This window comes from Pseudomonas sp. BF-R-24 (genome assembly GCF_019947335.1).
Classification (GTDB): Bacteria; Pseudomonadota; Gammaproteobacteria; order Pseudomonadales; family Pseudomonadaceae; genus Aquipseudomonas; species Aquipseudomonas jessenii.
Genome location: NZ_JAGYGG010000046.1, coordinates 1 through 41,017, shown reverse-complemented (window position 1 = coordinate 41,017; position 41,017 = coordinate 1). Strand labels below are relative to the sequence as shown.

Annotated in this window: 36 protein-coding genes and 2 pseudogenes; 17 read left to right on the top strand and 21 right to left on the bottom strand. The window is 59.1% G+C overall.

Annotation, left to right across the window (positions count from 1 at the left end):
- Positions 1-358 precede the first annotated feature (358 nt).
- Entirely contained in the window at positions 359-1,303 is a 945-nt protein-coding gene (locus KGA98_RS25320) for a LysR substrate-binding domain-containing protein (RefSeq protein WP_223504339.1), read from the bottom strand.
- A 180-nt stretch (positions 1,304-1,483) separates the two neighbouring features.
- On the opposite strand from KGA98_RS25320, the gene KGA98_RS25315 reads away from it, so the two are divergent.
- The 4 genes from KGA98_RS25315 to KGA98_RS25300 all read left to right on the top strand — a co-directional run bounded on the left by KGA98_RS25315 (position 1,484) and on the right by KGA98_RS25300 (position 5,618).
- Complete coding sequence (locus tag KGA98_RS25315; protein WP_223504337.1) at positions 1,484-2,713, top strand: CaiB/BaiF CoA transferase family protein; 1,230 nt, start codon at positions 1,484-1,486, stop codon at positions 2,711-2,713.
- On the top strand, positions 2,710-3,504 hold the full coding sequence (scpB, locus tag KGA98_RS25310) for a methylmalonyl-CoA decarboxylase (RefSeq protein WP_223504335.1): 795 nt from the start codon (positions 2,710-2,712) through the stop codon (positions 3,502-3,504). Before KGA98_RS25315 ends, scpB begins: the two co-directional genes overlap by 4 nt.
- A gap of 169 nt (positions 3,505-3,673) precedes the next feature.
- Complete coding sequence (locus KGA98_RS25305) at positions 3,674-5,026, top strand: SLC13 family permease (protein ID WP_057715298.1); 1,353 nt, start codon at positions 3,674-3,676, stop codon at positions 5,024-5,026.
- A gap of 160 nt (positions 5,027-5,186) precedes the next feature.
- Complete coding sequence (locus tag KGA98_RS25300) at positions 5,187-5,618, top strand: bleomycin resistance protein (RefSeq protein ID WP_223504333.1); 432 nt, start codon at positions 5,187-5,189, stop codon at positions 5,616-5,618.
- A gap of 119 nt (positions 5,619-5,737) precedes the next feature.
- Here KGA98_RS25300 and KGA98_RS25295 read toward each other — a convergent pair whose 3' ends face one another.
- Positions 5,738-7,600, bottom strand: coding sequence for an ABC transporter ATP-binding protein (locus KGA98_RS25295; RefSeq protein ID WP_223504331.1), 1,863 nt, complete (start codon positions 7,598-7,600; stop codon positions 5,738-5,740).
- 421 nt (positions 7,601-8,021) lie between these two features.
- Between KGA98_RS25295 and KGA98_RS25290 the strand changes: the two genes are divergently transcribed.
- Together KGA98_RS25290 and puuE are read left to right on the top strand one after the other, a co-directional pair.
- Entirely contained in the window at positions 8,022-8,894 is an 873-nt protein-coding gene (locus KGA98_RS25290) for a GNAT family N-acetyltransferase (RefSeq protein ID WP_223504329.1), read from the top strand.
- Complete coding sequence (gene puuE / locus KGA98_RS25285; RefSeq protein WP_057715302.1) at positions 8,894-9,787, top strand: allantoinase PuuE; 894 nt, start codon at positions 8,894-8,896, stop codon at positions 9,785-9,787. The genes KGA98_RS25290 and puuE overlap by 1 nt, the downstream gene beginning before the upstream one ends.
- Positions 9,788-9,988: 201 nt before the next feature.
- On the opposite strand, the gene KGA98_RS25280 is transcribed toward puuE, so the two are convergent.
- From KGA98_RS25280 to arsN2, 3 genes are all read right to left on the bottom strand, one after another.
- Positions 9,989-10,204, bottom strand: coding sequence for a hypothetical protein (locus tag KGA98_RS25280; protein ID WP_057715303.1), 216 nt, complete (start codon positions 10,202-10,204; stop codon positions 9,989-9,991).
- Between the two features lie 132 nt (positions 10,205-10,336).
- A complete protein-coding gene (locus tag KGA98_RS25275) occupies positions 10,337-11,110 on the bottom strand; it encodes a ParA family protein (protein WP_150814519.1) in 774 nt (257 codons plus the stop codon).
- Positions 11,111-11,259: 149 nt separating this feature from the next.
- Positions 11,260-11,709, bottom strand: a complete 450-nt coding sequence (arsN2, locus tag KGA98_RS25270) for an arsenic resistance N-acetyltransferase ArsN2 (protein ID WP_150814520.1) — start codon at positions 11,707-11,709, stop codon at positions 11,260-11,262.
- 186 nt (positions 11,710-11,895) lie between these two features.
- Here arsN2 and KGA98_RS25265 point away from each other — a divergent pair, with 186 nt between their 5' ends.
- On the top strand, positions 11,896-12,351 hold the full coding sequence (locus KGA98_RS25265) for a VOC family protein (RefSeq protein WP_223504327.1): 456 nt from the start codon (positions 11,896-11,898) through the stop codon (positions 12,349-12,351).
- Positions 12,352-12,525: 174 nt separating this feature from the next.
- Here the strand turns inward: KGA98_RS25265 and KGA98_RS25260 are convergent, their stop codons facing one another.
- Positions 12,526-12,978: an Lrp/AsnC family transcriptional regulator gene (locus KGA98_RS25260; RefSeq protein WP_090457843.1), complete on the bottom strand. Its 453-nt coding sequence runs from the start codon at positions 12,976-12,978 to the stop codon at positions 12,526-12,528.
- 184 nt (positions 12,979-13,162) lie between these two features.
- Between KGA98_RS25260 and KGA98_RS25255 the strand changes: the two genes are divergently transcribed.
- A complete protein-coding gene (locus KGA98_RS25255; protein ID WP_223504325.1) occupies positions 13,163-13,780 on the top strand; it encodes a LysE family translocator in 618 nt (205 codons plus the stop codon).
- An 8-nt stretch (positions 13,781-13,788) separates the two neighbouring features.
- Here the strand turns inward: KGA98_RS25255 and dsdC are convergent, their stop codons facing one another.
- The 3 genes from dsdC to KGA98_RS25240 form a co-directional block, all read right to left on the bottom strand.
- Positions 13,789-14,757: a DNA-binding transcriptional regulator DsdC gene (gene dsdC / locus KGA98_RS25250; protein WP_223504323.1), complete on the bottom strand. Its 969-nt coding sequence runs from the start codon at positions 14,755-14,757 to the stop codon at positions 13,789-13,791.
- A 161-nt stretch (positions 14,758-14,918) separates the two neighbouring features.
- The gene (gene dsdA, locus KGA98_RS25245) at positions 14,919-16,271 is read right to left on the bottom strand and encodes a D-serine ammonia-lyase (RefSeq protein WP_223504320.1); all 1,353 of its coding nucleotides are present in this window, start codon (positions 16,269-16,271) and stop codon (positions 14,919-14,921) included.
- 43 nt (positions 16,272-16,314) lie between these two features.
- Positions 16,315-17,655, bottom strand: a complete 1,341-nt coding sequence (locus KGA98_RS25240; protein WP_057715308.1) for a gluconate:H+ symporter — start codon at positions 17,653-17,655, stop codon at positions 16,315-16,317.
- Positions 17,656-18,022: 367 nt separating this feature from the next.
- On the opposite strand from KGA98_RS25240, the pseudogene KGA98_RS25235 reads away from it, so the two are divergent.
- Both KGA98_RS25235 and KGA98_RS28800 read left to right on the top strand, forming a co-directional pair.
- A pseudogene (locus KGA98_RS25235) lies at positions 18,023-18,859 on the top strand (patatin-like phospholipase family protein); the annotation flags it as partial.
- A gap of 322 nt (positions 18,860-19,181) precedes the next feature.
- Positions 19,182-19,313: pseudogene (locus tag KGA98_RS28800) on the top strand (IS30 family transposase); the annotation flags it as partial.
- Positions 19,314-19,481: 168 nt separating this feature from the next.
- On the opposite strand, the gene KGA98_RS25230 reads toward KGA98_RS28800, so the two are convergent.
- The 4 genes from KGA98_RS25230 to KGA98_RS25215 form a co-directional block, all read right to left on the bottom strand.
- The gene (locus KGA98_RS25230; RefSeq protein ID WP_057715289.1) at positions 19,482-19,865 is read right to left on the bottom strand and encodes a VOC family protein; all 384 of its coding nucleotides are present in this window, start codon (positions 19,863-19,865) and stop codon (positions 19,482-19,484) included.
- 93 nt (positions 19,866-19,958) lie between these two features.
- A complete protein-coding gene (locus KGA98_RS25225) occupies positions 19,959-21,077 on the bottom strand; it encodes an S-(hydroxymethyl)glutathione dehydrogenase/class III alcohol dehydrogenase (protein ID WP_223504317.1) in 1,119 nt (372 codons plus the stop codon).
- A gap of 109 nt (positions 21,078-21,186) precedes the next feature.
- On the bottom strand, positions 21,187-22,155 hold the full coding sequence (locus tag KGA98_RS25220) for an ABC transporter substrate-binding protein (protein WP_150813667.1): 969 nt from the start codon (positions 22,153-22,155) through the stop codon (positions 21,187-21,189).
- 154 nt (positions 22,156-22,309) lie between these two features.
- Positions 22,310-23,149 (bottom strand): hypothetical protein, encoded by an 840-nt coding sequence (locus KGA98_RS25215; protein ID WP_223504315.1) that lies wholly within the window; start codon positions 23,147-23,149, stop codon positions 22,310-22,312.
- A gap of 109 nt (positions 23,150-23,258) precedes the next feature.
- On the opposite strand from KGA98_RS25215, the gene KGA98_RS25210 reads away from it, so the two are divergent.
- The gene (locus KGA98_RS25210) at positions 23,259-24,170 is read left to right on the top strand and encodes a LysR family transcriptional regulator (RefSeq protein ID WP_154862259.1); all 912 of its coding nucleotides are present in this window, start codon (positions 23,259-23,261) and stop codon (positions 24,168-24,170) included.
- 119 nt (positions 24,171-24,289) lie between these two features.
- On the opposite strand, the gene KGA98_RS25205 is transcribed toward KGA98_RS25210, so the two are convergent.
- The 4 genes from KGA98_RS25205 to KGA98_RS25190 form a co-directional block, all read right to left on the bottom strand.
- A complete protein-coding gene (locus KGA98_RS25205; RefSeq protein WP_223504341.1) occupies positions 24,290-25,531 on the bottom strand; it encodes a thiolase family protein in 1,242 nt (413 codons plus the stop codon).
- Positions 25,532-25,539: 8 nt separating this feature from the next.
- Positions 25,540-27,423 (bottom strand): feruloyl-CoA synthase, encoded by a 1,884-nt coding sequence (locus tag KGA98_RS25200; protein WP_154910509.1) that lies wholly within the window; start codon positions 27,421-27,423, stop codon positions 25,540-25,542.
- A gap of 91 nt (positions 27,424-27,514) precedes the next feature.
- On the bottom strand, positions 27,515-28,963 hold the full coding sequence (locus tag KGA98_RS25195) for an aldehyde dehydrogenase (RefSeq protein ID WP_223504313.1): 1,449 nt from the start codon (positions 28,961-28,963) through the stop codon (positions 27,515-27,517).
- A gap of 83 nt (positions 28,964-29,046) precedes the next feature.
- Positions 29,047-29,877: a p-hydroxycinnamoyl CoA hydratase/lyase gene (locus KGA98_RS25190; protein WP_150813672.1), complete on the bottom strand. Its 831-nt coding sequence runs from the start codon at positions 29,875-29,877 to the stop codon at positions 29,047-29,049.
- Positions 29,878-30,090: 213 nt separating this feature from the next.
- Between KGA98_RS25190 and KGA98_RS25185 the strand changes: the two genes are divergently transcribed.
- On the top strand, positions 30,091-30,579 hold the full coding sequence (locus KGA98_RS25185; RefSeq protein ID WP_223504311.1) for a MarR family winged helix-turn-helix transcriptional regulator: 489 nt from the start codon (positions 30,091-30,093) through the stop codon (positions 30,577-30,579).
- Positions 30,580-30,640: 61 nt separating this feature from the next.
- On the opposite strand, the gene KGA98_RS25180 is transcribed toward KGA98_RS25185, so the two are convergent.
- Positions 30,641-31,948, bottom strand: coding sequence for an OprD family porin (locus tag KGA98_RS25180; RefSeq protein ID WP_411736676.1), 1,308 nt, complete (start codon positions 31,946-31,948; stop codon positions 30,641-30,643).
- A gap of 346 nt (positions 31,949-32,294) precedes the next feature.
- Between KGA98_RS25180 and mhpT the strand changes: the two genes are divergently transcribed.
- Positions 32,295-33,512 (top strand): 3-(3-hydroxy-phenyl)propionate transporter MhpT, encoded by a 1,218-nt coding sequence (mhpT, locus tag KGA98_RS25175; RefSeq protein WP_150813675.1) that lies wholly within the window; start codon positions 32,295-32,297, stop codon positions 33,510-33,512.
- Between the two features lie 664 nt (positions 33,513-34,176).
- On the opposite strand, the gene KGA98_RS25170 is transcribed toward mhpT, so the two are convergent.
- A complete protein-coding gene (locus tag KGA98_RS25170; protein ID WP_150813683.1) occupies positions 34,177-34,731 on the bottom strand; it encodes a TetR/AcrR family transcriptional regulator in 555 nt (184 codons plus the stop codon).
- Between the two features lie 126 nt (positions 34,732-34,857).
- Between KGA98_RS25170 and KGA98_RS25165 the strand changes: the two genes are divergently transcribed.
- The 4 genes from KGA98_RS25165 (at position 34,858) to KGA98_RS25150 (ending at position 38,078) form a co-directional block, all read left to right on the top strand.
- Positions 34,858-35,508: a DJ-1/PfpI family protein gene (locus tag KGA98_RS25165; RefSeq protein WP_150813684.1), complete on the top strand. Its 651-nt coding sequence runs from the start codon at positions 34,858-34,860 to the stop codon at positions 35,506-35,508.
- Positions 35,509-35,531: 23 nt separating this feature from the next.
- Positions 35,532-36,068, top strand: coding sequence for a DUF2867 domain-containing protein (locus KGA98_RS25160; RefSeq protein WP_150813685.1), 537 nt, complete (start codon positions 35,532-35,534; stop codon positions 36,066-36,068).
- A 667-nt stretch (positions 36,069-36,735) separates the two neighbouring features.
- Positions 36,736-37,263 carry a VOC family protein gene (locus tag KGA98_RS25155; RefSeq protein ID WP_223504307.1) on the top strand — a complete coding sequence of 176 codons (528 nt, stop codon included), beginning with the start codon at positions 36,736-36,738 and terminating at the stop codon, positions 37,261-37,263.
- An 8-nt stretch (positions 37,264-37,271) separates the two neighbouring features.
- Positions 37,272-38,078, top strand: a complete 807-nt coding sequence (locus KGA98_RS25150; RefSeq protein ID WP_159389754.1) for an SDR family oxidoreductase — start codon at positions 37,272-37,274, stop codon at positions 38,076-38,078.
- 37 nt (positions 38,079-38,115) lie between these two features.
- On the opposite strand, the gene KGA98_RS25145 is transcribed toward KGA98_RS25150, so the two are convergent.
- Complete coding sequence (locus KGA98_RS25145) at positions 38,116-39,135, bottom strand: zinc-dependent alcohol dehydrogenase (RefSeq protein WP_223504305.1); 1,020 nt, start codon at positions 39,133-39,135, stop codon at positions 38,116-38,118.
- Positions 39,132-40,871, bottom strand: a complete 1,740-nt coding sequence (locus KGA98_RS25140) for an FAD-binding protein (protein ID WP_223504303.1) — start codon at positions 40,869-40,871, stop codon at positions 39,132-39,134. Before KGA98_RS25140 ends, KGA98_RS25145 begins: the two co-directional genes overlap by 4 nt.
- Positions 40,872-41,017: the final 146 nt, after the last annotated feature.

The window sequence follows — 41,017 nt, the reverse complement described above, 5'->3', positions numbered from 1 at the left end:
TGGTTCCCATCAGCATCGCGATCAACAACCTGATGAAAACCTACGCCAAGTACCCTCCACGCAAAATGCAAAGCATGACCTACGACGGCCCGGTGGAAATTTCCAAGTACCAGAAATTCCAGTCGGTACGCGAAGACCTGCAGAAGGAAGGTGTGAACATTCCAATACCTAACTAGCGGTCGGGCGGCAGCCTCATTTGCGGCTGCCGCTTCCCCCACTTCTCATAGACAGAAAATTCACTCTGACAATTGGCACCTTGCGAGCGTCCGTCAAGGGTCGACTGCGGCCCTTCGTGACAGGCAGAAACCGGCCAAAAGCAGCCACTCACGAACGACTACTTCCGACCCAATATAGCCTGTCAGTAGTCTTGGAGGTTCCTTCCTTTGACCAGTTCATCTGCCCACCCCGGCTGCCGCTTGAACGCCTCGAACAGCTCGAAAATGGTCGACTTGACCTTCTGCACGGCATTGCTCTCTACAACCGTGTCATGCCAGCACAGCGAAAGATCCCGCTTGAACAGTCGATGATCGATCCTGGCCAGCTTGAGCCTGTGTTGCACAAGCTCCACATGGGCTGCGGCCCACGGCAGGATCGTGACACCGAGCTGCGCCTTGACGGCTGAGAACAACAGGTCGGTGGAATTGGCTTCGAATTCAACCTCGCATTTCAGGCCGGCCTCCTGCAGTGCAAATTCGACCCGACTGCGAATGGTGTTCGGAGCACAGGGCAGCACCAGCGGCATCTTCGCCAATGCCTCAATCGACACCGGCTCATCCGATAATGAAAATTCCGGCCACGCCACCAAGTACAGCGTTTCGGTTAACAGCCGCCGGAAAGCCATGCCCCGGGTTTCGACCACATCGACATTCACCGCCAGTGCCACTCGCCCTACCGTGATCAAACGTCCGAGTTCGGCGCTCGGAGAATCTATCAATTCCAACTTGATACCCGGATAACGGCTGCGAATCGTGCGTGCGAGCGGAATTGCCAGCATGCGCGCCGTACTCGACGGCATGCCGACCGAGACTTTGCCTTGCGGGAATTCGGCGTCCTGGCGCAGCAGTTCGTGGGTGCCGTCGGCCTGGCGCAGCAGTTCGATGGCATGCCGATAAAGCGTTTGCCCAGCCGCCGTGGGAACAACGCCATGCACGCTGCGCTCGAGCAGTTGCATGCCCATGTCCTGTTCCAGGTTGCGCATCTGCTGGCTGATGGCTGGCTGCGCGATATGCAGCGTTTCACTGGCGCGGGTGATGTTCCCGCACTCGACCACCTTGATGAAATACCGCAACTGGCGCAGGTCCATGTGTACCTCCCAAGCCATATGATTTTCCGATGAGTGTAGAGGAATATCATATTTGAAGGTTATGAGATACGGCGCCTAGACTCGTCTCACAACACGAAGCGCTAACGGTCGTAACAGGCGAATGGCGCTTCAAAGGCCTTGGTGCAATGGCCGGTATTCAACCCTTCACTGGAGAATCCTATGCAAGCTTTGCAAGGCGTGAAAATCGTCGACCTGAGTCGCGCACTGTCCGGGCCGTTCTGCACCATGGTGCTGGCAGACCTCGGTGCCGATGTGATCAAGATCGAGCCCGGCCCGACTGGTGATATGAGCCGCACCTGGGGTCCCTTCGACCGTGGCGTGAGCACCTACTACTTATCGTGTAACCGCAACAAGCGCGGCATGTGCATTGACTTGCGCACCCCCGAAGGGTTGACCACCATCCAGCAGTTGATCGATGACGCCGACGTCGTCATCGAGAACTTCAAACCTGGCACGCTGGAAAGCATGGGCCTCGGTTATGAGGTGCTCAGCGCCCGCAATCCGCGACTGGTATTGGGCAGCATTAACGCCTTTGGCGCCGACGGGCCGATGAGCAGTTGGCCGGGCTTCGACCAGATCGCCCAAGGCTACTCGGGGCTGATGAGCCTGACCGGTTTCGTCGATGGCGACCCGACGCGCACCGGCACCGCCATCGGCGATTTGACTTCGGGCATGTGGTTGGTGACAGCGGTGATGGCTGCGCTGCTCGAGCGCGAGCGCACCGGGCGTGGCCAACATGTCAGCACGTCGCTGCTGGCCAGTCTGGTCGGGTTGCTGAGTGTGCACGGCCAACGCTACCTCAGCCTGGGGGATGTGCCGCGCCGCACCGGTAACGCCCATTCGGTGATTGCACCTTACGGCGTGTTCCAGACAAAGGATGGCCCGCTCAATCTGGCACCGATCACCTCGGCCATGTGGGGGCGTTTGTGCGTACTGCTCGATTTGCCCGAGCTGCCGGATGATTCGCGCTTCGCCACCAATGAAGCGAGGGTCGAACGTCGTGACGAATTGAGAGAGATTCTGGAAAGTCGTTTGAAAACCCGCAGCAAACGCGAGTGGACCTCACTGTTCGTTGACGCAGGATTACCCGCCGGCCCGATCAACACACTCGATGAGGTCTTCGACGACCCGCAGGTGCTGCACAGCCAACTGACCGAGACACTCACGCACCCGACCCTTGGTGCACTGCGTCAGGTAGTGACCCCGGTGTTCTGCGCCAATGACAGCGTTGTCAGCCGCCCACCGCCGCTGCTTGGCGAACACACCGTCGAAGTATTGCGCGAAGCCGGTTTCGACGCTGCATCAATCAACGCACTGCTCGCCGCTAAAATAGTGTTCCAGAACTCCGATGACATGACCGGCGCGCAATCGACAGGAGCCGCACAATGAATTCAGCCTCTTCCACAACTGTGACCGTCAACCGGGTCGATGAACGCATCGCGCGGCTGGTCTTCAGCAACCCCACACACCGCAATGCACTCAGCGCGCAACTGCTGACGGCGCTCGACGAAAGTCTCATCGCACTGGCGTCACAACGCATCCCGGTGGTGATCCTCGGCTGCGAAGTCGGCCAATCCGTGTGGAGTGCCGGCCACGATATCCGCGAACTGCAACACGACCGCGACCCGATTGCCTATGGCAAACCGCTCGAACAGGTATTGCGCCGCATCCGCGCCTATCCCGGCGTGGTGGTTGCCCTGGTGTCCGGCTCGGTGTGGGGCGGCGCGGTGGATCTGGTAATGAGCTGCGACATGGTCGTCGCGGACCGCAGCGCAAGCTTTGCCATGACTCCGGTGAACATTGGATTGCCCTACACCACCAGTGGATTGCTGCGCTTCTTCAACAATTTGCCGATTCATGTGTTGAAGGAAATGTTTTTCACTGCACAAAAGCTCGATGCGGTGCGGGCGGAACGGTTTGGTCTGGTCAACCGACTGGTCGACACTGATGTGCTGGAAGCGACCGCGCTGGAACTGGCACACGGCATCGCCTGCAAAGCGCCGCTAGCCGTTGCGGCGGTCAAGGAACAGCTGCGTATCCTCGAAGACCTGCAACCGATTCCGGTGCAGGCGATGGAGCAGATTGCCGAACTGCGCCGACAAGCCTGCGAAAGTGCTGACTTTGGCGAAGGGCTGGCAGCCTTTGCCGAGCGCCGGCCAGCAGCATTTAATGGCAATTAGCACGACAGCGTTGAAAGCTTCTGTGTTTGTACGACCGATTTCGCAGGCAAGCCACGCTTCCTCGTATCGTCACGCTCGGCCCGACGCGAGTCGATTGCTAAACATCCCGAAACAATAACAACAAGGACGGTACCTGCGGGACCGTCCGAATGCGGGGAGTCAGATTGAAATGAATAATGAAATTCTGTCGATTTTAGTGCTAGTGGTCATTTTCGGTATCGCCAGCGTGTTGCCCATCAATATGGGCGCGCTGGCGTTCGCGGCGGTCTTTATCGTCGGTTCGGTGATAATGGACATGACACCGGCGACCATCTTCGCCGGCTTTCCCAGTGACCTGTTCCTGACTTTGGTCGGTGTCACCTATTTATTCGGCATCGCCCAGAACAACGGCACCATCGACTGGCTGATCGAACGGGCAGTGTTGATGGTGCGTGGCCATGTCGCCTGGATACCCTGGGTGATGTTCGTGGTGGCGGCGCTGCTCACCGGTTTCGGTGCGCTGAGCCCTGCGGTGGCAGCCATCCTCGCGCCTATTGCTCTCAACTTCGCCGTGCAGTACCGCATCAACCCCGTGCTCATGGGACTGATGGTGATTCACGGCGCTCAAGGCGGCAGTTTTTCCCCTGTGAGTATTTTCGGTGGCATAACCAATCAGATCGTTGCGTCCTCCGGGCTGCCTTATGCACCGTTCACTCTGTTCATCGCCAGCCTGCTGTTCAACCTGGGGATTGCCATGGTGGTATTCGTAGTCTTCGGTGGTTTACGTAGCGCTCGCCTGTCATTGGTGGTGGTCCCGTCCGGTCCCGAATTGCATGCTGCCGGTGCATCGCTGGCCATTCTTGGCCACGGTGGTACGCCGGCGTCCCCTGCTTATCATCGTACTGACCTGACGGGTGCCGGTGCGCCGCTACATACCCTCAGCGGCCTGGACGGGGCCAAGCTGTCGACGCTGGTCGGGCTGTTGGCCCTGGCGATCTCGGCATTAGTGTTCAAGTTCAATATCGGGTTGGTGGCCATGACGGTCGCGGTAGTCCTGGCCATGTTCGCACCTAAGGCGCAGAAGGCGGCCATTGACAAGGTCAGTTGGTCGACTGTTCTGCTGATCACCGGGATCATCACTTACATCGGAGTGATGCAGACCATCGGTACCATCGACTATGTCGCCCATGGCATCTCCGGCTTGGGTGAACCGCTGCTGGTCGCTTTGCTGCTGTGCTTCACTGCCGCAATTATCTCGTCCTTCGCTTCGTCCACGGCGTTGCTAGGGGTGATCATTCCCCTGGCCGTGCCATTCTTGAGCCAGGGCCACATCAGTGCGGTCGGCGTGGTCGCGGCTATCGCCATTTCCACCACCATCGTCGACACCAGCCCGTTCTCCACAAATGGTGCGCTGGTGGTTGCCAATACCCCCCCGCTGGAGCGAGAAAAAGTGTTGCGCAGTCTGCTGATCTATAGCGCGGTGGTTGCCCTGGTGGGACCCTGTGTTGCCTGGTTGACCCTGGTGGTGCCCGGGGTGCTCTGAGCCTTCGGGTCAGGCCCTGATCAGCCTGATGGACTCAATTTTTCCGTCACCTGCCACGAGGGGTAAATTCCTGCACGATTTGCGGAAGGGAAGAATCGAAGCCATAAGTGCAGAACCTGCCCGCCCGCAAAAATGAGCCTTTTGAAATGGAAGTCATCTCATGTTTAAACGTAACAAACTGGTTCCGGAGTTAATGGTAAGCAACCTGGATAGCAGCCTGGCTTTTTGGGTTTATTGCCTGGAGTTCAAAGTAGCTTATCAACGCCCGGAAGATGGATTTGCATACCTTGATTTGAATGGTGCTCAAGTAATGCTTGAACAGGTTGATTCGGACGCGGGTCAATGGCTGACTGCGCCTTTGACTAAGCCGTTTGGAAGAGGCATCAACCTGCAGATTGATGTTGAGGCTGTAGCACCCATCATCCAAAAACTTGATCAGGTTGGATTTCCTCTCTATCGAGAATGCAAAGACACCTGGTATCGGGCGGACAATGTAGAAGTAGGCCAGCGCGAATTCATCGTCCAGGATCCCGACGGTTATCTCGTAAGGTTGGTAGAGCGGTTGGGTGAGAGACCGGCTTGCTCAATCTGAATCTGAGCCAAGCCGACCGTCAGCTTTGTGTTGTGGACTCAACCGGTCGGTAGCTGCCCATCGCGTCAGGCAGCTATCGGCCAGTCGGCGCCCCTCCCCCTGCTGCGCACCCTTCACACTCACGCCTGATCCATAGCCTCTTCTACCACGCCCTTATCCTCCCCCAGGAACCCGCCGCTTTGATGCTGCCAAAGCCGCGCATAGACGCCGTTCTTCCCGAGCAATTCGGTGTGGGTGCCCTGTTCGATGATGCGTCCGTCATCCATGACGATGAGCCGATCCATGGCTGCAATCGTGGACAGCCGATGGGCGATGGCGATCACCGTCTTGCCCTGCATCATTTCATCGAGGCTTTCCTGAATGGCCACTTCGACTTCCGAGTCCAGCGCGCTGGTGGCCTCGTCAAGAAGCAGGATCGGGGCGTTCTTGAGCATCACCCGGGCAATCGCGACGCGTTGGCGCTGGCCGCCCGACAGCTTGATGCCGCGCTCACCCACAAGGGTGTCGTAGCCGGTATGGCCTTGCCGGTCGCTCAATTGGCTTATGAATTCATCGGCCTGGGCATTGGCCGCGGCGCTGCGGATTTGCGCGTCGGTCGCATCGGGACGGCCGTAGGCGATGTTGTCGCGAATGGAACGGTGCAGCAGGGAGGTATCCTGCGTGACCATACCGATGCAGCCGCGCAGGCTGTCTTGCGTCACTTGTGCGATGTTTTGGCCGTCGATGCGAATCTCCCCGCTGTCGACGTCATAGAAACGCAGCAGCAAGTTGATAAGCGTGGATTTACCGGCGCCAGAGCGGCCAACCAAGCCGATTTTTTCGCCCGGGCGGATGCTCAGGCTCAGACCATCGAGTACCTGGCGTTCACCATTGTAATTGAAGCTCACCTTATCGAAGGTTACCGCGCCGCCGAAGGTCACCAGCACGCCGGCGTCCGGCGCGTCCTGCACCTTGGTGCCGAGGGTGAGCGTCGCCATGCCGTCCTGCAGGGTGCCGATACTCTCGAACAGCGAGGTCATCTGCCACATAATCCAGTTCGACATGCCGTTGATACGCAAGGCCATGGCGATGATTGCCGCCACGGCACCTGCGCCGACCTCACCCTGGTGCCATAGCCACAGGGCATAACCACCTGCTGCCATGATCAACGCCACCACCAATGCCTGGTTGACGATTTCGAACTGGCTTACCAGGCGCATCTGGCGAAAGCCGGTGTGCTTGAAATCCTCCATCGCTGCGCGCGCGAAGTGCGCTTCACGATTGGAGTGGGAGAACAGCTTCACCGTAGTGATGTTCGTGTAGGCGTCCGAGATACGCCCGGTCATCATCGACCGCGCATTAGCCTGTTCCTGCCCGACCTTCCCCAGACGGGGCACGAAGTACAGCATGGCCAGGCCGAACAACACGACCCAGGCAACGAAAGGCAGCATCAGTTTCAAAGCGAAGCCGCCGGCCAGGGCGATGATCGCAATGAAATACACCCCGATCCCGGGCACGATCTCGATCAGGGTGAACAGCACATCACGCACCGCCAGCGCAGTCTGCATCACCTTGGTAGTGACTCGGCCGGAAAACTCATCGGAAAAAAACGAAAGGCTTTGTCGCAGCATCAGGCGATGGAAGTCCCAGCGCAGCCGCAACGGCAAGTTAATCGCCAATATCTGGTGCTGCACCATGGTGCGCAACGCCACCAGCCCGACACTGGTCACCATTACGATGCCCATGCCCCACAACACGCGACTTTCCTGCGCAGCCGCTTCACCGCCTGCCTGCCAGGTCGAGAGCAGGTCCACGACCTGCCCGAGGAAGGAAAACAGCCAGGCTTCGTAAATCGACACACCGGCACTTAGTAGCGCAAGTGCAAGGATGTAACCGCGGGCGCCCCGCGTACAGGCCCACAGGAAGCGAGCCAGGCCATCGGGTGGCGGTGGTACCTCGTCAGGAGGAAAGGGGTCGAGCCTTCGTTCAAACGCACGAAGCATGGTGTTCTCCAAAACGATCAAGTTGAGGGGATTCTGCCATTGAACGGTTGCTTTGAGGGTTTTGCGAAGTTGAGGTGTGGCGCTGTTGGCAGGTCGCTCCCAGGATTGGGTTGCCGGGTGCGGGCTATCAAACGTTGCCAGAGACCCGGTCGGCAGGGATAAATCGGCCGGTATCGAAGGGAACCGGCCAAGACCGGACGTTCATCCAAGGACCGCTTTCGGCCGACGCTGTTGAAAAAGTCGACCATGGTTTCCGCAGCAGAAAACAACCGGGCCTCGCACTCAGGACAATTCAATGGGACCGAACATATTCTGCAGGTGACGTGACGAACTGGATCAAAACTCGGGTTGAAGCTATACCGAAAGGGTTCAGAGTGGGGATGGACCACACGCTCGATTAGCGACTGAGGAGAACTTCGCGGTGTCGAATCAGCTGGTCATACGCAACATGGCCCGTCCCGAGCTGGACGAGCTCGTCGATTGGGCTGCCCGTGAGGGTTGGAATCCCGGTCTTCACGATGCCGAGCTGTTCTGGGCGACGGACCCTGCCGCCTTCATCGCGGCGTCCCGGGGCGGCGAATTGATCGGCGGCGGTGCCATCACCTCCTACGATGGCGAATTCGGTTTCATGGGCTTTTTCATCGTCCGGCCTGAATATCGCGGTCAAGGTCTGGGCAATACCCTCTGGCACGCACGCCGCGAGCGACTCCTCGCCCGCCTGCGCCCAGGCGCGAGCATCGGCATGGACGGCGTCTTCGCGATGCAGGACTACTACGCCAAGGGTGGTTTCGTCTTCTCCCATCGCAACATGCGTTTTCGTGCCGAGATCACCGAACGCCCGGCGACCTCGCAAATAGACGACCAGGACATCGTCCCGCTGGCCACTTTCCCGCTCGATCAGGTTATCGATTACGACCGCACCTGCTTCCCCGCCGCGCGCGCAACCTTCCTGAGCGGGTGGATAGCCCAAGCCGATGCACTCGCCGTGGGTTGCCGGCGCGACGGCAGGCTAAGCGGCTATGGCGTAGTCAGGCGCTGCCGGGAAGGCTGCAAGATCGGCCCCTTGTTCGCCGATGACGCCCTGGCAGCCAATGCCCTCTACGCGCGCCTGGCGGAATTTGCGCAGGGTGGCCCGCTGTTTCTCGATGCCCCGCAGAATAACCCCGCCGCGATGGCGCTCGTGCACCAACAGGGCATGATCGAAGTTTTCGGCTGCGCACGCATGTACCTCGGCCCTCCTCCGGCGATCGCGCACGAACGTGTGTTCGGCGTCACGACTTTCGAGCTGGGCTGATGTCCGCTCGCGACCTCATCGGTTATGGCGGCTGCCCACCCCACCCGCGCTGGCCCGGTGAGGCGCGCGTCGCGGTCCAGTTCGTACTCAACATCGAAGAGGGCGCGGAGTCATGCATCCTCAATGGCGATGCACAGTCGGAGGCCTGGCTTCACGAGCTACCGGGCCGTCCGCCGCGTGTGGGGGAACCGGACTTGAGCGTAGAGGGCATGTACGAATACGGATCGCGCGCAGGTGTGTGGCGCATTCTGGAGCTGTTCAGCGCCCGAGGCTTGCCGCTGACCGCTTTCGCCGTCGGCCGGGCACTGGAACTCACCCCGGCGATTGGCCATGCGCTCTGCGCTGCCGGACATGAGATTGCCGGGCATGGCTACCGTTGGCTGGACTATCGCGACATGCCTGAAGACCAGGAGCGGCGCCATATCCGCCTCACCCTCGACGTGATCGAGCAGATCTGCGGTAAACGCCCCACAGGTTGGTACACAGGAAGGGTCAGCCAGAACACCCGCCGCCTGTTGCGTGAGGAAGGTGGGTTTCTCTATAGCTCGGACGCTTACAACGATGACCTGCCCTATTGGCTCCCGGGCTCGCCCGCCCACCTGGTGATCCCTTACACGCTGGTCAACAACGACGCCCGCTATTTGCTGGCGAATGGTTTCGCCTGCGGTGAAGACTTCTTCCGGCTGCTCAAGGATGCTTTCGACCTGCTGTGGCAGGAGGGCGCGCACCACCCGAAGATGATGAGCGTCGGCCTGCATGGGCGGATCAGTGGCCATCCTGGTCGTGCGATGGCGCTGGCGCGTTTTCTGGATTACGTGCAAGGCCACGACGCGGTGTGGATCTGTAGGCGTGAAGAGATTGCCAGGCACTGGATTGCCCAATTCCCCGCCTGAGTGATAAGTGGCTCGGGACGGCCTGAGCCACGCCCAATGAAGTGGCAATATGTTTCGAACCCCAGTACGCGACCGTGCTGGCTACAAACAAATCGGGTGGGCGCGCTATGCGGTTCAACACCTCAATCCGCTAATCCACAATGAACAACTTCGCTGCGGTGGTGGCGGGATCCACCGGCTGAATCCAGAAGAGATGACTGGTCATGCGAGCTTTATGGTGCCGCCCTGGATATCGTCGCGCGCCATCCGCAAGTCATTGGCATCGCGGTTGAGCTGGTGAATCATGTTGAGCAACCGCTGACGAAGCACCTCGTCCTGGAGCTGTTCTGCTGCGCGCATCACATCAAGCGCCGCTACCTCATTATTGGTTGCGACGGAGTCGAGCAGTTTGCGCATGCTTCTTGATGGCCGATTCATCTCCAACCCCCCAGGTTTCAGTGACGCGAATCATAAGGCTGGAATGTTTCGCCAGTGTTTCAGCTGCACGAACGGGTTCTGAATCACCGACTCCGGCTGAGTCGACGCTAGCCGAATCCATCAGTGATGAAGCTAAGCGGCCCGCTCCAGGGCATCCAGCAAGCCAACAAACTCCAGCGAAAGCCTGTGGCGAGGAGCCAAATGGACGAGAGGGACTGAAACTTCGTGAGATTCACGCATCTTGACGGAGCTGCTCAGGTAAACCGGTAGCAGAGGTAACCCCTCTGCCAACAGCTCATCAATGAGACTTTGGTGCATGCCAGTGCGCCCAGTGAACTGGTTAACCACCACCCCTTCCACTTCCAGTGATTCGTTGTGATCACAACGTAGATCTTCTACCTGCGCGAGAACGCGATACAGCGCCTGACGAGAAAAACTGTCGCAATCGAACGGAATCAGTATTCGATCGGCAGCCACCAGTGCACTGAATGTGTAGAAATTCAGCGACGCAGGTGTGTCGATATAGATGCGTTCATAGTCCCCGGACAGCTCAACCAACAACTTGCGTAGCTTGTTGATCTTGAACTTGCTCTCAAGTTTTGCCTGTATGTCTGAGAGTTCAGGGCTGGCAGCCACCAGGTGAAGGTTGTCGTAATGGGTCTCGGTTATGGCCACTCGATTCCTTCTGCCTTCGAAGCCGCTGGACAGTGTCTGTTTGAAGAAATCGGCTATGCCTGCGGGAATGCGCTCGTTGAGTAGTCCCGTGAGGTAGTGAGTCGAGTTTGCCTGGGGATCGAGGTCAACCAGCAGCGTTCGGTAACCTTCGGCAGCACTTACAGCGGCAAGATTGCAGGCAATGCTGGATTTTCCAACACCACCTTTCTGATTGAATACGACACGACGCATCGGGCTTGCTCATCCATGAAAGTGGCCTAAGGCCAACTGAAGAAAATCTAAGTAGTCATTTCAATTCTATGACCGCAACATTACAGTTTTACGACAGTCAGTCCATCAGGCCAGCTTCAATCACTCGGAGTGCTGATGCACATCAATGACTAATCAGTACAAGGGGGACCGTTAAGCAACTTGCGCAGATAGTTCGCCGATGCAGGGCACAAATGCTTGAATTGAACTGTCTGGGTGATAGCCGCAGGCGCCTCGTCCCTGCCAAGCAGTTCGTATCCATTGGCAGAGAAAAAACCAGCAGCGCCTTGAGTCAACAGGTGCAATCGGACTGCGCCTTGAGAAACCGCATAGCGTTCCAGTTCAGACAACACCGCTTTACCCAGCCCCTCTCCACGATGCGTCTCACAAACGACTATTGAGCGAAGCAACAGATCGGAACCCGCACCCTCGAGCCCCCCATAAGCCACCCACTCCCCATCCACTTCGAACCGGTAAAACTGTCGATCTGGTTCACTGACATCACTGAAGGGCAGCCCTGCCTGGCTTAATGACTTACACAGATGATCAAGATCACTCGGCCCTACTTTTCTTGCCTGCATTGCCGCCCACCCTTGCTTCTGACTCACTGAGTTTCACGGTAGTAATTACCGGTGTCGACAAGATCACTGCAACGCAAGAGAGCGGTTAATGGCATGCTGACCTCGGTCTGCGATTGAGCACTCTCAAGATCGGTACCCATTTCTCATCCATGGTCAATAGGACGCAGGGGCGGCAGGAGGCATGCAATGGAACTGAAGTTCAGTCACATCGATGTACTGGTCAAGAATCTCGACGAAGCCTGTGCTTACTACGTACAGATACTGAACGCCAAGATCTCCAAAACGCTCGTCTGGGAGCGAGGTGGTCTGCACGTTCGCTACGCGATTGCGCTGATCGGTCAAGAGCGTTTCATGTTAGTACAGCCGTTGGCCGGGAACCTGAGGGAGCTATTGGACTCCTCGGGTGAAGGGATGATTTATCGCCACTGCTATTCGACGCCGGACATCGAGAAGGCCTATGACGAACTGATGGTCGCCGGTGTTCAGCCAGAAGACGAAAACGGAAAGCCATTGGCCCGCGCGAACCTGCAATCCCCGTCCGGGACACGCATTATCTGGTTGCCCAAGCGCTTCGGGCACTTCTCTATCGAAATCCTGGAAGACAAGGCGCTAGAGGCATTTGTAGAAGCTGCATTTGCCTGAGTGATGCGGCGATAAGCGTCTGCTTGCTGTGGATTCAACGGTCATACCCATTTTTCGCATGCCCGAGAAGCACCTGTACTGACAGACAGGGGAACCACTTTTTCAACAGAACCGGTCAGAAGCAGCCTCCCCCCCCACAAAATCCTGAAATAAACAGAAGATGTGCCGCGCAGATCACAAAGGTAGCGGTCTGTCTTGAATGACCCGCTTCATGACCAGGGTCGAGGTGAGCCGTTGCACATTAGGCAATGTCGAGAGGCTCTCATCGTAAAGCCTTTGAAAGGCGGGCAAGTCCTGGGCAATGACGTGCAGCAGGTAGTCCGGCTCCCCAAACAACCTTTGGGCATCGACCACCTGAGGTATTTCAATGAGCGCCGCCTCGAACGCCTCGACGGCTTGCCGGTCACCCTCGCGGAGCGTGGCAAATACCATTGCGGAAAAATTCAGGCCCAGTGCACCGGGATCAAGCTGCGCACGGTAGCCCAGCAATACACCGGAGTCCTCCAGTGCCCGCACTCGCCGATGACAGGGTGAAAGGCTCAAGCCGACGCGTTCGGCAAGTTCAGTGACCGAAAGACGGCCATCCTTTTGCAGCTCGGCAAGAATCTTCCGGTCAGTTCTGTCCACGTAGAATAATCTCCCTCACTGCGACGAAAATACGACCACCTTTGAAAGTTAATTCTAACAATATTTCATTAATCTTCCCCCATCCATTAACAGCCGTACTCCTCTTCAGGAAACAAGAGGGGCGGCCTATGAGAGGCGGGATGATGAATAACGCGATGATTGATAAACGGGCGTGGGTGACGCCATGACCTTCAGTGTCTTTGTTGCCTTCTGGGCGGTGTCGTTTCTGTTCGTCGTTACGCCCGGAGCGGATTGGGCCTACGCGATATCCGCTGGCCTGAAGCATCGCGTCGTCATACCGGCTGTGGGCGGACTGCTATCCGGCCACCTGATTGCCACATTGGTGGTAGCCGCTGGTGTCGGCACCCTGGTCGCCAACCATCCTGGGGTCATGTCAGTGCTGACGGTGGCCGGGGCGGGTTACCTGCTTTGGTTGGGCATCAACATGCTCACCCGTCCCTCCACACCCCACACCGATGAAGTTCAGGCGTCAGGCTCATGGTTGCGCTGGGCGCTCAAGGGGCTTTGCGTCAGCGGCTTGAATCCGAAAGTGTTCCTGCTGTTCCTGGCGCTCTTGCCCCAGTTTGCCGATGCCACTGCCCCCTGGCCTGTACCGACGCAGATGATTGTGCTCGGGCTCGTCCACACCGTCAGTTGTGGCGTTATTTATCTCCTGGTCGGTTTTGGCTCACAGGTTGTTCTAAAGGCACGCCCAGCCACCGCTCAATGGGTTAGTCGTTTCTCCGGAGCGATCATGATCATCATCGCCGTGACGCTGTTTACCGAACAGATGCCGGCTTGATTGCCTCATCAGGACAGGTCGTCGCTCTCATCCAGAGGTGATGATTGATGTGCGCATTCTCGTAGCCAGTTCATGAAAACCAGCAGTCGCTTAGGGATAGTGCCGAGCGACGGGTGAACCAGATAGTAATCGTAGTGGCCTGAGCGGCTGAATTCAGCGAGCGGCAGGACGAGCTCGCCGCGATCAACCCGCTTCTGCACAAGCTGCTGACGGCCAATCGCAATGCCGGCGTGGTTCATGGCTGCGGTCACACATAAATCAGAGCGATCGAAGGTCAAGCTACGTTTGGGAAGTGCCGCGAGCATGTTGTGTTGCTCTGCCCAAAGCGTCCACTCGGCATCATAGGCCGCATGATCCCACGCCAGGGAGTCATGCAAGATTGTGCAGTTCCTTAAGTTGTCCGGGTTCTCCTCCAGGCGATGGCGTCGCGCATACTCGGGACTACACACCGGGGCCAGCCGCTCGCGCATCAACCGATGGCTCGTCAACCCGGGAAACTCGCCATTGGCGTAGTACAGGGCCAAGTCGATTTTACGGGTTCGAAAGTCGACATTGTCATTGCCTACCCGCAGGTCCAATGACACCAAGGGATATCGCTCGATAAAATCCGCCAGCCTGGGAACCAGCCAGCATTGGGCAATGGAAGGCCTGACATAGAGCGCGATCGAGCCGGCAATTTCCGCCTGTGTCGATTGCTCGAGTGCCTCGGATAATTCTCCCATCGCATTCTGGAGTATTTCGAAGATACGCTCGCCTTCGTCGGTCAGGCTGACCTGCCGGGTCAGGCGCTGGAACAGCTTCATGGATAAGGCGGTTTCCAGACGACTTATGCGGTGGCTCACGGCGCTTGCGGTCAAACACAGCTCCTCTGCCGCACGGGCGAAGCTCAGATGACGAGCGGCAACCAAAAAGGTGTGAAGGTTCGCGAACTGGCTGCTGTTGAGCCTGGAGCTGATACGTGGAGGAAGGTTGAGCACGACAGTTTTCCCTCAAACCCAAAAGCCGCCTTGCGTTGTACGCATTTCCAGCGGGCAAACGTAACGAATGTGGCAAGACGTTGATCTTGCCACATCCGGTTCAGGCTTAAATCAGCGAGAACTCTGTCGAGTCCAGGCAATTCGGGTCCATTCAGACCAGATTAACCTTTGGCGAGCAATTCACGGCCCTTGGCCAGATAAGCTTCCATCTCGTCGCTAGGCACCATATTGCCGCCCGTTGCCCAAACCAGATGGGTGGCTTGCACCATGGCCTGACGGTCCAGGCGCGCACGAGCCAGGTAGCCCTGCTGGTCGGCCTGGACTCTGGCAATGCCGGGCACGCCGGCGAGCGCGGATGGCTCGAGGCGCACACCTTCGCTGCGCTCCATCAGTGCCAGCAAACTGTACATTTCCTCGTCGCTGACCGTGTAGAAACCATCAAGCAAGCGCTGCATGGCCTTGCCGACAAAACCTGAAGCGCGTCCGACGGCCAGGCCGTCGGCAGCCGTCACGTTGTCGATGCCGAAGTCTTGCACGCTCACTTCGTCGTGCAGGCCGGTATAGACGCCCAGCATCATGCATGGCGAGTGTGTGGGCTCGGCGAAGATGCAATGGACAGCGTCGCCGAAGGCTAGCTTCAGGCCGAAGGCCACGCCCCCAGGCGCGCCACCCACCCCACAGGGCAGATAAACAAACAATGGATGTTGCGCATCCACGGTGATGTCAGCCGCTGCCAATTGCTTTTTCAGGCGCTCGGCAGCCACCGAGTAGCCCAGGAACAGGTTGACCGAGTTTTCATCGTCCACAAAATGGCAGGCTGGATCAGACTCCGCTTGTTGACGGCCTTGCGAGACGGCCACGCTGTAATCGGAGGAGTACTCAATAACGGTAACGCCGTGTGAGCGTAACTTGTCTTTCTTCCATTGCCGCGCATCCGCCGACATATGCACGGTCACCTGGAAACCCAATGCCGCCCCCATGATGCCGATGGACATGCCAAGGTTGCCGGTCGAGCCAACGGCTATTTTGTATTGGCCGAAAAAGGCACGCGCCTTATCGCTGTCCAGCACCGCGTAGTCGTCATCAAGCGTCAGCAGATTCGCGGCCAACGCCAGGTCTTCGGCATGCTTGAGCACTTCATAGATGCCACCACGCGCCTTGATGGAGCCCGAAATCGGCAGATGGCTGTCCCGCTTGAGCCACAGCGCCCCTTGCAACGCCTGACCGTAGCGCTCGCCGAGCAATTGCTGCAGGTGTGGTACGGGCAGAATGTCCGATTCGATAATGCCGCCACTGCACTCCGTCTCCGGAAACGCGCGCCGCAGGTAAGAAGCAAAACGCGTCAGTCGCGCGCTGGCATCGGCGACGTCTGCGGCCGTCAACCCCACATCGCCAATCGATTCCGCGACCGACGCCACGGCAGGGTTGAACCAAGTGGTTTCTTGCAGCGCGACCAGATCGCGAATCAAAGGATAACTGGCGTACCAGCTTTCAAGTGTCTTGCCCAAAATCATGGCGTGGTCCCTTTAAACAATCAGGCGGAAAATACGGGTTGAATCAAACGAATTGCGACAGCAGCAGGGTCAGCCCCAGCGCGATCAATGAAGCCAGTACGGTGGCCGAGGTGAATTTCTTCAACGCTTCGGCGAGCGAGACTCCCAGGTACTCCTTGACCACCCAGAAGGCCGAGTCCGTCACATGGGTCCAGCCAATGGCGCCGGCACCGATGGCAATGCAGATAATTTCCTTACTCACGGTGGGATGAGCGCTCAGCATCGGCATCACCATGCCGGCGGCGCTGATCATTGCCACCGTTGCTGAACCGACGGCGAAGTGCATCAGCCCTGCCACCAACCACGCCAGGACGATGGGATTCATATTCAATTGCGTCAACGAGCCGGACAGCGCGTTACCCACGCCGCTGTCGACCAGGATGCCGTTGAATGCCCCACCGGCACCGATGATCAGCAGAATGCTGGCCAGCGGAGGAAAGCTCTTCTGAGTGTGCGCGAGCAAGTCAGGCATTGATAAGCCGCGGCGCAAACCCAGCGCCCAGTAAGCGAACACCACAGCAATGGACAGTGCTATCAGCGGCGTGCCCAGGAACGAAACGATGCTGAAGAGCCCGGAGTCATGGGGCAGTCCGGCCGCAAAACTTTTGCCGACCATCAGCAGCAGTGGCAGCAGGATGGTCAGCAGTGTCAAGCCAAGGCCTGGCAAGTCCCGGGTCGCGCTGTCAACGCAATGTTCGTCCAGAAAAGCTTCTTGAGTGTCAGGCGCTTCACTCTTGCAGACCAGCTTGATCCACAGCGGCCCGGCAATGATGGCGGTAGGTAGCGCGATAATGAGGCCATACACAATGACCTTGCCGACATCGGCGCCCAGCAGCCCGGTGATGGCCATCGCGGCAGGGTGCGGGGGCAACATGCAATGAACCGCCATCAGCGACACGGCCAAGGGCACGCCCAGGTACAAAAGGTTGATCCGGGTCTCTTTGGCGACCACATAGATCAGGGGAATCAGCAGAACGAATCCAACCTCGAAGAACACCGGGATGCCCGCGATAAACCCTACTAGCATCATGGCCCATGAGGCACGCTCTTTACCCAGGGTGCTCAATAGCGTCTGGGCAATGCGCTCCGCGCCACCGGATTCTTCCAGCATCTTGCCGAGTATGCCGCCAAGGCCAATGATCGTTGCCAGGAATCCGAGTGTTCCACCGACACCTTTTTCATAGGAAGAGGCCATTTGCGCCAGTGGCATGCCGGAACCGATGCCCACCACAAAGCTCGCAGCGGTCAAGGCCAGGAATGCGTGGACACGCACTTTGACGATTAGAAAAACGATCAGAATGATGGCGGAAAACAACACCACCAATAGAGTGGGACCACTGTGCATACAATCTCCTGAAAGAGCTTTTATTGTTGAAACAAGTGATCTTGGTCACTCAGCTTTTCGGCATTAGAGAGCGCAACACAGGGACCTGACAAAGGATGGATTTTCAAGGGATGGATGACATGAGGTCATCTATGGTGAGTGCATGGCGTGAAGTGATGAAAGTTCGAGCCATATCTACAAGGGACTGGAGGCTATCAAAGCCTGGAAGCAAGCCTCGCAGGCCAAGTGAACCTGAAGCGCGCGGCCAATGAGTTTTTTTATCATGTCAAGGAGCGCAAAATGAGCTGGCTGGCGTTCGAATGATGTGTCGCAGTCGGCTGGCGTGCAGACATCTCGGGCACCATGGGTAAGGACTTTCTCGAGTACGATGAGCGCGCGCTTGCTGTCGACTGCAGGGGCCGGAGGAGGCGTTTTGAAACCATTCGCGCTCAGACCTGGCGCCTCGACGCTGAACATGTTCCTGCAAGGGGGCTTGCCACGCCGTGATGCTGTGCCGCAAACGTTAACGGAAAAAGCGGTCATCCCTGGCATTCCCAATGCTCGCTATTGGTTGGACCACGACCTGACTCTGTTCATTCAGGATGCAACTGAGGGCAACAAACGCGAGAGCGAGGCTCTCGCCAAGGCAGGGAAACCGAACAACATCCTGCCGCTGGCAAATATGCTGGCAGTTTCGGGAGGCGGTGACGCAGGCACATTCGCAGCAGGACTCATTACGGGGTGGACCACGCATGGGACTCGCCCCATGTTCAAGGTCGTCACGGGCATTAGCGCGGGCGCCCTGGTCGCCCCGTTCGCTTACCTGGGATCCGAGTACGACGAAGTCATTCGGTATATCGCCAACGCCATCGGTCCAAAAGACGTTTTTCATTCGCGAAACGTGCTGACCCGTCTTGCCAGCGACGGTATAGCGGACAGCAAGCCACTGTCGCGGCTCATCACAAAGTACATCACCGCGGAAACTCTTGCGGCGATTGCGTCGGAATACGCCAAAGGGCGAATCCTGCTGATCGGCACAACCGACCTTGACTCAGGGCGGCCAGTCACTTGGAACATGGGCACTATTGCCGCAAGCGAAGCACCGGGAGCGCTCGACCTCTTCCGCAACATCATGATCGCGTCGATGAGTATTCCCGGCGCCGTCTCACCCGTCATGATCGATGTAGACGTTGACGGCAAACAGTTTCAGGAAATGCACGTGGACGGTGGGGTCATCACTCAGGTGTTCCTTTACCCACCTGGCACAAAGATGGCGCTGAACAGAGCCACCGGAGCACCTTTGCGACTCGAACGGCATTTCTATGTCATTCGTAACGGGACACTGGAGCCGCAGTGGTCCGGGACGAAACGCCGTACATTGAGCATCGGCGGTCGAGCCATCAGTGCATTGATTCAAACTCAGGGGATCAGCGACCTGGAGCGAATTTACCGTATGGCGCAGCAGGATGGAGCGGATTTCAATCTTGCGTACATTGGCTCCGACTTTTACTTTCCGCGCAATAAGAAATTCGATGGCGAGTACATGAAGCGTTTATTCGATTACGCCTTTCAACTCAGCGCGAAGGGCTATCCGTGGCATAAATCACCGCCCTCGGAAAACTCTGAACTACGAAACACCCGCTGAAAGATTGAGCCAATCTGTTGCGTCGACCGGTTGAATCCACAGTCGATTGCAGCCCTTCGTGATGGGCAGCTATCGGCCAGAAGCTGTCGTTCGAACACCAAGGTTAAACGGGCTTGTTCAAGCCACCGTTGCAACCTTACAGTTACTAATCCTTGCGAGTAAGGGCTAAGACGAAGCATCTAATGATGCCTCGTCTTGAAGCTTAGGCTGGCTTGAAACAGTACGCAGCCAGCTTGTTCCCATCGAGATCCCGAGCGTAAGCCGCATAGGCGTCAGGTGCCCAGCCTCGCGGACCCGGTGCACCTTCGTCGGTGCCGCCACTGGCCAGCGCCGCGGCGTGGAAAGCGTCAATGGCCGCACGATTCGGCGCTTCGAAGCTGATGGTGACACCGTTACCCACGCTGGCCGGGGCGCCGTTCGCCGGTTTCAGCACGAAGAAGGACGGAGCGCTCTCCCCCCAGATCGACCCCTTGTCGTCCAGATCAGCGATGCGTTTTTGGCCCAGGGTACCCAGGACATTGTCATAGAAGCTGCGCGCTTTTTGCAGGTCGTTGGTACCGACGGTCACATGAGTGAAAATGGTCATCTTTGTGCTCTCTTTGGTGTAGATATGGTGGGTTGATGTTGCAGGTTTTCGCGCCTTTGACTGGCCCTGACGGGTTTCGCCAAACCTGTTGAGTCAGCGATCGAAATGGATAACGGTGCGGATGCTTTCGCCTTGGCGCATCAGGTCGAAGGCTCTGTTGATCTCCTCCAACCCCATGGTGTGGGTAATGAAACTATCCAGTGGAATGTCGCCCTTTTGCGCGTTCTCAACATAGCTGGGTAGCTCGCTACGTCCTTTCACACCGCCAAATGCCGAGCCGCGCCAGACGCGCCCGGTCACCAGCTGGAAAGGACGGGTACTGATTTCCTGACCGGCGCCAGCGACGCCAATGATCACCGACTCACCCCAGCCCTTGTGGCAGCACTCCAGGGCGGCGCGCATCAGATGGACGTTGCCAATGCATTCGAAGGAATAGTCCACACCGCCCTCGGTCATCTCGATGATCACGTCCTGGATCGGCCTGTCGTAATCCTTGGGGTTGATGAAATCGGTAGCGCCCAGTTGCCTGGCTATCTCGAACTTGGCCGGGTTGATATCGATCGCGATGATTCGACCGGCTTTGGCCATGGTCGCACCGATAATGGCTGCCAGGCCGATGCCACCCAGACCGAAGATTGCCACGCTGGCTCCCTCCTCCACCTTGGCCGTATTGATCACCGCGCCAATGCCGGTGGTCACACCGCAACCGAGCAGGCAGACCTTCTCCAGTGGCGCATCCTTGGGGATTTTGGCCAGGGAAATTTCGGGAAGCACGGTGTATTCGGAGAACGTCGAGGTGCCCATGTAGTGAAAGACAGGCTGCCCTTCGTAAGAGAATCGGCTGGTGCCATCTGGCATCAAACCTTTGCCTTGAGTGGCACGGATCTTCTGACAAAGATTGGTCTTGCCGGAGGTGCAGAATTTGCACTCGCCACATTCCGGGGTGTAGAGCGGGATCACATGGTCGCCCACCGCCAGTGAAGTTACCCCCTCGCCAATCGCTTCGACGATACCGCCACCTTCGTGGCCAAGAATAACGGGGAAGATCCCTTCGGGATCAGCGCCGGATAACGTAAACGCATCGGTATGGCAGACACCTGTCGCAACAATGCGTACCAGCACCTCACCGGCTTGCGGCGGCGCTACATCGACTTCGACAATTTGCAGAGGCTGGTTCGCCGCGAAGGCGACGGCCGCTCGTGATTTGATCATGTTCGTGATTTCCCGGACGCAAAGAGGCGCCGTTCCTGTGTAGAAACAGTCAAGAGATTGTGTTCAGAGGAGCGTTACAGAGGGCGGGCGTCCTTGCCCTTGAGGCCGATTAGAGCGATGCCTCGATCTTCTTTGCTGCGGCTTCGTCGACCCAGGCATGCCAGATTTCCGGGTGTTCCTTGAGGAACATCCTGGCCAGCTTCGGCGATTCGATGCGTTCCCGGGTCATCCTCGCCAGGTTCTGATTCAACAAGTCGATGGGAATGTTGACCTTCTCCAGTACTGCGACCAGTTCAGGAGCCTGTTCATGAAATGCCTTGGAGAGTCCCACCATGGTGATGACGTCTTTGTTGGCGCCGGTCTTTTCCTCCAGCCTTATCGCATCGATCTGCCCCATCAGCGGCGTCGGTGACCAGTAGTAGAACAGCACCGGCTCACCGCGTTTGTAACTGGACAGGACAGCCGCATCCAATGCCGCACCGGTACCTGGACGAAAGTTTGTGAACGTGTTTTCAAGACCATACTCTTTCAACATCTCGGTATTGTCCTGCTCACAGATCCAACCCGCAGGACAGTTGTAGAAACGGCCTTTGGACGGTTCTTCCGAATCGCGAAAAACACTCGCGTACTTGCTCAGGTCCGCGACTGTCCTGAGGTCGGGCGCCTGCGCCGGCCGGTTACGTTTGGCGTCCCCTTCAACGACGTAACGCGGCACATACCAGCCCTGAGTCGCACCAATGATCGGAGCGCCAACCCCGACAACCTTTCCGGCCGCCGCCGCCTTTTTCCAGACTTCGCTGCGCTCCATCCACTCTTCGCCAAACACCTGAATGTCGTTGCCGGCCAGTGCGGTCTCGAGAATGATGGTGTTACCCACCAACTGATCCGTTGCACAGCCATAACCATCCTTGAGCACGATCATCATGATGTCGGTGAGGAGCATCCCGCTCTCCCAGTTCAACCCGGCAAATTTCACCGACTTGCCCGATTCACACCAACCTGAGGCCTGGCTTGAAGCACTACCGACAAGCAAGCCAAGGGTGAGCAACGAGGCCAACAAACTCTTCCTGTTTTTCATGATCAGACGCTCCGAATCATTATTATTGGGGGCAGCGAACTGTTGTGTGCGACACAGGAGCAAACGAGTCCATCAGATTTAGCATGGACAAGTGCGTGCGCAAACACGTGAAACAAAGGCGTGAATCAATTGCATTTATTGTTATTGGCGAAGCTCAAGCTAATGGATCAACAGAAGTACGCCCGTAGAACAACTGGCGCGCATAGGCACTGAACTCGACATCGGGTTGGTCCACGTACGCAAACACCGCGTTGAGCCTCAGCCTGTCCCCTTCCACCGGCGTGACCCGGTGCAGTGAATAGCGGCCGCGGAACAATGTCAGGGTGCCGGGCACTTGAGGCAGAACCTCTACCTCCTGTGTTTGCGAGTCATCGAGGAATTGCCTGACCGCGTCATAGCAATCGTCGCTTTCATTGCGCAGCATCCGCACATACTCGAAATCCCCACCGGCGCTTGCAGCCTGAAGCGACAGCGTGACGCTGAAGTCGGAACGATCAAAGTGCCACCCCAACTCCTGCCCTGCCGTGAAGCCCTGCAAGTTAAGGGCGGCTAATGGATCGGCATGACGATAGAGCGTGTCCAGAGCCAAAACATCTTTGATGAAAGCAAGGACTTCGTCCGATCCATAGATCTGCCGGATCAAATGGTCGGCAGGAATATCGGCATAGGCAACGGTGTCTTTTGCCGTGTTCATCAAGCGTCGTAGCGGGTGTTCCGGATCAACGCTTTCGTCCTGAGGTTTGAAATAAACCGTGTGGCTTTCCCGAAAATGAAACATGCGCGAGTGCAGTGCAAGTGTCTGCTGCGCCATCGCGACAACCGATGGATTGCGAACAAAACCCGGAAAGATCGCAACGCCCTCTTGTGCCAGCAACGACTGACTGTGAGTGACCAGTGCGAGATAAGCGGGGCTGGTGCGATCGGTGATTGGGTAACGCTCGAGATCGACGAGATCGCCCAGGGTTAGCGCAGGTGTGAAAGGCAGGGTAGTCATTGTTGTTGGTCTCCGTTGGCTCTGCTGGATTCAGATTGCATCGGCACCAAAAACAAGTCACGCTCATAATTTTACGCAATTTTGTGAATTATTTTCAGGTCGTATACCCATGAGACTGACGCTGGATCACTTGGTGATGTTGCAAACCTTGTCGGAAGTCGATTCGATCACCGCGGTGGCCGAACGTTTATGGCTGACACCTTCAGCCGTCAGTCACCGCATACGCGAAGCGGAGCGGCGGCTAGGCGTGAGCCTGACGGAAAGATCAGGAGGAAAGCTCAGACTCAGCCCTGCCGGCGTGCGCCTGGAACGGGCCGCCAAAGACATCATCGCCATACTCAATGAGGCTGAGTCCGAGGCCCGGTCCATGGCTGGTGGCGTCACAGCGTTTGTCCGTATGGGTGTCACCTCCTACGGCCCATTTCGCTGGATTCCAAAATTCATCAAGCACTACTCAAGTCTTCGGCCGGACATCGAAATCACACTGGTGACCGTGCCCCGTAACGACGTTTACGCGAGCCTGATGCAAGGCAGACTGGATGTGTCCATTATCGATGACGGCATGGTGCCTAGCGGTGTCGCGAAGTTGCCACTTTTTCGGGACGATTTGATTGCAATCATGGCAACCGATCATCCCCTTGCGGGAAGGAAAAATATCTATGCGGAAGACTTCAAGACTTACAACCTGGTGACGTATTCGACCGATCGCGCCAGTGGCTGGGAGTATGACCGTTTCTTCGCCCCCGCCAGCATCTTGCCGCGCCGCATGATCACGGTGGAGTTGATCGAAGCCATCGTTGAACTGGTCCGCTCAGGATACGGAATCAGCATATTGCAACGGGATTTGGTAACCCCCAGTCTTGAACGCGGGGAACTTGCGTGGGCGGCCCTGAATGACGGCCTGGATATCGCCTGGAACGCAATCGTTCGTCCCTCGGAACGGGAAGATAGCGAGGTCAGTAAAATGGTTACGGAGCTTGATACCTGGATTAAAAATTCAGGAAAGCCTGAACGCAGCTAATCGCTGGTTAGCGCGTAAAAAATGGTTTTTTAGTCGATTGCAGCCCTTCGCGACGGGCAACAATCGGCCAGAAGCAGTCATTGGCAGAGAACACAGCTTGCCCGTCAGCCGACGAAATCTTAGGCACGCCAGGCGGGATTCTCGATCAGTAGCGCCATGCCCTGCCCACCGCCAACACAGGCCGCGGTAACCCCGTAACGCAGATGGTGCTCACGCAGTTGTCGGGCCAGGGTCAGCACCAGGCGCAAGCCACTGGCGGCCAAGGGGTGGCCGAGTGCCAACGAACCACCCTGGACGTTCAGACGCGAAGGGTCCAGCTCCAGCTCCTGAGCCACTGCCAGGACCTGGGCGGCCTGGGCTTCGTTGATTTCAAAGCGGTCGATCCGATCCAGGCTCAAGCCGCTGCGCTGCAGCAGCAGGCGAATCGCCGGTGCCGGACCGATGCCCATGAACTCCGGCGCCACCCCGACCACCGCGCTGGCCCGCAGCAAGGCCAACGGTGTATCCCGACGGGCCGAAGCGCGCCCGACCAGGGCCGCCGCCGCGCCATCGACCACCGCACAACTGTTGCCGGCGGTTTGCACCCCGCCTTCGTGCACGGTGCGCAACCGGGACAACGCCGCGATGTCTCCGGGCCGTGGGTGGCTGTCTTCACTCACCGTGTCGACGCCGCGTGACAGGCGGATGCCCCGTGGCTGATAGCCTTGCAGTTCGAACACCTGATGCCCCACGGCAACGAGCTCGGGTGCCAGCCAGCCCGCGTGTTGTGCCGCAAATGCCCGCTGATGACTGGCACAGGCGTATGCGTCCACCGCTTCTCGACTCAGCCCATAACGCCGCGCGAGGTTGTCGGCGGTGGTGATCATGTCCACCCCGGGAGCCGGGTCGTACAAGGCTTCCCAGAGAAAATCCTTGAACTGCACTTGCGCGCCAAGGCGGAAACCGCCTCGATGGGTATAGGCCGTAATCGGATTGCGCGACATCGATTCGGTGGCCACGCACAGGGCCAATTGCACGCCGTCATCCAGTTGCCTGGCGGCCTGGCGCAGCAGTTCGAAACCGGTGGCGCAGATCCGCTGCACCCCCAGTGCCGGAACCGATTGCGCCACGCCGCTGTAGAGGCCGATGTGCCGTGGCAGCATGTAGGCATCGAAACTGGCCTGGGCCATGGAACCCGCCAGCACGCTGTCGACTGCCAGCGGGTCAACTTGCGCGCGCGCCAGTACTTCGCGCCCGACCTTGATGCCCAGGTCGATCGGCGACACCTCGGCCAGTGCCCCACCGAGGTCCACCCACGGTGTGCGCACCGCATCGAAAATCGCCGCATCGGCAAAGGCCGAGTACTGCCCGCCGGTGTTCAGGACTTCGCTCACGACTTCGCCCCGGCGCGCAGGATGGCTGGATCGAGCCCGCGATACAGCGCCTCGACCTGCTCCGCGCGCCACTGCAATACCGCACGCTGGTTGATCGAACCCTTGTCGGTGATTTCCCCCCGATCGATGGACGCCGGCTCGTCAAGCAAGGCGATCCATTCCAGGCGACTGGCATTGCCCGTGGCCTCGCGATTGAATCGCTGCAACCAGCCGGCGAACCACTCGCGCACCGGCGCGCTGGCCAACACCTCGGCGTCGCTGGCACTGGCCGCCAGCCCTGACAGCCGTCGACATTCGAACATCCGCGCAAAGACCAGCGCGCCCAGGCACTCGCGATCCGGCGCGGTCACCACCAGGTCCTGGACATAGGGTGAACCTTCGAGCACCGCGCGGCTGCGCAACGGCCCGACGCTGACGAACACCCCGGATGACAACTTGAAATCTTCGGCGATGCGCCCGTCGAACATCAGCCCCAATTGCGGATCGCGCGGGTCGGCGAGCTTGAGCGCATCTCCGGAGCAGTAGAAGCCCTGCGAGTCGAACGCATCGTGGGTCTGCTGTGGTGACCGCCAGTAACCGGGCATGATGTGCGGCCCACGAAAGCGTCCTTCGAGTTTGCCGTCCACCGGCACCAGGCGCACCTCACAACCTGGTGCCGGCAAGCCGACATAACCGGCCATGGACAACGGCCCGGTGGTGAAGGTGCAAGACGGCGAAGCCTCGGTCATGCCGAGCCCGGCCATCATGCGGATACGCTCACCGCAGTGCTGTTCGCTGATCCGGTCGAGGCGGTCCCAGACACTTTGCGACAGACCGGCGGCGGCAAAGAAAAACAGACTGATACGCTTGAAAAAGATCTCCCGCAGCTCCGCGTCCTGCTCCAGTGCCGAGGCCAATTCTTCCCAGCCTTTGGGCACGGTCAGGTAGGCCGTAGGCGACACGTCTTTGAGATTACGCAGGGTTTGCGCAAACCCCTGCGCCGTGGGTTTGCCGTCGTCCAAGTAAAAGCTGCCACCGTTGTAGAGCACGATGCCGACGTTATGGCTGCCGCCGAAAGTGTGGTTCCACGGCAGCCAGTCCACCAGCACCGGCGGTTCTTCGCCGAACACCGGAAAGGTCTGCAACAGCATCTGTTGGTTAGAGCACAGCATGCGCTGGGTGGTGATCACCGCCTTGGGCAGCTTCGTCGAGCCGGAGGTGAACAGGAACTTGGCGATGCTGTCCGACCCCGTACCAGCAAAAGCGGCCTCGGCCTCGGCCCCGCCCGGTTGTTCAAGCAGGCTGGCGAAACTCACCTGGTGGCGTCCCGCGATTTCACCCCGGACGGTAATCATGGGCGTTTCAGCGGGTATCACGGCATCGATGGCGCGCTGGTAGGCCGCAGCATCACTGACAAACACCAAGCCAGGTTGCAGCAGATCGCAGACGTGACGCAGCTTGGCGAAATCCTGGGACAGCAGCGAATAGGCCGGAGACACCGGGCAGTAGGGAATGCCCGCGTACATGGCGCCGAAGGCGAGTTGCAAATGCTCGATGTCATTGCCTGAGAGCAACACCAGCGGTTTGTCTGCTGACAGGCCGTAGCTCAACAGGCTTTGGGCGATGGCCCGAACACTCTCGAGCATCTCGGCGTAACTGACCCGGCGCCAGTCACCGTCGGCCTGGCGGGCGGCGATAAAGGTTTGCTCGGGACGCACCTTGGCCCAAAGCACCAAACGGTCAAGCAGTCGCGGTGGATACTCGGCCAATGGCTCCAGGGAACGCATGTGCAACGCGCCCTGCTGTTCTGTCACCTCGACCGCTGCGCGACCGATGGCCACGTGACGGTAGCGCGGCGCGCAGGCCTCGGTGTGGGGTTGCGATCTGAATTCGGAACTCACGTGCTTGTTCTCCATCAAGGCACGCTACCACCAAGCCGCACGAATGGGCATGGTGGTGGCTGCCGCCTTTTTTTATTGTTATTTCTGCGGTTCAGATCGGGTAGTGCCGCGGTCCATGCTGCAAGGTAACCCAGCGCAACTGGGTGAAATGCTCGATGGACGCCTTGCCGCCAAAGCTGCCGTAGCCGCTGGACTTGACTCCACCGAAGGGCATTTGCGCTTCGTCGTGCACGGTCGGGCCGTTGATATGGCAGATGCCCGACTCGACCCGTTGGGCCAGCGCCAGGGCGCGCCCGGTATCGCGGCTGAAGATCGCCGCCGACAACCCGAACTCGGAATCGTTGGCCAGACGCAGCAACGCTTCATCGCCCACCCCGCGCAACAACACCGCCACCGGGCCGAAGGATTCCTCGCGGTACAGACGCATGCTCTCGTCAACGCCATCGAGCAGGGTCGGCTGCAAAATGCTGCCATCCAGCTGTCCACCGACCACCACCCGCGCACCCTTGGCCAGGGCATCGTCGATCAACCCCTTGATGCGCGTTCCGGCACTGGCATCCACCAGCGAACCGAGCACCGAATCCGCCAGCGCGGGATCACCGGCGCGCAGGGTCTCGACCTTGGCCGCCAGCTTTCCGACAAAGGCGTCGGCGACCTTGGCATCGACGATCAGCCGTTCGGTGGACATGCAGATCTGTCCCTGATTGAAGTACGCGCCGAAAGCGGCTGCCTCCACCGCCGCATCCAGGTCGGCATCATCGAGCACCAGCAATGGCGCCTTGCCGCCCAGCTCCAGCAAGGCTGGCTTTAGGTGGCGCGCCGAAAGCTCGCCGACGATGCGCCCGACATGGGTCGAGCCGGTGAAGTTGACCCGCCGCACCGCCGGGTTGGCGATCAGCCGCTCGACAATCGCCGAGGCATCCGCCGGGGCATTGCTGATGACGTTGACCACGCCGTCACCCAACCCTGCATCCTGCAAGACCTGGCCGATCAGACGATGCACCGCTGGGCTCAGCTCAGACGCCTTGAGCACCACGGTATTGCCGCACGCCAGCGGCATGGCGATGGCGCGGGTGGCGAGAATCACCGGGGCGTTCCACGGGGCGATCCCCAGCACCACGCCACAGGGTTGGCGCAGGGCCATGGCAAAACTGCCCGGCACATCCGAGGGAATCACTTCGCCATTGATCTGGGTGATCATCGATGCCGCTTCACGCAGCATGTTGGCCGACAGCCGCACGTTAAAACCGTACCAGTTGGCCATGGCCCCGGTTTCGCCGGCCGCCGCGATGAATTCGTCGCTGCGCGCCTGCAACTGCTCGGCCGCCTTGAGCAAACGGGTGCGTCGTTCATTGGGCGCCAGGGCGGCCCAGGCGGGAAACGCTGCCTGGGCCGCAGCCACCGCGGCATCGGCATCTTCCAGGGTGGCGGCAGCAACCCGCGATACCAATTCACCGGTCACCGGGTTGCGGCGCTCAAAGGTTCGACCGTCGCGGGCAGGCAGCGACTGGCCGCCAATCAACAGGGGCACGTCCAGCATGGTGATTCCTCTTTATTGTCTTTGTCGGGAATGCATTCGAGCGATGCAGAGCGCCGGGGCGGACATGCACCCGGTGATCAGTCTCAGCGCTTGTAGGCCTGCAGACCGGGCTTGATGCTCTTGTCGTCGAGGAACTGCTTCATGCCCTGCTCGCGGCCACCCTCGGTGTCGAGCAGGCGCGACTGGTCAAGCTTGGCGTACAGGTAGTCCTCGTTCTGCTCCCAGGTCAGCTCGCGGCAGCGCTTGAAGCCATGCTTGGCCGCACGCAGTACCACCGGGTTTTTCTCCAGCAGGTTGCGCGCCAGGTCCACGGTGACTTCACGCAGTTGCACCAAGGGTACGCTTTCGTTGACCAGGCCCATCTCGGCGGCTTTCTGCCCACCGAAGGTCTTGCCGGTCATGATGTAGTACAACGACTGACGATGGCCCACGGTGTCGGCCATGGCTTTGCTCACCAGGTTGCCCGGCGGGATGCCCCAGTTGATTTCCGAGAGGCCGAAGGTCGCTTCGTCGGCGCAGATCGCCAGGTCACAGGCCACCAGTGGGCTGAAGCCACCACCGAAACACCAGCCGTTGACCATGGCGATGGTCGGCTTGGTGTACATGCGCAGCAGTTTCCATTGCCACTGCGAGGCTTCGCGGCGGATTTTTTCCTGGAGGATCTCCGGGCCCGCGTCCACTTCGCGAAAGTATTCCTTGAGGTCCATGCCCGCGGTCCAGGCTTCGCCGGCACCGGTCAGCACCAGCACGCCGGCCGCCGGATCCTGCTCAAGGGTTTCCAGCACATCGATCATTTCCCGGTTGAGCGTCGGACTCATGGCGTTGCGTTTTTCCGGGCGATTGAGGATGACCCAGGCGATGCCTTCTTCGATCTCGACCTTGACGGTTGTCCAGCGACCTTCGTAATTGCTCATGGCGATGCTCTCTTGTTCTTGGCTTGAAGATGACTGGAAATTAAAGGATCGATATAGTTATGTCAATTAACTATTAATCGAATTAACCATTTTTTATCCACCCGAAAATATCCTCCGCCCCCTTCACCATGAACGACGGGCATAGCTATCAGCGGCCAACCCCGGCAAACTAGATACACTTGTTAACCTCCATCTCTTCAGGATTCACCCGCAATGGCCAAGCCTTCTCCCCTCGCCGACCAGAACGAGTCCCCGTCCGCCACCGCCAAGCTGCAGGCACCGCTGGATTCGGCACTGGATGACCTGATCGGCTACGCGATGCGGCGCGCCCAACTCAAACTGTTCCAGAACCTGATCGGTCGCCTGTCAGCCCATGACCTGCGCCCCGCGCAGTTCTCGGCCCTGGCGATCATCGACCAGAATCCGGGGCTGATGCAGGCCGACCTGGCCCGGGCCCTGGCCATCGAGCCGCCGCAGGTGGTGCCGTTGCTCAATAAACTGGAAAGCCGCGCGCTGGCGGTGCGAGTGCGTTGCAAGCCGGACAAACGCTCCTACGGAATCTTCCTGAGCAAGACCGGCGAAACCTTGCTCAAGGAGCTCAAGCAGATCGCCGCGCAAAGCGATTTCGACTCCACTTCAGCGCTGACCGGCGAAGAGCGCGAGGAGCTGCTGCGCTTGCTGAGGAAGGTTTACCAGGACTGAACGCACGCTGCCGGCACGCTCCAGAAGGGGCGGCCGGCGGGGAACATCGAAGGGCCCGGGCTTACCAGATCGGCAAGGTATAGAGCACCTGGAACCGGGTCTGGTTTTCATCACGAAACGCCGTACCGCTCGGGAAGTCATTGCGATAGATCGCCTTGCGCGCCAACAGCCCGACGTTTTTCAGCGGGCCGCTCTGAATCACATAACCCAGTTCCATCTGGAATTCGCGCTCTTTGCGGTCCTCGGCGTTGAAGGCGGCCAACTCGATATTGTCGCCGCGCACGTAACGCAACCTTCCCTTCAAACCGGGCACCCCGGACGCGACGAAGTCGTAGTCATAGATCGCTTGCCAGGTGCGCTCCTTGGCGTTGAGAAAATCCGAAGCCATGGTCTGTTCGCTCATGCCCATCAACTCGGTGCCAGAGATGTACGGCGTCGCCGTGTCGCCGCTGGAGTGCATGTAGCCGAGGCTCACCCGGTGCCCGCCGAAGCGGTAGCCAAACAATGCCGAGAGGTTGCGGTTGTCCACCTCACCCGCTTTGGCGGCGCCATCCTCACGGCTGAAAAAACTGCGCAAGTCACTGGTGAACACGCCGTCGCCAAGCGGCAGGTTGTGCAGCAGCGCCAGGGTGTCCTGTTGGTACAGCTCGGCCACCTCGGCATGGTAGGCGCGCAGACTGAGTTCTTTGTTGACCTGATAATCGCCCCCCACGTACGCCAGATGCGAGGTGGTAGCGGCACCGTTGAATCGCCGGTTTGGCGTGGCGATGCTCATGGCCTGATAGTCCGTGGAATCGCGCTTGTTGATGCGATCGATGTAACCGGTGTTCAGGGTCAGGCCATCGAAATCCCTGGAGCTGAGCGTGGTGCCGCGAAAGGTCTGTGGCAGCAGCCGCGACGGGCTGGCAAAGGCAAACGGCAGGAAGATCGAGACATCGCCGCTCTTGACCGTTGTCTGGGCAAACCGCAGCTTGGCCGTCGGCGCCAGCCGCGAATAATCATCCGCCGCGCGCTTGTCGCTGGCCGACACCGGCAACAGTTCGGTGCCGCTGCGATCCGGGGCGGAGTCGAGCTTGACCCCCAGCAGCCCCCGCACATCCAGGCCAAAGCCTACAGTCCCTTCGGTATACCCGGACTCCATGCCCAGGATGAAACCCTGGGCCCACTCCCGTGCAGCAGACTTGACCCCGCCATCCTTGTAGTCACGGTCCATGTAGTAATTGCGCAGGGTCAAGTTTGCGTGACTGTCCTCGATAAACCCCTCGGCCCGCAGCTGAGAGGGCAGAACGCTGACGCCTAGCAGTGCCACGACCCACCCTGGATGGATACTGCAAACGCAGGGAAGTGACGCTACGGAACCGGTGTTCATGGGGCGTTTTGGCATGTTCGATGTCCACTTTTTATTGTTGTTCGTGGGTGCCGGATCCGCACGGGACTGCCGGCTTCACGACCAGAGAATGGAAACAGCCAAGGGTCGCCGTCAATCGCAAATGACCGATAATCGAACATTAATATTATTATCTATTTACACATACTCATATGAATGCATTCATAACAGCCTGTTTTTCAACACTTTATTTGTGGTTTTTTACAGTTTTCAGGACATCATTCTTTTTTTAGTTATCTTTGTTATCTTAATCGCCAGCGGTCACCGACGGCGCGCCCAACGCACGGAGGGTTCGACTGCATAACAAAAACAACAATGAGGTTCACCCATGGACAGTCCATCGCGTCGCTCGACGCTGACAATCGCTTTGTGCTTTATCGTTGCGCTGATCGAAGGGTTTGATCTGCAGGCTGCCGGCACCGCTGCCGCAGGTTTGCGTCAGAGCTTTGCCCTGGACCCGAAGATGATGGGCTGGGTGTTCAGCGCCGGGATCATCGGCCTGCTGCCAGGTGCGTTTTTTGGCGGCTGGGTGGCCGATCGAATCGGCCGCAAGAAAATCCTCGTCGGCGCCGTGCTGCTGTTCGGTGTCTTCTCGCTCTGCACCGCCTATGTCGAGAGCTACTCCAACCTGCTGCTGGTGCGCTTCATGACCGGCCTGGGCCTGGGTGCCGCCCTGCCCAACCTGATTGCCCTGTGTGCCGAGGCCGTGAGCGAGCGCCATCGCGGCACCGCCATTAGCGTCATGTACTGCGGCGTGCCCCTGGGCGGCGCGCTGGCGGCCGTGGTGGCAATGTTTTCCAGTGAACACTGGCAAACCACCTTCATCATCGGCGGTCTGACGCCCATGCTCGTAGTGCCGCTGATGGCCCTGCTGCTGCCCGAATCCACTGCGTTCCGCCAACAACATGTCACCACCGGCAGCCCACGGTCGTCCACCGCCCAGGCGCTGTTCGGCGAAGGACGCGCACGCTGCACGCTGGCCTTGTGGTTGAGCTACTTCTTCACCCTGACCGTGATGTACATGCTGCTCAACTGGCTGCCCTCGCTGTTGCTGGAACAGGGTTTCACCAAGCCACAGGCAGGCATGGTGCAGATGCTGTTCAACATCGGCGGCGCCATTGGTTCGCTGCTCGGCGGGGTGATGCTGGACCGCTGCAACGGCCTGAAAGTGGTCCTGTTCGTGTACGCCGGGGTGTTGGCGGCGCTGGCCGGAGTCGGCCTGTCAGTGGGTATCGTGCCGATGGCCATCGCCGGGTTTGCCGTCGGGCTGTTCGTCATGGCCGCACAGCTTGTGCTGTACGCCCTGGCGCCCCCTTCCTACCCGACTTCGGTGCGCGCCACCGGTGTCGGCGCGGCCGTGGCCATCGGCCGGCTCGGTTCGGTGGCAGGCCCCCTGGCCGCCGGCCAGATTCTCGCCGCCGGTGCCGGCACCACTGGCGTGCTGCTGGCAACGTCACCAGGATTGGTAATCGCCGCGCTGTCGATCCTGACCGTGATCGCCCGCACTGGCGCGATCGCCGAGCCGCAACCGGAAGCGGCAAACTAAGCCCCGCTACAAAGGTTTCAGGAATGAAAATGCCCGGCAATTTGCCGGGCATTATTTATGGACATCAAACCAACTGCCCGGTTAGAGGTGCCTCGTACCGTGTTGGATGCGCGAAGCAGCAACCGGTTGAATCCACAGTCGATTCTGTTGAAAAAGTCGGTACTTCCAGACTGCTCGCATACTGACCGCTGAAAACGCCTTTCGCGCGCGCCGCTACGCGAAATCTGAACCCGGATTCCTCTGTTCAAAGTAAAGATTTAAATCTCAAGCGCGTACTTTTCTGTCGTGGAAACCATGGTCGACTTTTTCAACAGAATCGGCCAAAAGCGGTCGCTCGGCAGGTCCTGATTTTTGGATGGGCAAGTGATACACATCTGGTATTGCCCAACGAACATCGGTAAGCGTACGAGGAATACGCCTTGTGCAGGGTATGCGTGCGGCGAAGGCCGTACTCAAGTTAGTGCCGTAGGCCAGTGGCATGGACGTTAGCCCTATGAGACCAATGGCGTGCACTAGAGCTGGAGATTGGTAGATCGCGTTAGCCAGGCGGCTTGCCTTAAAGGGAATGGCGTTCAAGCAGCCACTCGGTGAAGGAATTGAGTGCTGCCGAGAATTTAGCGGCACGCGAACTCTATTTATTCAGTTACCCAATTTAGCTCATGACTTAGGCCCGCCACGGTGGAAGAGCCCCTTCGAAAAGTGAAAAGGCTCGATGCAGGAAACTGTTGAAGCGAGCGGCATCACGCCGCAGCCCTGCCTGTTGACCACCAATCAGGCACAGATGGGCCACCCGACCAATCACTTCTGCTTCGCCTGGCATAGGGACCAAGCGGCGGCACGTCCGTATCGCGAAGTCCAGTCGTCTTGTGTCAACACGCTGCTGAAACTCGCCTACCAACGGATCGTGCAGCGACCAGGCTCGGATGGAAACTTCCCGCCCAGGTTGTTTCTCAGCGGCAATACTCAAGTAGCGTTTCAAGATTTCGCCCGCGCTACGACCCTGCGCCGCATAAGCGAGCATGCGCTCCGTGTAGTCTTCTTCCCAAGCGGCCAGCAAGGTGCGGACAAAGTCTTCGCGATTGCGGAAATGGTGATAGAAGGATCCGCGGGTCACATTCAATCGGCGCGATAGACTCTCGGCCGAAACGCCACTATGTCCTATTTGGTCGAGGGCCTCAAAACCAGCTGCGATCCAATGGTTGCGAGTTAGTTTTCCCACCAGTTATTTCGCTCCATATTTAGCGCCATACAGACTGTGTATGGTGCGCAACCGATTGATACGCTGCGAACACCAGCAAAGATGGCCGTTGCGTTTTGCACGCTAGCACTTTTCATGGAGCTCGCCTTGAAGAAAATCGTTCTGGTTGCTTTTGACCAATTCACTGATATCGACCTATTCCTGATGTGGGACATTTTAGGCCGCAACACTGAGGACTGGCACGTCCGAATATTGGGTGCTAGCGCTATCGTGCGATCGGCGCACGGCCTGCCTGTTCCGGTGCACGGTCCGCTTTCCGAGGCCAATAGTGCCGACGCGGTATTGTTCGTCAGCGGCAAGGAAGGGATACCCGCCGCACTTGCCGCCCCAGATTTCCTGCCGTCGTTTGAACTTGACTCCAGACGCCAGCGAATCGGCTCCATTTGCGCCGGAGCTTTCATTCTCGAACGGCTTGGGCTGCTCAGCGGCCAAGCAACTACACACCCGGATGCACGATCGAGCTTGCAAGCTCTGGGACTTGAGCCCGTGGACCAGCCTCTTGTATGCCAGGGGAACGTTGCAACCGCTGGCGGATGCCTTTCGGCGCTCTATCTGGTGGGATGGTTGGTTGAATCCTGGTTCGATGTCGGCAAGCGCCGTGCGACGTTGCTCCCTGTTCTACCAGCTGGGCAGCAAGAGCTCTATGATGTCTTGATCGGGCTCAGTATCCGACAAGGAGCGTTATACGACAAACCATCGCAACAAGAAACGCGACATGGCATGTCATCTAATTGGTAGTTAGAACTCAGGAGAGATCCCCGATGCCCCGAGAATTTGAGCTCATTATGTCCGTGCCTGTACCCTCGAGGTCCGGCATCACCCACCTTTACAAGTCGATGAACCTAGCAGACGCCTTTGCGATTCGGCTCCCGGCGGGCACCTCCAGCAATCCAGATTTGCTAGCTCGATTCATCCTTTCCCACCAGCCATCCTGGATCGGATGGCTCATGAAAGTCCGAGACACTATCGTTGCCTGTTTTGGTCTCAAGACAGCCAAACATTTGGCAACACTTGCGAATCGGATTCAAATCTTCAAGGTCTACAGCTCGAACCAGACTGAAGTCGTGTTGGGAGAGGACGACAAGCACCTCGACTTCAGGATTTCGATCCTATGTTCTGGAGAGGCAGAGCCAGAAGGCAGTCGCCAACTCGTTTTTTCAACCGTGGTCCAGTGCCACAACCGTCTAGGCCGGGCCTACATATTCGTTATTGCCCCATTTCACCGCTTGGTTGTTAAGGCCAGCCTTCTCCGTGCAGCGCGCATCGGTTGGCCTCTGGCTACCTGCCCCGAAGGCTGAGAGCCGTTGCTGATCCATTAGGCACGAGATCGCGTCACTTTGGCGGTGCCACGCGGGTGCTGGATTTCAACGCAGATACTCGATGAAGGAGCCAGGGGATGCCCTTAAATCTGCCTTATCCTCGCCACATTTTGTCTACCTGCTAACCGCCGCGTGTGCCACAAATAGCGGCCACCGTCGAAAACAAGCAAGCCCACCGCCATCCAGATTGGGACGGACTATCTATATTGGGTCGGTTTCAGCCCGTCGCGCCAGGCATAAATCGGCCAGAAGCGGACTTCCGCTACACGAGCTATGGCTCAAGCCTTTCTCTCCGAGCGCCGTCTATCAAGCTCGTCTCGAATGTCTGTCCACTGCCGGGGCCTCCGCCGAATCGAGAGTGCAAACTCGATTTCGGTTCCCCGCGAACAACATAGCCAACTCATTCGCGTCCACGAGCAGGGCTGTTGCTTGCATGGCAAATCATTCCGTCCTCCAGCGAGACGTCGGCGAAAGGCTCACCCTACTCCCTCGATCGGCGTGACACATATAAGCAATTCTGTGCCATTATGCTTGGCGCATAATCTTATTTTTGTGCCATAACCACCACTGGCGTCACAGAGCCCAACCCCGGGCTGAACCTTCGTCAGTAGCCTTTTCCCAATGACATCACTCCCAAGGAGGCGTCATGAGCAGTGCATTGCTTGGTCCGATCAGTCAGATCGGTTATCTGGTCGAGAGCCTGGAACAAAGCATGGAACGCTGGCGACAGCATCTCGGTGTCGGGCCCTGGACGCTCTTTCGCAACGTCAGTCTCCAAGGCAAGTATCGAGGTGAGCCGGTCACTGTCACGATCGATGTCGGGCTTGCGTATCAAGGGGATATCCAGATCGAGCTGATCCAGGTGACCAACGATGCGAAGTCGCCCTATCGAGATGCTGAAGGCCATCCAATCCGGGGCATGCACCATGTCGCCTGGGTCGTCGATGATTTCGACCAGACGCTTGCACGACTGACCGCGACCGGGTTGCAGATGGTTTTTGAAGCCAGCAACCCGACGACCCGCGTGGCCTATCTGGAAAACGAATCGGAACCCGGAGTGCTTTACGAAATCATCCACGGCATTGGGATGCGCGGGTTGATCCAGCAGGGCATTGCGGCCGCCAGGCACTGGGATGGCTCGGATGCGGTGCACATTATCGATGTGGGGGCGTGAGGGGCAGCATGTCGAAACGACTTGAAGGTAAAGCGGCATTGGTGCTGGGTGTGGCACCTGGCAACGTCGGCGAAGCCGTGGCTCGACGTTATGTCGAACAAGGGGCGCGCGTGCTGGTTTCAGGGCGCCGCGCCGATGCAGTGGCGGCGGTTGCACAGTCACTCGGGGTGCCTTGGCTGGCGTGCGATATCACCTCGCAGGCCGAGGTCGACGATCTGGTGGCGCAGAGCAAGCAGTGCCTGAACGGCCTGGACATCGGCGTCAATGCCACGGGCTGGGGGCTCTTGAAGCCGTTCCTTGAACACAGCCGCGAAGACCTGGAGAAAATGAACGCGGTGCAATTCACCGGCCCGTTCCAGTACTTTCAGGCACTGCTGCGTCATATGCCGACGGGGGGATCAATCATCCAGATCTCGTCGGTCACGGCCAGCATCATGTTCGACAACCACGCTGCGTACATGGGCACCAAGGCCGGCATCGACCACGTCATCCGTTGCATCGCTCACGAATTCGGTCAGCACGGGATCCGGGCCAACTCCATTGCCCCCGGTGGTGTTGCCGATGCGCCGATGTCGGGTGGCGGGCTGCTGAGCCCGTCTATCGCTGCCCTCTATCACCGCGAAATCCCCCTCGGGCGCAGTGGTGTATCCGCCGACGTGGCCGATGCGGCACTCTGGCTGGCCAGCAGCGAGTCCAGCTTCGTGACCGGTCAGGTCATTCATGTCAGCGGTGGGCAGACGCTTCGGCGCAATCCCTCTATTTCCGAGATCTATGCGGCGGCCACTGCACCCGCAGGCCCGGCACGGCACCTCTGATAAACAGCACGGCTGGCATTGCCGGCCGTGCGACGGTTCAGGGCTTGATGATGACTTTGGCCGACCGCTGTGGGTCAGCCGCCGTTTTATAAGCCTGCGCGACGTCATCGAGCGAGAAACGGTGGCTGATCATGGATTCCGGGTCGAATGCGCCGGATGCCAGCAGCTCCAGTGCCTGCGCGAACTCCGTCGGATAACACAGGGTGCCGATCAGTTCGAGTTCCTTGACCTGCAGGATCGAGAAGTCAAAAGCCTGCGGTTGCTTGTAGACACTTGCCACGGTGATGCGTGCGGCATCCCGGGCCCTGGCGATGGCCTCGTGCAGCACGCCGCTCACCCCTGAACACTCGAAGATCACCTGGGTCGCGGGCGCTTGCGTCCCCAGGAAAGTCGGCACGCTGCCATGGGCCCGTGCGAGTTCGCTCCACAGGTCGTCTCGTGTCGGATCGAGCGTCAGGTTCGCCCCCAGCCCGGCAGCAATCTCCAGGCGCCCGGCAGACAGGTCAGCCACAGCGATCTGGCTGATGCCCCGGGCCTTCAGGCACGCGACGATTCCCAGGCCAATGGCTCCGGCGCCAAGGACCAGCACGGACTCACCGGCCGTCACCCGTGAGCGATTGACCGCGTGCAAGGCCACCGCCAGCGGTTCGACGAGGGCGGCCACCTCCAGGGGAAGGTTCGCCGGCAGTTGATGCAGAATCGGGCCGCTGTTTACGTTGCGCACCCGGACCAGATTCGCCAGCGCCCCCTCATCGCTGCCCACGCCGATCATCGCACCGTTGGCCATGGGGTTGACCACGACCCGCATGCCGGGCCGGTAGTGGACGACCGCCGTGCCCACCTCGCGGATGACCCCGGAGAACTCATGCCCCAATGGCATCGGTGCCCCATCGCGGCGAATGCCCCCGCTCTCATAGAAGCCCAGGTCACTCCCGCAAACACCGCACGCGGCGACTTCGATCAGCACATCTGTCTCACCCGGGGATGGTAAAGGGACTTCGTCCACCCGCAGGTCTCGAGGGCCGTGGAGTCGTACCTGTTTCATCACATGGTTCATTGTTGAGTCCTGTTGGTGGCTGACGCCGATTCGGCGGCGATGTGATCGGCGGCGATGAAGGCGAAGGTCATCGCCGGGCCAATGGTCGAACCGGGGCCGGGATAGGTCTTGCCCATCAGCGCAGCCGAGGTGTTGCCCACCGCATAGCAGCCGGCAATGGCCGAGCCGTCCGGGCGCAGCACGCGCGCGCAGGCGTCGGTGCGCAGTCCGCCTTTGGTACCCAGCTCGCCCGGATCGATGCGCAAGGCATAGAACGGCGCGCGATCGATCGGGCCAAGGCAGGGGTTGGGTTTGCAGGTGGTGTCACCGTAGTAGCGGTCGAACAGGTTGCCACCCTTGCCGAACTGCGGATCAACGCCAGCGGCGGCGTATTGGTTCATCTGCACGAGGGTGGCTTCGAGCCCGGCGACGTCGACGCCGATCTTGGTTGCCAGCTCGGCCGGTGTTTCGGCGCGGTAGATCACGTTGTCGAGCCAGCCGGCGGGGATCTTGCTGTCCGGCTGCACGCTGCCCGGCAGCAACACACCGCAGGGATAGCGCTTGCGGTACTCGGCATCGAATACCAGCCAGGCCGGTGCATTGGCCTGGGTGCGCTGATGGTCGGCATACATCGCATAGATGATGTCCGTGTAGGGCGCGGCTTCATTGACGAAGCGCTGGCCCAGTCGATTGACCATCACGCAACGGGGCGCCGCACGCTCAACGAACAGGGCGCGCTGGCTCGACTCCCCAGGCACCTTCACTGTCGGAGCGCCCCAGGTGTGTTCCATCAGCGCCACCGCACCGCCGGCCTCCAGCCCGGCGCGAATGCCGTCGCCATGGTTTATCGGCGGCGCCGCCGTCCATTGGGCCTGCGTGGGCTGGGGCAGATACAGTTCGCGCATCGCCTGGTTCGACTCGAAACCGCCGCAGGCAAGCACCACACCGTGCCGCGCCCGCAGGCGTTGAGTGCGCCCCTCGCGCAGCACATCGATGCCAACCACCCGGCCCTCATCCAGTTGCAATGATTGCATCGAGGTTTGCAGCCACAAGGGAATGCCTCGCTCGGCCAAGGCTGCGCGCAGGCTCGCCACCAAGGCGTTACCCAGGGTCAGGCGGCGATCTCGCCGGCTGCGGCGACGCCAGCGAAAATCACTCAGGTAGCGCAACGCCAGCCCGGCGGTCAGCAGCAACCAGCCGCGCTCCTTGGCAAGGATGGTGTGGGCCTCGACCTGGGTCATGGCGATACGTCCGCCAATCAGGGTCGCTGGCGAAGCCGCCCGCAACAGCTCGAAGTGTTCACACAGGCGCGCCCCGTCGAACGGGGCCGGCTCCATGGTGCGGTAGCCGGGCTTGCCACCTTTGCGGTCCGGGTAGTAGTCGGGGTAGCGCGGCACCGCGCGAAAATTCGTGCGCGCCTGACGTGCCAGGTACTCAACCATTTTCGGACCATTGTCGAGATAGGCGTCGATGCGCTGCTGATCAAAATCTTCGCCAACCACCTCGCGCAGATAGCTGATCGCTTCGTCGTATGAATCGCTGCCCCCCAGTGCGGCAATCTGGTCGTTACACGGAATCCAGATCCCTCCCCCGGATACCGCCGTGGTACCGCCATAGACATCGCTCTTTTCAATCGCGAGTACCGACAAGCCGTTGTCGTGCGCTCGCAGTGCTGCGGTCAAGGCGCCGGCGCCCGAACCGACAATCACCACATCAAACTCATCATCCCGGTTCGAGTCCTGCTGATTACTGGTCATGGCTATGCCTCCTGTTAAATGGCCGACCCTATGTCACACTTTTTATTATCTGTGCCAGAGATTGGCACGAAATGGCTTTTTGTGCCATGCCATGTGAAAATCGGGCTCAATTGCTTTTCCCAAGGGCCGGGCACGAATGCCCGCCC

Coding starts and splice junctions, on each gene's coding strand:
- KGA98_RS25255 (WP_223504325.1), top strand. CDS start 13,163: ATGACCTTCAGTGTCTTTGTTGCCTTCTGGGCGGTGTCGTTTCTGTTC.
- KGA98_RS25280 (WP_057715303.1), bottom strand. CDS start 10,204: ATGAATCGGCCATCAAGAAGCATGCGCAAACTGCTCGACTCCGTCGCA.
- KGA98_RS25305 (WP_057715298.1), top strand. CDS start 3,674: ATGAATAATGAAATTCTGTCGATTTTAGTGCTAGTGGTCATTTTCGGT.
- KGA98_RS25230 (WP_057715289.1), bottom strand. CDS start 19,865: ATGACCATTTTCACTCATGTGACCGTCGGTACCAACGACCTGCAAAAA.
- KGA98_RS25155 (WP_223504307.1), top strand. CDS start 36,736: ATGAGCAGTGCATTGCTTGGTCCGATCAGTCAGATCGGTTATCTGGTC.
- KGA98_RS25225 (WP_223504317.1), bottom strand. CDS start 21,077: ATGATCAAATCACGAGCGGCCGTCGCCTTCGCGGCGAACCAGCCTCTG.
- KGA98_RS25315 (WP_223504337.1), top strand. CDS start 1,484: ATGCAAGCTTTGCAAGGCGTGAAAATCGTCGACCTGAGTCGCGCACTG.
- mhpT (WP_150813675.1), top strand. CDS start 32,295: ATGGACAGTCCATCGCGTCGCTCGACGCTGACAATCGCTTTGTGCTTT.
- KGA98_RS25265 (WP_223504327.1), top strand. CDS start 11,896: ATGGAACTGAAGTTCAGTCACATCGATGTACTGGTCAAGAATCTCGAC.
- KGA98_RS25295 (WP_223504331.1), bottom strand. CDS start 7,600: ATGCTTCGTGCGTTTGAACGAAGGCTCGACCCCTTTCCTCCTGACGAG.
- KGA98_RS25210 (WP_154862259.1), top strand. CDS start 23,259: ATGAGACTGACGCTGGATCACTTGGTGATGTTGCAAACCTTGTCGGAA.
- dsdA (WP_223504320.1), bottom strand. CDS start 16,271: ATGATTTTGGGCAAGACACTTGAAAGCTGGTACGCCAGTTATCCTTTG.
- puuE (WP_057715302.1), top strand. CDS start 8,894: ATGTCCGCTCGCGACCTCATCGGTTATGGCGGCTGCCCACCCCACCCG.
- KGA98_RS25320 (WP_223504339.1), bottom strand. CDS start 1,303: ATGGACCTGCGCCAGTTGCGGTATTTCATCAAGGTGGTCGAGTGCGGG.
- KGA98_RS25240 (WP_057715308.1), bottom strand. CDS start 17,655: ATGCACAGTGGTCCCACTCTATTGGTGGTGTTGTTTTCCGCCATCATT.
- KGA98_RS25300 (WP_223504333.1), top strand. CDS start 5,187: ATGTTTAAACGTAACAAACTGGTTCCGGAGTTAATGGTAAGCAACCTG.
- KGA98_RS25140 (WP_223504303.1), bottom strand. CDS start 40,871: ATGACCAGTAATCAGCAGGACTCGAACCGGGATGATGAGTTTGATGTG.
- KGA98_RS25275 (WP_150814519.1), bottom strand. CDS start 11,110: ATGCGTCGTGTCGTATTCAATCAGAAAGGTGGTGTTGGAAAATCCAGC.
- KGA98_RS25190 (WP_150813672.1), bottom strand. CDS start 29,877: ATGAGCAATTACGAAGGTCGCTGGACAACCGTCAAGGTCGAGATCGAA.
- KGA98_RS25145 (WP_223504305.1), bottom strand. CDS start 39,135: ATGAACCATGTGATGAAACAGGTACGACTCCACGGCCCTCGAGACCTG.
- KGA98_RS25185 (WP_223504311.1), top strand. CDS start 30,091: ATGGCCAAGCCTTCTCCCCTCGCCGACCAGAACGAGTCCCCGTCCGCC.
- KGA98_RS25220 (WP_150813667.1), bottom strand. CDS start 22,155: ATGAAAAACAGGAAGAGTTTGTTGGCCTCGTTGCTCACCCTTGGCTTG.
- arsN2 (WP_150814520.1), bottom strand. CDS start 11,709: ATGCAGGCAAGAAAAGTAGGGCCGAGTGATCTTGATCATCTGTGTAAG.
- KGA98_RS25180 (WP_411736676.1), bottom strand. CDS start 31,948: ATGAACACCGGTTCCGTAGCGTCACTTCCCTGCGTTTGCAGTATCCAT.
- KGA98_RS25160 (WP_150813685.1), top strand. CDS start 35,532: ATGCCCCGAGAATTTGAGCTCATTATGTCCGTGCCTGTACCCTCGAGG.
- KGA98_RS25215 (WP_223504315.1), bottom strand. CDS start 23,149: ATGACTACCCTGCCTTTCACACCTGCGCTAACCCTGGGCGATCTCGTC.
- scpB (WP_223504335.1), top strand. CDS start 2,710: ATGAATTCAGCCTCTTCCACAACTGTGACCGTCAACCGGGTCGATGAA.
- KGA98_RS25195 (WP_223504313.1), bottom strand. CDS start 28,963: ATGCTGGACGTGCCCCTGTTGATTGGCGGCCAGTCGCTGCCTGCCCGC.
- KGA98_RS25150 (WP_159389754.1), top strand. CDS start 37,272: ATGTCGAAACGACTTGAAGGTAAAGCGGCATTGGTGCTGGGTGTGGCA.